Origin of the sequence: Oligoflexus tunisiensis (assembly GCF_001748245.1) — a bacterium.
GTDB classification, from domain to species: domain Bacteria; phylum Bdellovibrionota_B; class Oligoflexia; order Oligoflexales; family Oligoflexaceae; genus Oligoflexus; species Oligoflexus tunisiensis.
This window is the reverse complement of sequence record NZ_BDFO01000001.1, coordinates 4,341,210-4,398,880: the sequence shown is the minus strand read 5'-3', so window position 1 is coordinate 4,398,880 and position 57,671 is coordinate 4,341,210. Positions and strand designations below refer to the sequence as shown.

The 57,671-nt window shown below is 55.9% G+C and carries 48 protein-coding genes and 2 pseudogenes (2 of these 50 cut by a window edge); 15 read left to right on the top strand and 35 right to left on the bottom strand.

Annotated features, from left to right (window positions below):
• Positions 1-949 carry the 3' portion of a 3-isopropylmalate dehydrogenase gene (leuB, locus tag OLTU_RS18190; RefSeq protein ID WP_141734185.1) on the top strand. Its footprint begins 113 nt before the window's first position, so only the last 949 of its 1,062 coding nucleotides appear in the window; its start codon lies off the left edge, out of view; the stop codon is at positions 947-949.
• 36 nt (positions 950-985) lie between these two features.
• On the opposite strand, the gene OLTU_RS18185 is transcribed toward leuB, so the two are convergent.
• On the bottom strand, positions 986-2,485 hold the full coding sequence (locus OLTU_RS18185) for a pyridoxal-dependent decarboxylase (protein ID WP_141734184.1): 1,500 nt from the start codon (positions 2,483-2,485) through the stop codon (positions 986-988).
• Positions 2,486-2,595: 110 nt separating this feature from the next.
• Here OLTU_RS18185 and OLTU_RS18180 point away from each other — a divergent pair, with 110 nt between their 5' ends.
• From OLTU_RS18180 to OLTU_RS18150, 7 genes are all read left to right on the top strand, one after another.
• On the top strand, positions 2,596-4,614 hold the full coding sequence (locus OLTU_RS18180; protein ID WP_141734183.1) for a TrkH family potassium uptake protein: 2,019 nt from the start codon (positions 2,596-2,598) through the stop codon (positions 4,612-4,614).
• Between the two features lie 23 nt (positions 4,615-4,637).
• Complete coding sequence (locus OLTU_RS18175; RefSeq protein ID WP_141734182.1) at positions 4,638-5,309, top strand: potassium channel family protein; 672 nt, start codon at positions 4,638-4,640, stop codon at positions 5,307-5,309.
• Positions 5,310-5,331: 22 nt separating this feature from the next.
• Positions 5,332-6,036 carry a hypothetical protein gene (locus tag OLTU_RS18170; RefSeq protein WP_141734181.1) on the top strand — a complete coding sequence of 235 codons (705 nt, stop codon included), beginning with the start codon at positions 5,332-5,334 and terminating at the stop codon, positions 6,034-6,036.
• Positions 6,037-6,146: 110 nt separating this feature from the next.
• Positions 6,147-7,601 (top strand): FAD-dependent oxidoreductase, encoded by a 1,455-nt coding sequence (locus OLTU_RS18165; RefSeq protein ID WP_141734180.1) that lies wholly within the window; start codon positions 6,147-6,149, stop codon positions 7,599-7,601.
• A 253-nt stretch (positions 7,602-7,854) separates the two neighbouring features.
• Positions 7,855-9,195 (top strand): hypothetical protein, encoded by a 1,341-nt coding sequence (locus OLTU_RS18160; RefSeq protein WP_141734179.1) that lies wholly within the window; start codon positions 7,855-7,857, stop codon positions 9,193-9,195.
• Positions 9,196-9,242: 47 nt separating this feature from the next.
• Positions 9,243-9,767 carry a hypothetical protein gene (locus tag OLTU_RS18155; protein ID WP_141734178.1) on the top strand — a complete coding sequence of 175 codons (525 nt, stop codon included), beginning with the start codon at positions 9,243-9,245 and terminating at the stop codon, positions 9,765-9,767.
• Positions 9,768-10,314: 547 nt separating this feature from the next.
• A complete protein-coding gene (locus tag OLTU_RS18150; RefSeq protein WP_141734177.1) occupies positions 10,315-11,778 on the top strand; it encodes an aminoacyl-histidine dipeptidase in 1,464 nt (487 codons plus the stop codon).
• 37 nt (positions 11,779-11,815) lie between these two features.
• Here the strand turns inward: OLTU_RS18150 and OLTU_RS32400 are convergent, their stop codons facing one another.
• From OLTU_RS32400 to OLTU_RS18135, 3 genes are all read right to left on the bottom strand, one after another.
• Positions 11,816-13,180, bottom strand: a complete 1,365-nt coding sequence (locus OLTU_RS32400; protein WP_218110110.1) for a glycoside hydrolase family 5 protein — start codon at positions 13,178-13,180, stop codon at positions 11,816-11,818.
• A gap of 108 nt (positions 13,181-13,288) precedes the next feature.
• Positions 13,289-16,018, bottom strand: coding sequence for a 7TM diverse intracellular signaling domain-containing protein (locus OLTU_RS18140; protein ID WP_141734176.1), 2,730 nt, complete (start codon positions 16,016-16,018; stop codon positions 13,289-13,291).
• A gap of 108 nt (positions 16,019-16,126) precedes the next feature.
• A complete protein-coding gene (locus OLTU_RS18135; RefSeq protein WP_141734175.1) occupies positions 16,127-16,753 on the bottom strand; it encodes a phospholipid scramblase-related protein in 627 nt (208 codons plus the stop codon).
• Between the two features lie 225 nt (positions 16,754-16,978).
• On the opposite strand from OLTU_RS18135, the gene OLTU_RS18130 reads away from it, so the two are divergent.
• A complete protein-coding gene (locus OLTU_RS18130; RefSeq protein ID WP_141734174.1) occupies positions 16,979-17,407 on the top strand; it encodes a hypothetical protein in 429 nt (142 codons plus the stop codon).
• Here OLTU_RS18130 and OLTU_RS18125 read toward each other — a convergent pair.
• The 4 genes from OLTU_RS18125 to OLTU_RS18110 form a co-directional block, all read right to left on the bottom strand.
• A complete protein-coding gene (locus OLTU_RS18125) occupies positions 17,404-18,681 on the bottom strand; it encodes a phospholipid carrier-dependent glycosyltransferase (RefSeq protein ID WP_141734173.1) in 1,278 nt (425 codons plus the stop codon). The two genes, OLTU_RS18130 and OLTU_RS18125, sit on opposite strands and share 4 nt — an antisense overlap.
• Complete coding sequence (locus OLTU_RS18120; RefSeq protein ID WP_141734172.1) at positions 18,647-19,285, bottom strand: zinc metalloprotease; 639 nt, start codon at positions 19,283-19,285, stop codon at positions 18,647-18,649. The genes OLTU_RS18125 and OLTU_RS18120 overlap by 35 nt, the downstream gene beginning before the upstream one ends.
• An 85-nt stretch (positions 19,286-19,370) precedes the next feature.
• On the bottom strand, positions 19,371-22,154 hold the full coding sequence (locus OLTU_RS18115) for a 7TM diverse intracellular signaling domain-containing protein (protein WP_141734171.1): 2,784 nt from the start codon (positions 22,152-22,154) through the stop codon (positions 19,371-19,373).
• Positions 22,155-22,306: 152 nt separating this feature from the next.
• On the bottom strand, positions 22,307-23,197 hold the full coding sequence (locus tag OLTU_RS18110) for an SDR family oxidoreductase (protein ID WP_218110109.1): 891 nt from the start codon (positions 23,195-23,197) through the stop codon (positions 22,307-22,309).
• 222 nt (positions 23,198-23,419) lie between these two features.
• Here OLTU_RS18110 and OLTU_RS18105 point away from each other — a divergent pair, with 222 nt between their 5' ends.
• Complete coding sequence (locus tag OLTU_RS18105; RefSeq protein WP_141734170.1) at positions 23,420-24,877, top strand: cytochrome B6; 1,458 nt, start codon at positions 23,420-23,422, stop codon at positions 24,875-24,877.
• Between the two features lie 282 nt (positions 24,878-25,159).
• On the opposite strand, the gene OLTU_RS18100 is transcribed toward OLTU_RS18105, so the two are convergent.
• From OLTU_RS18100 to OLTU_RS18080, 5 genes are all read right to left on the bottom strand, one after another.
• Positions 25,160-25,909, bottom strand: coding sequence for a DUF72 domain-containing protein (locus tag OLTU_RS18100; protein ID WP_141734169.1), 750 nt, complete (start codon positions 25,907-25,909; stop codon positions 25,160-25,162).
• Positions 25,910-25,987: 78 nt separating this feature from the next.
• Positions 25,988-26,758, bottom strand: coding sequence for a class I SAM-dependent methyltransferase (locus tag OLTU_RS18095; protein ID WP_141734168.1), 771 nt, complete (start codon positions 26,756-26,758; stop codon positions 25,988-25,990).
• A complete protein-coding gene (locus OLTU_RS18090) occupies positions 26,758-27,756 on the bottom strand; it encodes an NAD-dependent epimerase/dehydratase family protein (protein WP_141734167.1) in 999 nt (332 codons plus the stop codon). Before OLTU_RS18090 ends, OLTU_RS18095 begins: the two co-directional genes overlap by 1 nt.
• The gene (locus OLTU_RS18085; protein ID WP_141734166.1) at positions 27,743-28,765 is read right to left on the bottom strand and encodes a glycosyltransferase family 2 protein; all 1,023 of its coding nucleotides are present in this window, start codon (positions 28,763-28,765) and stop codon (positions 27,743-27,745) included. Before OLTU_RS18085 ends, OLTU_RS18090 begins: the two co-directional genes overlap by 14 nt.
• Positions 28,762-29,862 (bottom strand): DegT/DnrJ/EryC1/StrS family aminotransferase, encoded by a 1,101-nt coding sequence (locus OLTU_RS18080; protein ID WP_141734165.1) that lies wholly within the window; start codon positions 29,860-29,862, stop codon positions 28,762-28,764. The genes OLTU_RS18085 and OLTU_RS18080 overlap by 4 nt, the downstream gene beginning before the upstream one ends.
• A 4-nt stretch (positions 29,863-29,866) precedes the next feature.
• On the opposite strand from OLTU_RS18080, the gene OLTU_RS18075 reads away from it, so the two are divergent.
• Complete coding sequence (locus OLTU_RS18075) at positions 29,867-31,036, top strand: mannosyltransferase family protein (protein ID WP_141734164.1); 1,170 nt, start codon at positions 29,867-29,869, stop codon at positions 31,034-31,036.
• Here OLTU_RS18075 and OLTU_RS18070 read toward each other — a convergent pair.
• The 7 genes from OLTU_RS18070 to OLTU_RS32395 all read right to left on the bottom strand — a co-directional run bounded on the left by OLTU_RS18070 (position 31,019) and on the right by OLTU_RS32395 (position 36,652).
• Positions 31,019-31,306, bottom strand: coding sequence for a hypothetical protein (locus tag OLTU_RS18070; RefSeq protein ID WP_141734163.1), 288 nt, complete (start codon positions 31,304-31,306; stop codon positions 31,019-31,021). The two genes, OLTU_RS18075 and OLTU_RS18070, sit on opposite strands and share 18 nt — an antisense overlap.
• A 90-nt stretch (positions 31,307-31,396) precedes the next feature.
• Positions 31,397-32,482 carry a universal stress protein gene (locus OLTU_RS18065; protein WP_141734162.1) on the bottom strand — a complete coding sequence of 362 codons (1,086 nt, stop codon included), beginning with the start codon at positions 32,480-32,482 and terminating at the stop codon, positions 31,397-31,399.
• 172 nt (positions 32,483-32,654) lie between these two features.
• A complete protein-coding gene (locus OLTU_RS18060) occupies positions 32,655-33,086 on the bottom strand; it encodes a response regulator (protein WP_141734161.1) in 432 nt (143 codons plus the stop codon).
• 137 nt (positions 33,087-33,223) lie between these two features.
• Positions 33,224-34,081: a universal stress protein gene (locus OLTU_RS18055; protein WP_141734160.1), complete on the bottom strand. Its 858-nt coding sequence runs from the start codon at positions 34,079-34,081 to the stop codon at positions 33,224-33,226.
• 46 nt (positions 34,082-34,127) lie between these two features.
• Complete coding sequence (locus tag OLTU_RS18050) at positions 34,128-35,096, bottom strand: universal stress protein (protein WP_141734159.1); 969 nt, start codon at positions 35,094-35,096, stop codon at positions 34,128-34,130.
• 138 nt (positions 35,097-35,234) lie between these two features.
• Positions 35,235-36,317, bottom strand: coding sequence for a hypothetical protein (locus OLTU_RS18045; protein WP_141734158.1), 1,083 nt, complete (start codon positions 36,315-36,317; stop codon positions 35,235-35,237).
• 152 nt (positions 36,318-36,469) lie between these two features.
• Positions 36,470-36,652 carry a hypothetical protein gene (locus OLTU_RS32395; protein WP_218110108.1) on the bottom strand — a complete coding sequence of 61 codons (183 nt, stop codon included), beginning with the start codon at positions 36,650-36,652 and terminating at the stop codon, positions 36,470-36,472.
• 178 nt (positions 36,653-36,830) lie between these two features.
• Here OLTU_RS32395 and thrS point away from each other — a divergent pair, with 178 nt between their 5' ends.
• The 3 genes from thrS (at position 36,831) to OLTU_RS18030 (ending at position 40,616) form a co-directional block, all read left to right on the top strand.
• Positions 36,831-38,642: a threonine--tRNA ligase gene (gene thrS / locus OLTU_RS18040; protein ID WP_141734157.1), complete on the top strand. Its 1,812-nt coding sequence runs from the start codon at positions 36,831-36,833 to the stop codon at positions 38,640-38,642.
• Positions 38,643-38,656: 14 nt separating this feature from the next.
• Positions 38,657-39,289, top strand: a complete 633-nt coding sequence (gene upp / locus OLTU_RS18035) for a uracil phosphoribosyltransferase (RefSeq protein WP_141734156.1) — start codon at positions 38,657-38,659, stop codon at positions 39,287-39,289.
• Between the two features lie 322 nt (positions 39,290-39,611).
• Entirely contained in the window at positions 39,612-40,616 is a 1,005-nt protein-coding gene (locus OLTU_RS18030) for a C-type lectin-like domain-containing protein (protein ID WP_141734155.1), read from the top strand.
• Here the strand turns inward: OLTU_RS18030 and OLTU_RS18025 are convergent.
• The 11 genes and pseudogenes from OLTU_RS18025 to modA form a co-directional block, all read right to left on the bottom strand.
• Entirely contained in the window at positions 40,613-40,969 is a 357-nt protein-coding gene (locus OLTU_RS18025) for a hypothetical protein (protein WP_141734154.1), read from the bottom strand. The genes OLTU_RS18030 and OLTU_RS18025 overlap by 4 nt on opposite strands.
• Positions 40,970-41,006: 37 nt before the next feature.
• Complete coding sequence (locus tag OLTU_RS18020) at positions 41,007-43,316, bottom strand: xanthine dehydrogenase family protein molybdopterin-binding subunit (protein WP_218110107.1); 2,310 nt, start codon at positions 43,314-43,316, stop codon at positions 41,007-41,009.
• Positions 43,317-43,326: 10 nt separating this feature from the next.
• Positions 43,327-43,788, bottom strand: coding sequence for a (2Fe-2S)-binding protein (locus OLTU_RS18015; protein WP_141734153.1), 462 nt, complete (start codon positions 43,786-43,788; stop codon positions 43,327-43,329).
• 140 nt (positions 43,789-43,928) lie between these two features.
• On the bottom strand, positions 43,929-44,996 hold the full coding sequence (gene rsgA / locus OLTU_RS18010; protein WP_176736740.1) for a ribosome small subunit-dependent GTPase A: 1,068 nt from the start codon (positions 44,994-44,996) through the stop codon (positions 43,929-43,931).
• A 251-nt stretch (positions 44,997-45,247) separates the two neighbouring features.
• On the bottom strand, positions 45,248-46,165 hold the full coding sequence (locus OLTU_RS18005) for a hypothetical protein (RefSeq protein WP_141734151.1): 918 nt from the start codon (positions 46,163-46,165) through the stop codon (positions 45,248-45,250).
• 14 nt (positions 46,166-46,179) lie between these two features.
• Positions 46,180-47,070 carry a hypothetical protein gene (locus tag OLTU_RS18000; RefSeq protein WP_141734150.1) on the bottom strand — a complete coding sequence of 297 codons (891 nt, stop codon included), beginning with the start codon at positions 47,068-47,070 and terminating at the stop codon, positions 46,180-46,182.
• Positions 47,071-47,083: 13 nt separating this feature from the next.
• The gene (locus tag OLTU_RS17995) at positions 47,084-47,998 is read right to left on the bottom strand and encodes a TIGR02147 family protein (protein ID WP_141734149.1); all 915 of its coding nucleotides are present in this window, start codon (positions 47,996-47,998) and stop codon (positions 47,084-47,086) included.
• Positions 47,999-48,350: 352 nt separating this feature from the next.
• A complete protein-coding gene (locus OLTU_RS17990) occupies positions 48,351-49,505 on the bottom strand; it encodes a hypothetical protein (protein WP_141734148.1) in 1,155 nt (384 codons plus the stop codon).
• 697 nt (positions 49,506-50,202) lie between these two features.
• A pseudogene (locus OLTU_RS33360) lies at positions 50,203-50,809 on the bottom strand (ATP-binding cassette domain-containing protein); the annotation flags it as partial.
• Positions 50,783-51,427: pseudogene (gene modB / locus OLTU_RS33355) on the bottom strand (molybdate ABC transporter permease subunit); the annotation flags it as partial. The pseudogenes OLTU_RS33360 and modB, both read right to left, overlap by 27 nt.
• On the bottom strand, positions 51,424-52,224 hold the full coding sequence (gene modA / locus OLTU_RS17980; RefSeq protein WP_141734146.1) for a molybdate ABC transporter substrate-binding protein: 801 nt from the start codon (positions 52,222-52,224) through the stop codon (positions 51,424-51,426). The gene modA and the pseudogene modB, both read right to left, overlap by 4 nt.
• Positions 52,225-52,479: 255 nt before the next feature.
• On the opposite strand from modA, the gene OLTU_RS17975 reads away from it, so the two are divergent.
• Entirely contained in the window at positions 52,480-52,758 is a 279-nt protein-coding gene (locus OLTU_RS17975; RefSeq protein ID WP_176736739.1) for a DUF2171 domain-containing protein, read from the top strand.
• Positions 52,759-52,847: 89 nt separating this feature from the next.
• On the opposite strand, the gene OLTU_RS17970 is transcribed toward OLTU_RS17975, so the two are convergent.
• The 4 genes in view from OLTU_RS17970 to OLTU_RS17955 are tightly spaced (at most 22 nt apart) and all read right to left on the bottom strand, a layout consistent with a single transcriptional unit that may run on beyond the window.
• Positions 52,848-55,037, bottom strand: a complete 2,190-nt coding sequence (locus tag OLTU_RS17970; protein ID WP_141734144.1) for a S8/S53 family peptidase — start codon at positions 55,035-55,037, stop codon at positions 52,848-52,850.
• 12 nt (positions 55,038-55,049) lie between these two features.
• Positions 55,050-56,210 carry a hypothetical protein gene (locus tag OLTU_RS17965; protein WP_141734143.1) on the bottom strand — a complete coding sequence of 387 codons (1,161 nt, stop codon included), beginning with the start codon at positions 56,208-56,210 and terminating at the stop codon, positions 55,050-55,052.
• Between the two features lie 22 nt (positions 56,211-56,232).
• On the bottom strand, positions 56,233-56,883 hold the full coding sequence (locus OLTU_RS17960; RefSeq protein WP_141734142.1) for a hypothetical protein: 651 nt from the start codon (positions 56,881-56,883) through the stop codon (positions 56,233-56,235).
• On the bottom strand, positions 56,880-57,671 hold the 3' portion of the coding sequence (locus OLTU_RS17955; RefSeq protein WP_141734141.1) for a Hint domain-containing protein. The gene runs 261 nt beyond the window's last position; the window shows 792 of its 1,053 coding nt (coding positions 262-1,053); the start codon falls outside the window, past its right edge — the gene reads right to left on this strand; its stop codon occupies positions 56,880-56,882. Before OLTU_RS17955 ends, OLTU_RS17960 begins: the two co-directional genes overlap by 4 nt.

The following is a 57,671-nucleotide window of genomic DNA, read 5'->3' as shown; positions in this document are numbered from 1 at the left end:
CCTGGAACATGGCTGGATCGGAGGTTCCGCTCTTGATCTTTGTGGAGAGCCTATTTTCCCCGAAACGCTGCAGGCCTGCAAAGAGGCTCACGCGGTGCTTCTAGGAGCCGTGGGCGGACCCAAATGGGAAAACAATCCGGGACATCTCCGGCCGGAAGCCGGCCTTTTGCAGTTGAGAAAGGAAATGGGCGTTTACGCCAACCTGCGTCCTGTGGTGGCGCGACCGGCTCTGGCTCCCTTTACACCCTATCGCCCCGAGATCCTGCAGGGCGTGGACCTTCTGATGGTGCGGGAGTTGACCGGTGGTATTTATTTTGGTGAAAAGGGTCGCGATCCGGACAGCGCCTTCGATGTCTGCCGCTATCATCGCCATGAAATCGAACGCATCGCGCGGGTGGCGGGCCGTCTTGCGCAACAACGTCGAAAAAAACTCTGTTCGATCGATAAAGCCAATGTGATGGAAACCTCGCGCCTCTGGCGCCAGGTGGTGACCGAAGTGATGGAACGCGAATTCCCGGACGTGCAGCTGGAACATGTGCTGGTCGATGCCGCGGCCATGTACCTGACGCTGAAGCCCGCACAGTTCGATGTGCTGCTCACCGAAAACATGTTCGGCGATATTCTTTCGGATCAAGCCAGTACGCTGGCCGGTTCCCTGGGTCTTCTGCCCTCCGCTTCACTCGGTGAACAGCTGGGGCTTTATGAACCCATTCATGGTTCGGCTCCGGATATCGCCGGGCGCGGCATTGCCAACCCGATCGGTACCATCCTGAGCGTCGCGATGATGCTGCGGCTGTCGCTGCATCAGCCGGACCTCGCGGATGCGGTGGAGCGGGCGGTGGAAAAGGTTCTGGCCACCGGACCCTTGACCCCGGATCTGGAACGCTATCATCCCAGTCATACGCGGGAACTCACCACCCGCGTGTGTTCCGCCCTGGGCGCGGAATAGTGCAGGAAGGTGGAACTTCGGTTCCACCTTTTTTCCTTAGTCGTGAAGCCCTTGGGACGCTTCCAGGCAGATTGCCCAGAACATTTCGAGGTCCTCCTGCGTCGTGTGCACACTGCCGAGCGCCAGCCGCACAAAATGCTGGCCATTGAGCTGCGACGGATAGAACAGAAAGTTGCGACCCTGCTCACTCCGCTCTTCCAAACGCTGCAAAAAAAGCTCATTTTTGCCGGGATCCGTGCTCTTCAGCTGAAAGCAAACCAGCCCCCATTCCGTCCGTACGATCTGTTGAAAGGCTGCCGAAGCATCAATTTTCTCTCGGAACCAATCGGCCTGTGCGATCGAACCGCGCAGATAGGCTTGTAAACCTTCCACTCCATAATAGGAAAGCACCATCCAGATGCGCAGAGATCGAAAGCGTCGTCCCAAGGGGATCGACCAGTCCTTGAATTCCGGATTGTAAATGGACTCGTCCCCGGTTTGCGCGAGGTACTCGCCGCCGGCGGCATAGACCGTTCTGAGGAGTTGCCGATCGCGAATAAAGAGAAAGGCCGAATCAAAACCGCAAAGAAACCACTTCGATCCGTTGAAGTTGAATGACGTTGCGATGTCCTGAATCAGACGCGCGCGTTCGCGATATTCCGGCAAAATCAACGAGGCTCCGGCATAGGCGGCATCCACATGCACCCAGACCTTCTCCTGTTCGCGCATGCCAACGAAGGAGGCGAGTTCATCATAACCGCTGGTGTTGGTCGAACCATAGTTGAGCAGCACCGCGCAGGGCGTTAAACCCTGGGCCCGATCCGCGGCCATGGTCTGACGCGCATCCTCCGCGCTAATCCCCATATTCCCATGCGCGAGCCTGCGCGCTGGAATTTTGTGAAGCCGCATGCCCGCGACCCGCACGGCTTTGGGCCCGGAAAAATGGGTTTGATCGGACATATAAGCCACCAGCGAGGAGGAATCCTGCCAGTAGATATCTTCGGGATCCTGTTCACGCCCGGCTCCTTCCCGCCGATGCTGCTGCACGCGCGCGGCCACCATCACCACGGCCAGGGCCTCGCCCGCGGTGTTTTGTATCAGGCCTCCGCCCTGGCGGGACAGATGCAGAAAAGGTGAATCCTCCGGCGCATGCAAAAGCCGCATGATCCAGTCCATCACCACGCATTCCAGTTCTGTCGCCGCAGGATTCGCGCTCCATTGCAGTCCGACGGAACCCAGCGCGGCGATGAGGAGTTCACTCAGCACCGCGGGCAATGAAGTCGTCGCAGGATAGTAAGCAAAAAAACGGGGATGCTGCCAGTGCGTGATCGCGGGCAGAATAAGGTCCTGGAACTCCTTCAGCAGCTCATCGAGACTTCGGGCCGTGGGCGGGGCCGCCGCTGCAAAATTTCGGGCCACGTCGCCTGGCTTGATTCCTGGCTTGACGGGCTGCTGGGGGAGCTGACCAAGATGCTGTGCGATCACCGGGAGCAACTGCTGGATGGCCTGTGTGAGCCGCTCGGGATCCAGCGGAAAGGGACTGTTGTTCTCATTCATTTGTTGAGGTCCTTCCTGACAGAGGTAACCCGCCTCTCATATTCCGGGTCACTCTGCGCGCATCCTATGCTAAAATCCTCCCGAGGTCTGCGAAAATTCTGGACGGTGTTATGTTGAAGTTTCTGTATCTGAACCCGTTGAAGCTCGGCTTCTTTCTGACACTCGGGACCAGCTTTGCCATTGTTCTGAGTGCCAGCCATCAGCTGTTACCGGCGCTGGGGACACGCGTGGATCCGGGGCTGCTCGTCAGCCTGGGGCTCAGTCTGATCGCCTTTCTGTTTTTTTTCGATGGACGCAAGGCCCGATGGCTGATGGGACTTGGCCTTCTGACCGCGACGGTGGTTTCGCTTTTCTATCTCTATCTGCTGCCGGCCCGCGCCTACTTCGTGCTTTGCCTTCTGATGCTCAGTGCCTATCTTCTGCCGGGCGTGGTCACCCATGAACGATGGCGACCGGATGCGTTTCGCCATGATCTCTTGAAAAGCATGCTGCTGATGACGACCCTCAACTGGGTCCTCGTTCAGCTTTTTCGTGTGACCGCGGATACGATGGCTCAGGCCTGGCTGGTTTTTTCCACCTGGCTTTGTCTGATCTTTTCCTTCATGGATCGCTATTACAATCGATTGGCCTGGAAGAAGGGCAGTCTATTTCTGGCCGCGGGGGCTCTGGTGATCGGTATTTTGCCGGTTTTCCTCTTGCGTTCGGAGTATCTGGTCAGCGCCAGCCGCCTCAGTTTCTTCGGACTGCTCGCCTGTGCCACCACCTTTCGCTATAAAACAGGCGTACGCCGTCGTTTCACGAAAATCATGGAAGGACTCTTCTTTCATCCCGAAGGCGTGGTGATCACCTTCTTTCTTTGGTTCTGTCTCATTGGAACCCTCCTGCTGGCTGTGCCTTTCCGCGGCGTCGCCGGGGGTGGGATCGCGTTGATTGATGCCGCCTTCACGGCCGTAAGTGCCGTATGCATCACCGGCCTTACGGTTCTGGATACGGTTAAGCATTTCAGCGTCGTGGATCAGGTGATCATTCTGATTTTGATACAGGTCGGAGGCCTCGGAATCATGACCCTCTCCTCGTTGGCTCTCTTTTTGATGGGCCAAAGGATGAGCGTCACGCAAGAGGCAACGCTGGCCAGTGTCATTGGACAAAAAAAATTGAAATCAGAGATGCGGCATACCCTGGCTCGGGTGCTGGTCTTCACCTTGCTTGTGGAAGCGGCCGGAGCCATTGTTCTGACATTGGCCTTTGCAAAGGCCGGCCAGCCCTGGACCATGGCGATCTGGAAAGGAATCTTTACCGCGATCTCCGCTTTTTGCAATGCCGGATTTGCTCTGGAAAGTGCCAATCTTATACCCTGGCAGCAGCATCCCGTCATTCTCCATACGGTAGCCATCCTGATTATAGTAGGTGGGCTTTCCCCTGCGTTTGTGATGGCCCTGCCGCGTTTAGGTCGCGAGGGACCGGTCCCCATCCAATATAAATTGGTGTTGGTCGCGACGATAGTCCTGCTCTTTGGCGGGACCTTGATTCTACTGGGTCTCGAATGGAACGCCGCTTTCAAAGATCTTTCTGTAGCGGATAAGATTCACAACGCCTGGTTTCATTCCGTCACGACGCGCACGGCGGGCTTTAATGCGGTGGACATGACTACCCTGACCAAATCTTCCACTTATGTGATGATGTTCCTAATGTTTGTGGGGGGAAGTCCGGGCGGCACTTCGGGGGGTATCAAAACCACCACCTTCATGGTTCTACTATTTACCGCGGCGAATATCATCCGCGGTCGTCAGGAAGTACAGATACTGGGTCGGCATTTGAGGCACAGCACCGTGTACCGGGCGATGACGGTGACGTTTCTAGCGATGGCCGTGGTGACTCTGGCCTTCCTGATTCTTTTGATGTCCCAGCCGCTGGACAGTGAGAAACTGCTCTTCGAAGTGTTCGCCGCTTTGGGAACTGCAGGTCTATCGCTGGGGATAACCCCGCAGCTGGACGCTTTCGGAAAAGCGGTAATTATGGCCTGCATGTTTCTGGGTCGGGTTGGGCCTTTGTCCGTCTTTATCTTTATGTTGGAACAGCCCACGCGCAGTCGCTGGACCCTGCCCAGTGAAGATGTGGTTGTCACCTGAGTGCCAAGGTTTGGGAGTATGACATGAAAAAGCAGATTTTGGTCATCGGACTCGGGCAATTTGGAATGGGCCTGATCAAGACGCTGGGCAAGAAAAATGCCGAAGTGATCGCCCTCGATGTGGATCAGAAAAAGGTGCAGATCGCCTCGGCCTATGCAGCTCAGGCTCTGTGCGTGGACGCGACCGACGAGGACACGCTGCGGCAGCTGAATCCGGCCGCCCGCGATGTCTGTATTTGTGCGACGGGCGATCAGTCCAAGGAGGCCGCCATCATCTGCACCGCGCTCCTGAAACAGATGGGCGCGCGTCGGGTGATTGCCCGGGCGAATGATGAACTTCATGCGCGTATCCTCGGTCTGGTCGGAGCCGATGAAGTCATCAATCCGGAATGGGCCTTCGGTGAGCGCTTTGCGAATCGGGTGATCGATGAAGCCATCCTCGAGGAAATGTCCCTCGGTTCCGACCTTGTAGTGACAGAATTTAAAACACCGGCAGCCTTTGCCAACAAATCCCTGCTCGAATTGAATCTTCGGCGCCGTTATGAAATGACTGTGGTAGCCATTCGCGCGGCACAGTCTGGTCAGGTGAAGCTGGCGCAGCCTGAGGAGGTTCTGCATCGCGACGATATCCTCGTCGTGGTGTCAACAACCGGCAGTGTGTCGCGTCTTTTGGAACAGACCAAGGAACGCGGCTAACGCGCGCAAAAGGATAGCCTGCATGTATGTTTTTGAACGACGTTTTCATCGGGGCATGGTGGCTCTTCTGGTCATTCAGGTCCTTCTGAGTTTTTTTACAGTCTATCTATTGGAGCGGATGGCTCATGATGAGCTGCGCGTGCCTATGGAAGTCGATCTTGGCCTGCGGCAAAGCATGAATCGTCTTTTGACCACGTTGCATCAGCAGGAACCCGATTTTGCCACATGGAACAGTGCCTGGAGTCAGGGCTTGATCGAAACCGGGCAGCACCTTCAGGACGCCAAACATTCGGTGACTCTGTTTCTGCCCCTATCCAAACTGGATAGCCGGACCCTGCATCAGGACCCGGCGCTGCGCTCCGAGGCGGAAAAGATACTCATGGCCCTGGCCCAGTCCTATGATCGGCATTGGACCCAGACGCAAAAAACCTTTCGTCTGACGGCCATCGGTGGCGCCTGGTCGGTTACACTCCTGTCTCTGGTCGCCTTCGTCAGCCTTGCCTATGTGCATAGCCAGGTAAAACGCTACCTTTTGGTGCCTCTGCGTGAAATCTGTCAATGCCTGATCGATTGGAAGCGGGGCAATCGGCTGCGGCGTTGTTCGGTCGCCAGGATTGATCCCAACGTGCAGCGTTCCTGCGATATCCTCAATAAAATTTTGGATGAGCATCGGCCCCTCAAAGTCATGACACCCAGCGATCGTCACTTCGGAGAGGACGATCGCTAACGGTGGTTTCTGGCATCATCCTGAGCCAGGTCCTGTCGGACCTGACTTGCCTGTTGCGTATCTTCCCGCTAAGTTGAGCGCAACATTCGTGATCCGCAAAGGAATGGAGCATGCCCCTACCCAAGAGCGACCTGACTGGTACTTTATCCCGACGTCAATTGGCAAAGAATCTTGTCAAACTTGCCAGTTTCAGTGCCCTCGCGGCTTACAGCGCGCGTTCATGGGCGTCCCCTTCCACCCGGCCGCTGAAACGTCTGGCCATTATCGGTGGCGGCATGGGTGGCCTGGCCAGCGCGTGGCTTTGTGATTCCGCCTGGGATATTGATCTTTTTGAAGCCCGTGCAAAAATCGGTGGTCACTGCGATTCTCTTGCGCTTGACTATCGGGGTGAAAAACTTACAGTGGATTTAGGCGCTCAGTTTTTTCATCCTGACACCCATCCTCTTTATGTATCCCTGCTTGAAGAGCTGGGACTCTATCGGGAAGGTGATCGGGAGCATGATGAGGTGCTGGAAGCCCAAGGCAGTCTTACCATTCTGCCCCTGGACCAGGCGAAGCCCTACTTCGTCTCTTCGAATCCTATTGCCACCCCCATAACAGCCATCGAATTCGCAATCTATACGCGGGCGGCACGGAATATGATTCTGCGTGATAGTCCCTATGAAATCACGCTGGACGCATGGATCCGCAGTCTCACGGTCACCCAGGAATTTAAGGATCGTTTGCTCACACCGTGGTTATCCTCCATGTTCGGGCTACCTGTGGAGGATGCCATGCAAACGTCGGCGCGTTCGATTCTCCAAACCTTCGCGTTGTCTTTTCCTGACAATCTTTTCCAAAGTGCCACAACGTGGAATTCCAAAATCGGATTGCAAGGAAACCTTCAGGGCATGATCGAACGATGTCAGAACGTAAAGGTGCACCTTTCCTCCCCGGTTTTGCGTTTGGAGAAAACAGGTGGCGTTTGGTATCTGCAAACCGCGAAAGGCCGTCACGGGCCTTATGAGCAAGTCGTGATCAACGCCCAGCCCCAGCATAGTAAAATATGGGTAGCCGATCTGCCTGGAGCCGAAGGTCTTCACAGGCTGCTCGATCGTTATCACTATTTCCATACACGCATCGTAATCCATGAGGACCCTGTGTATGTGTCTGCTGAGAGGAAACAGTGGAGCGTTTACAATGCAGGGATTGCCAACTCATCCTGTGAAGGGAGCGTCTGGCTTGGGGGCATTCATGAACCCATACAAGGTCGTCCCGTCGATCTTTTCAAAAGTTGGGCGTCCCGTCGAACCCAGGAGCCAACACGCATTCTGGGGGAGAGACGCTTTCAGCATCCTTTGATTACGCCGGACGTGATCCGGGCCACGCGTGAACTCAAACGTTGGCAAGGCGTCGAGGGTTTGTGGTTTGCAGGTCAGCATACTACCGGCATGGATCTGCAGGAGTCGGCGCTTTATTCCGCGACGCAGGTCGCACAGTATCTCAACCCGGAAAGTCCGCAATTGGCCGCGCTCCTCGCTCGTGTCGCAGCGAAACATAAGACAGGACTCAGTTACGAGCTTTGACGAGAATGTGCAACGCTGCATGTTCACCGTTTCCTTTCATGGAAATCCCCATGCGGCGTGCGTTCCATGCATGGAATAGCAATCACCGCTGTACTCTCCCAACTACAGAGAATCCACAGAATGAATCGCCTGCCAACTTCCAAAGGGCGTTCTCACGGCTTCTTAACTTTTGGAACGACTTCTGCAAAAGGGGTCCTGTCAGGAAAATAGAGCCCGCAAGGCTCCCGTAAACGTTATGTAGATAGGAAACACCATGCATTGTTGTCAGAAGTTTGCGCTTATTCTGCCTTTGCTGATTGCCGTAGCTTGCCAGGAGAAAGAAGAAAAGACCGAGTATCGTTACATTGATTCTCAGGGTAACCTCGTCGAGAGTCCCAGTTGCCGAGCTGATTTGCAGACGCTTTGTGATGAAGTCCAAACGCAGATAACTGCCAAGGAAGAAGAGATCAAGGCGCTGACCGCTGCTGGTGATACGGTTGCCCTCTACAAAGCACAGCTTGATCTGAATGAACTCATGGAAATCCGTAGTTCCTATCAAAAGGGCAACAGTGATGTGGCGGCCATCCAGGAACGTTACAAATCACTCCGCCAAATCCTTGCGGCCAACACCGGTGACGTAAAAGCCATGGGCGCTGTTACCTACCAAAAAGAGGAAGTTGCCGCTGTTCGTGAAGTTTTCGATTCCATCGGTGAGCTGACCATCGATCCCGCAATCGTCGCGGATACGCCCGCTGACAAAAAAACGGTGACCTATAGCTCGCAGGAAAGCGGTACGCCCTGGGCGGCCTACTGGTATCCACGCCGTAATAAGGCCATGTACGAGACGAGCGACTCTCCCCTGAGCAAGCTGGATCGCTGGTTGAACGTTCAAGGGAAACAAAGCCGGATCGTCGAGTGGGAACAGAATAACTTCGACATCGCCGCCGCCGAGTGGGAAGGTCTTTGTGATGCCTGGGCCATGGCCTCCATCATCACGATCGAGCCGAAGAAGGACTTGAGCATCGACGGCATCAACTTTACGCCAAGCGATCTGAAAGCTCTGACGATCAAATACTACGAGGGTTACAAACCCCAGATCTTCGGCCGCCGTTATCAAGGCCTGGCCGCCACTGACGGATTGATTCAGGATCTCCGTCCCGAGGCGTTCCATCGCCTGATCGAAGAGTATCTTGGCAATCAGAAGAAACCCATCATCATTGATGAGGATCCAGGTCCGGAAATCTGGTCGAAACCTCTCTTCCGCGTGGCCTTGAACATTTCGAAGGATCCTGAGAAACCCCAGGCGCTGATCGTGAAGGCTTTCCCCTGGATGGTCCGTCAGCGGGCTGAAGTGGATAACTCCCCGACGAGTCTGGCCAACGACCTTGCGGCGCCCACATACGAGTACCGTCTGTACTATGACTCCAAGCCCGATGCCAACGGCCGTCTGAAAATCATCGCCGGCGAGTGGCTGAGCAACAGTCTGAACTTCCATCCGGATATGGTTTTCCTGCCCAATGGCTCGGTGAACAAGGATCAGTACAATCCGGAAGTGAAAAAATACAACGAAGATATTCGAAAACTGTTGGAAAAGGCAGGGATGTTTAAACCCTGATATCCAGCTGTTTAGTATAACACCATCTTTGCATAAGGATTATTTCGATGAAAACAATCTCCATGTCTGTCCTGGCGTTCGGTTTCGCACTTTCTGCTTCGGCTTATGCTGCACAAGGCGGCAGCCAATCTTCGATGAATCTGGAAGACCTGAAAAACAAGTGTACTGAGCTGTCAGCTAACGAGCAGCTGAAACCTTTCAAAGCTGTGGTTACCTGTAAGCAAGTCGCTACCGAGTGGCGCCCAGCTGCTGAAACACCCAGCATCGAAGTGCAGAACACGAAACAAATCGGCGCTTCTTTCAGTCTGAAAGGCTACGCAGTTCCCTTCCAGGCTGAAGACGTGGAAGTAGGTCCCGCTACAGCCGCATGTACTGTGCTGGAACAATATCAGCTGACTGTTCCAGCTGTTGACATCGAACTCGATTGCGCTGGCCTCCAGGCTGTCCAAAGCCTGGCTGACCTCTGCGGTCCAGTGATCGATGAGCGCCTCACCGCTGATCCTAGCATCCAAATCGAAGAAAAAACTGGCGCAACCTTCAACAGCTGCAACCCTGATTCTTCGAGCAACTAATCTGTTCCGCTTCTGACTCCATTCCAGGGAGGGGGTTCAAAGTCCGATGGAAGGATTTTGGACTTCCCTTCCTATTACTGTTCGCCCAGAGAGGAGTGGAGTCAGGGGCGCAGATCAACCTGTCGAGTCACTGTGTCATTCTAAATTTTTCTTGGGATTACACTGCTTTGAGGACGGATCGAGGAAGAAGAGAGGGTTCAGCTCATGAGAGAGCTGAACAGGGCACCAGCGGCCAGGCGGGACAGGATGTCCTGGGCCCATTTGCTGGTTTTTCGGGATTTTTTCTTTTCCATATAAACCTTTCTTGTAAGCCCGACCATTCGGGCGTTTCACAAGACTATGGTAACGCTCTTTTATTGCGTTTGAAAAGTCACAATAATTCGCTAACTGGCTATCGATCGCTTGTCTGCGGATTTATCCCGAGGCTGCCAGCAGGGCCAAGTCTGTTATATTTCTTGATATCTTCCTCTTCTGTCCCTTAGTGTAGGAACCGGAATCTTCGTCCTCAGGCGAATCATCGCCGCCTGCACAAAGGAGCTTTGCCATCATGTCTGAAGCAGTCTCGGGTCTGGAACCCGCACTTCTCTGGAAACATTTCGCCGCTATATCCGCCATCCCTCGCCCCTCCAAAAGCGAGGCGGCTGTTGCTCGTTATGTCATAGAAACCGCTCAACGCACGGGCTGCAGCGTGGATCGGGACGCCGTTGGCAATCTCCTCATTCGAAAACCAGCGTCTCCAGGTCGGGAGGCCGCGCCTTCCGTTTGCCTGCAGGGGCACCTCGATATGGTGTGTGAAAAGAATGCGGAGACCCCCCACGACTTCAATAAGGATCCGATTCGCCTGCAAAGAAACGGCAGTCATCTCAAGGCCAGCGGCACCACCCTGGGCGCTGACAATGGAATCGCGGTCGCCACCAGCCTCGCGCTGATGGAGGACGGAAAAGTTCAGCATGGCCCTCTGGAATTTCTTTTCACCATTGACGAGGAAACCGGGCTGACGGGCGCCAAACATCTGGATCCCAACCTCGTGTCCGCCCGCATCCTTTTGAACCTCGACAGCGAAGAGGAGGGGGCGCTTTATGTCGGCTGCTCCGGTGGGCGTGATACCAACGGCAGCTGGAAGCTGGCCTGGGACAAAGCCCCGGCTCGCAGTCATATCGTGCGCATCAGCGTCAAGGGTCTGAAAGGCGGGCACTCAGGACTGGATATCGACAAACAACGCGGCAACGCCATCAAGATCGCAGCCCGGGCGGCGGTGCTCCTGACCGCGCGGGGCGCCAGAGTCTCGGCCTTCAATGGCGGCAACAAACGCAATGCGATCCCACGGGAAGCCGAGGTGACCCTTTATCTGCCTCAGGTCCAATGGGAGGAATCCGTCCAGTTGATCGATCGTTTTCAGGAGGTCATTCAAGCCGAACTCCAGGCCTCGGATCCAGGCGTAAAAGTTACCCTGGCGACCATAAAAACGCGGCGCGGCAAAGTCTGGGCTCGTGCGCTCCAGAATAAGATTCTCGCCACGATCGCCGCAATTCCGCATGGTGTCATCAAAATGAGTGCGGATATCAAAGGGCTGGTGCAAACATCGAGCAACCTGGGCGTCATTCGCAGCACCAAGAATGAAGTCGTGATCTCCACCAGCCAGCGGAGTTCCGTGGCGTCGGAGATGGCGGATGTTGCCTACAGCGCAGCTGCGTGTTTTCAGCTCGGCGGGGCCAAGGTCGATGCCGGCGCAGGATATCCGGGCTGGAAACCGAATCTGGAGTCACCTGTTTTGAAACTGGCACAGGCCACCTTCAAGGAACTCTATCGGCGGGATCCCGCGGTGAAAGCGATTCATGCCGGTCTGGAATGTGGGATCATTGGGGAGAAAATTCCGGGGATTGATATGGTTTCCTTTGGGCCGACCATCGAAAACGCTCATTCCCCGGATGAAAGTGTGGAAATCGCGAGTGTGGATCACTTCTATCAGTATCTCTTGCGCATGTTGGACCGCCTCTCGGCTGTGTCCTAGGGCAAGGAATAGGGCAGGTCGGCCTGCCCTCGTCCTTTCATTCCATGATCTTCCGTTTGATATAAGCTCCGGAAACGGTGAGATCGCTATCCGTCCAGCCTCCACGGGGGTTCGCGCCGTTTTTCAGGGCCGAGGCGCTCTCGTCCTTGTCAAAGAGAGACCAGTTGGCCCAGCTTATACCGTGCTTATTCATGAACTCCATCCAGCGATCGGTTTCGGGCAGATCGATATTGCCATTGCCTGAGGACGCGCAGACGCCAAATTCCGTGACGAAAAGCGCGAGGCCCTTTTGGATCGCATACGCGGCCTTGTCCCGCAGTTCCTGGCGATGGGTGCCGGCATAGAAGTGCAGGGTATAGGCCACGTTGGAATCCTGAATCGGATTGTCCGCGGCCAGGTCGACCCTTTGCGACCAGGTGGGGCTGCCGACGATCACAAGGTTTTTGGCGTTTTTCGCGCGAATGGCCTTGATCACTTTCTCCGCATAAGCCTTGACCTGATCCCAGCTGTCGTCGATCGGTTCATTATAGATTTCAAAGAGAACGTGCGGGTTATTGCCGTAAAGGGTGGCCATCTCGGTAAAGAATTCCACGGCCTTGTCCGCATTGCGGGTGGCGTGGTGATCATGCCAGTCGATGATCACATAGAGGCCTTCCTTGATCGCAGCCTCCACAACGGTTTTCACCCTTTCCTTTTCCGCGGCGGGTTGAGTCAGGTAACCCCCTTCTTCAACTCCCATGGCCGCCCGCACCAGCGTGGCTTTCCAGTCCTTTTTGAGCGTGGCCACGACATCGGCATTCCAGAAGGTGCCGGACCATTGACTCCAGAAAAGACTCATGCCTTTGAGTTGAATGGGCTTCTGATTCTTATCGACAATCTTTCCACCCGCAACGCTGAGCATGCCATGCGCGGCGACGAAGGATCCTGCAGCGTCGGGGGCTGTCACCACCGGATTGATCGTGACGTCCGCCTCATCGGGTTTCACTTCGCCGGCTGGCGTCTGGCCATCGGCCGCACAGATTTTGATTTCAACCGGATAGCGCGGTTCCTGGATGGAATGTTCCTTGGCTTTTTCCGCGGCGCAGGATTCATAGAGGATTTTGTCCTGGTCGTCACGATAGGTCAGGAGGAATTTATAATCCCCAAAGGGTACCTGAATCGTGGCATCACGCAGGTCCTGATTGTCCATGCGTTGATATTTCTTTTGAATCTTCTGAGGTTCGGGGCGCAGGCGTTCGATTTCAAGGTCAAATCGGGTCCAGTTGGGTTTATCAAAATTTCCGATCGCCACATCCGCCAGCTGCGAACGCTGGCCTCCCTCGATGGAGGACCGATCCGCACGACAGTTGGTCAGAAGCAGGCCGGTCAGGGCGAGAATGGACAGGATTCGAAAGGTTTGCATGGGCAACTCCGCAGTCATGAACAACAGCAACCAGGAACGGACTCCCGAAAAGGAGTCAGATCGTTGTCCACTCTATCAAGCTCTGTGACTGCAGGTTTGATCAGGGATTTACGCGGCCATGATTTCGATAGGGGTGAGCAGGACGAGTTCGAAAGGCAGATAACCAGGATCCCCTGCCTCCGGGTTTTTCACCTTGAGCTCAATGCGTCCCCCGAGCCTTTCAATGTATTCCTTGATGGCTCCCATCCCCACTCCACGCCCGGAAATCTCGGTCACGGTCTTGCTGGTTGAGATGCCGTCTTCAAAGATCACATAGGCGATGCGAAGTGGATCACGCAGTTCCTCCGGGTTCAAAATCCCCAGATCCGCGGCGATCCATTTCAGTTTTTCGATATTGATGCCGCGTCCATCATCACGGTAACGAATCCTCAGCGATTGTCCGTCCGGCTGATCCACGACGACGTCGATGGTTCCCCGCGCCGGTTTGCCCTTGGCCAGCCGTTCCTCCGGCGCTTCGATGCCGTGATCCAGAGAGTTGCGAATCAAATGCAGAAAGACTTTCCGCAGAAGGGTCTCGCCGGCCACGCTGAGGTTGAGATGGGCGGAGTCGATGCGAATCTCGGGATGCGCCTTATGAAGGTCGCGGGCCAGTGTGCCGGCATGCTTCATGGCTTCATTCAGAATAAGTGTCGCACTGGGGAAGACCGTATCGGTGAGTTTCTGCGCCGTTTCCTGCAGATCCTGACGGAGAGGAAGGGCCAAAGGCAGGGTCAGGACCTGACGGAATTTCTGGATGACCTCCACCAGACAATTGCGATTGACAGGCAATTCCGTGGTTGTGGTGGAACGCCCCAGTTTTTTCTCATTGATATCGATGTAGCGTTGCAGAGCCATTTCGCAGTCATCCATCAGGTTGAGCAGTTGATCCGGTTTGAGCCGGAGCCGGTCGCCCTTGTTCGCATCGGCAAAGGCCTGTTCCGCAGTATGAATATGGCTGGTCAGGTGGCTCAGCCGGAGCTGGCGCGCTTCGCCCTTGAGCGTATGCATATTGATGAACATGATCTTCAAAGCCTCAGTATCCCGGAGATGCGGGCTTAGCACCAGGCGGCGGTTCTCGTCGAAGAGGTCGTAGCAAAGCTGGCAGAAGCGGACAAAGTTGGTGTTGGGACAGTTCAGAAGTTCGGAAATGCACTGCAGTTCCTCCTCCTGCTCGCGGGAATGGGCCTGCAGTGTCCGGTAGGAACTCACATCCCGGAGGGTGACGAGGAAATTCTGGATGATATTCGAATCCGGCGCCAGGACCGGGCACCATTCGATTTCGATGATCTTGTGCAGACCGTCCGATGTTTTCAGGGTGAAATCCTTTGGCAGCTGCTGGGCATTCAGTTCGTAGGCAATGAACTCTTCGCCCAGACAGGAGACGATCACGCTTTGAATCAGGGCCCGATCGTCGGCCGAGACGAGGCTGCGCCCAAAGACGACCTCCATCACCGGTTTGCCGGCCAGATTTCTTTCCCCCAGGATTTGGGTCAGATGCTCGGAAAAATCCGGGTTGAGCACGGGAACCCCACCCACCAGTTCCACGGTGAAAATCCCCTGCTTGATGTTCATCAGCATGGAATGGATTTCGCTGGTTTGTGCGACCACTTTTTCCGAAAGGCTGGCGTTGAGGCTTTCGATTTTTTTCCGAGCGGCTCTTTGCTCCAGATGAATCTTATCGCCCAGGGCCAGCGAGAGAAGGATGACTTCCGCGATGGAACCAAAGACCACTCCATTTTCGGTGTACGCTGTCACTGGCATGAAACCAAGGGTTTGCAAGGCTTTCACGGCCATACCAACCCAGATGGCGGCGAAGGCGATCATATAAAAACGGGCCGAGCGGTGGCCGCGCCTGACCAGGATAAGACCGGCCGTCAGGAGAACACAATTGACCGCGAGAGCCACCGAGGTGCAGGATTGGGTGGTGATTTTGTAGGAAAGAAAGGGCACCAGCAGCACACCCAGGACCGCCCAGAGCATGATGGATATGATCGCCTTGTCGAGCCAGACATGGTAGAGATCCGTCCGCAGAAAACGCCGGGAAAATTGTAAAGCAAACGCGGCCGAACCATAAATGGCCAGAGGAATACTGTAATTGGCCAGCCAGATACTATGAGGCCAGAGATACTGATAACTCAGGCCGTTCAGAGAGATGTTAAAGACCATGAACAAACCGATGTACCCTATGTAGTAGACATAGTTCATATCCCGGATGGTCAGAGCCAGGAAGGAGTTATAGAGGATCATCACAATGATGACGCCACAGAAGAAACCCAGACCTATGGCCTCCCACTCGTTGACTTTATGAAAATGCTCGGGGTCAAAGAGGGCCAGGGGAATCTTCATGGAACCGGTCGATTCGCAGCGCAGGAAGTAAGTCTGCTGGCCCTGGACGTCGAGTTTGAAAATAAAATTGCGATGGGTGACATCCCGCTGCGAAAAGGGATAACGATCGCCGGTTGCCCGCATCGAGTAGGTTCCATCGGACGCTGGACTATAGAGCTGCAGTTTGTCGAGGGCAGGATAGGCGATCTCCAGGAACATCCTGCGGGTTTCTGCGGGATCACCCTGAATGGTCAGACGCAGCCAGTAGATGGACTGCGTGAAACCGAAATTTAAAACGGATTCCCCGGATTTTTGCCAGGCATCCGCTTGCATCGCTGCGACGGTTTCAAACGTGAGGGAACCGCCCGGGTCTTCCACATAGTCCACGATGAGAGGCAGGTCGTTGGAATTGGCCAGGCACGTGAGGGACCAAAAGAGTAACAAACCGGAACCGAAGGTCTTTCCGATATTCATGGCAAAGCCCTCAAGATCAAAGCAGCGGAATACTGGTATACATATGATAAGGCATTCATGAGGCCCTGGGAAGATTACCAGGGCTGTGGGACAGGCAGGAAAAGCGCTTCAGGTATTGGCTTTTTTCTCGAAATACATCAAATCAATGTAAAGAGCTGCGGCCAGCAGCAGGCGCCGGACGTTTTCATTCAGACTGCCATCTTCCATCTCGATGGCAAAGGTATCCTTGTCCGTGAAGGCTTCACGCAAGAGCCCGGTCCATTTCTTTTTCACGACCGCCACGGTTCGGCCCTGCTTCACAAACGGAAAGGTCCATATTTTCCAAATCGGCGAGGCTACCTCCATGATCACCTGATTATGCGCGTCATAAACCGCAAAGCGTTTGCTGAGGATGGAAAAACGTTTCACGATGCGACCGAGGCTGCGGCCCTGCTGGTCCTGGACGACGAGTTCCTCGAAGTACCAGCGAAAGGGATGGACGGCGCGCATGAATTCCTGGCGTTCGGGCGTAAAGAAATGCAGTTCGAAGGAACGCCAGTGACCGAGGAGTTGCCGCAGCATCAGGCCCAGAATGCCCTTGCCCTGTTCCGCAGCGAAGGCCACGGTTTGGCCGGTGCTGGTAAATATTTCATACTTATTGCGTGTCTCAAAGCCAAACCACTCGGCCAGCTCATGGCGCTGTTTCACCAGCAGCTGGCGGTGTTGAGTCAGGGTCGGTCCAAAGTGATGGTGCATGACGTTCCTCCCGCATCGTTCCTCCCAAGTCTAGCCGCGCCTCCAGGAGAATGCGAACGGAAAATGGGAAGGGGTGAGATCCCTCAATTCGCGGCCTGGATCTGCGCGAATTTGCGCGCTTGAAACCCTTATCCCATAATGGTTTCAAGGATTTGTCGGTTGGTCCTGATCTTGCTTCCTGCCAAGGCATCAAGTGACTTTTCGAGTTTTGTGGAGGACGAATCCTTGGCGCGAAAGTTTGGATTCATAGTCCTGCTGTTTCTTCTGCCCGCCTGCGCGGAGCAGGAACCGGCAGCCACCAAAATCATGAAACAGATGGAGGGATCGAACGCAGTCAAACAAAAGGTTCTGATAGGCTGGAGCGAGCCGATCTATTCCTCAAAGTTCGGTCTCGCTCCCAACCCGAATATCGACGGCAAAACCCTGGCCGAGGTGGTCACCAGCCAGACGGCGGGTCGTGATGATGGGCTGCTCTGCAGTGCCTGTCACAACACGGATGATGCCCAGGGTGGCTATGCGGCTCCCGCGGAAAAAAATGAGGCCAGCCCGGCTTTGAAGCCGACCGATAGGGTTTCCAATCGCACCCAATGTGAAGGCGGTGATGCAGGCCTGGGTCGACAACGATTACAAGTAAGGTGGAGACGGGGGTGCTAGACCCCCGTGAATTTTATCAGCCAGAGATAATAATCCCGCGTCATCGGCAGGGCCAGGACCACCGGCAGATAGAAAGCGGCGAAGCCCAGAAAAACCAGTCCATAAATCGTGGCCAGCACTCTGAACCTGATTTTCTTCCCCAGAATATCCAGCATGCGCACGACGGCGAGAATGATCAGCGGGAGGACGAGCAGCATGTAATAAAGAAAGCCCTGCCTTTCACGAAGCACCAGAAAAAAAGGCAGATAGCAGCAGGCAAACCAGCCAAGGATAAAGATATCCTGCCGCTCCCTCGTCTTCCGATAATTCACGAGGCAAACCGTCAGTGCCGGCAGCACGGAAAAGATCAGGAGAGGATTGACGAGACCCACCAACCCCACCGTCATCTGCCCTGGCAACTGCTGAAAGTGGTACCAGATATTACGCTGGTTGAAGAGCATCGAGAGGGCGGAGGCTCCATAGGGATGATGGGCGAGTTTACCCGTGATCACGACGTTGGCTGCGATGTGAAATTCAAGCCATTCCCCATAGGAAAAGCCTTGCGCGGCATAGTAGGGGAACCAAAGGTGATAAAGACCGAGGGCCATGAGCCCGACGATGACCCAGGTTTGAAAACGCAGCTTCTTACTGCCTTGCCCCATGGCCAGCAGACACCAGCTGAAGGCGAGAATGCCGAAGGCAAAGACCCATTTGCTGGAAAGGCCAAGCGCAATGCAGAGCGTCGCGGCGATCCGCCAGGTCCAGCTGTCCGGTTGTTGGATCAACTCCCAGCTGCTGAGCAGAAGTCCCAGCAGCGCGGTCATCAGAAATATATCCAGCATGGCCAGCCGCGAATGGATCATATGCAGGCTGTCAAAACCCAGAAAGAGCAAACCCAACAGGGCGAGCATCGGTTGTCCAAAAAACCTGAACCCCAGCCAGCCCATCAGAACCAGACTGAGACAGCCGATGAGAGCGGGAAAAAAGCGCCAACCCACGGCATCCGCTCCGAAGAGGCGCATTCCCCAGCCAATCAGAAACTTGCCGAGCAGGGGATGCTCGAAATTCGGCGCCGGGGCCTTGCCTATCAAAGGATGAAAGGACCAGACTCCCATACCCGGATGGTCCTGAATTCCAACCAGGACCTCGGCCGCCGGCACATAGTGAGCTTCATCAAAGATTTTTTCCGTAATCGCCCCGAGATTCCACCAGCGCAGGACCACGGCCACGACCAGAAGAATAGCCGCTCCGAGCCAAATCCTAGCGGGCTTCCTTGAATTTTCTGCGAAGTTCATAATCCCCCAAATCACTGCCGTGTTTCCCCTGCGTCATCACACAGAAGCCCAGTTCGGTCGGAAAATATCCCGGATAGTCCCTGGCCCAGACCCCGCTGTGGCCATGCCGGTAACCAAAATTATGCGCCAGCTCATGAGCGATCGTATTCACCCAAATCCCAAGCTCCCCTCCATCCGCCGTCGGATACTGGTCAGCAAACTGATTGAGATTGGTCTCGTTCAGAATGATCTCGAGATGGTGGATGCGAAAAAATTCCGGATCCACGCGGGCCTTGTTGAGCTGAGCCAGCCCCAGAATGGATCGATCCAGCTTTTTCTTCAAGATCCTGAGTGTGACCTCTCCATTTTTATTCAGCACGGTGATCTGCGAGCTCCATTGCCGGCGCACCTTGTCCGTATTCTCCCGGAACGCATTCCGATACGCACACTGCGCGACGTCATGGTCATTGATGCGATCAAAGACGATCTGCGCCGCTTTTTCCATCAGGCTTCGTGCGGCGGCGGGCCAGGCGTCGCCGGGATCGGTCGCGACGGTGACCTTTTTCGGGGCGCTCAGTCCCGTCGCCGGGATCGCCAGGAGCAAGGCCAGGAAATTTTTCTTCATGGTGATCTCCTCAATAGCCCGTTATGGCTCCACATTCCTATGAAAGGGAGCATAACGGAAAACGAGCGGGAAGGCCACGATCCCTTCAGGCGGCCGCAGACCCCCGCTCCTTTTTCAGGAAAGATTCCGGGAAGGAGCGATAGTAGCGCGCAGGCATATGCATGACGAGGGTGAAGGGAATGAAGTCCTCCATCGGATCAGCGGACCCCAGCTCCAGTGTGAGCGTGCCGCCCGCATTTTCCGTGTAGGTCTTGATAGCCGACATCCCCATGCCGCGTCCCGAGATTTCATTCACCGCCTGGCTGGTGGAAAATCCAGGGATAAAGATCAGATGAGCCAGCTCTTCGCGGCTCAGGTTATCGACCCTGTCCACCAGACCACGGATCATGGCCAGCGTTCTGATCATTTGCAGGCCGAGACCGCGTCCATCATCCTGATAACGGAGGATCAGCCCATCCTTGTCCTCGGCCAGAGTCACGGTAATCGTTCCCTGGGGCGCCTTGCCTATGGCCCGGCGTTCCTCGCGGGTTTCAATCCCGTGATCCATCGAGTTGCGCGTCAGGTGACTGAGCACGTTGCGCAGAAGCTCAGCCCCGTCGCGCGTCAGGAAAAAGCCGTTGTCGGTGATCACCAGTTTCGGTGCTTCCTTGTTCAGGTCCCGGGCGAGCCTTTGGGTGCTGATCAGGATCTCATGAAGCACAAGAGAGGCGGGCTGCAGAAAGGCCTTCGACAGCATGAAATCGATCTTTTGAAAAAGGCTGCGGGATTCGGACGACAGGGGCTGTTGATGCAGACCGGCAATTTCATTCAGGATGGCTTCAACCTTGGCAATATCCAGCTCGATGCTGCTCCGGTTCGAAGCGCGCTCCAGAACCTGATCGTTGACATGACGATAGTATTCGAACGTGGCCTTCACCAGCTCCAGATCGCGGCGCAGAAGGTCCTGCTTCCAGTCCGCCTGGCCGCTCTGCAGAAGCGCTGCGTAATGTTCCGCCTCATGCACGATCTCGCTCAGTTTCCTGAGCCCCAGGGCCCGGGCTGTCCCTTTCAGCGTGTGCAGGTTGATCAGAATGATCTTCAACGCCTCCAGGCTCTTCGTGGCATTGGCCTGGATCAGGCGCTCATTCTCTTCAATATGCTTGTCGGTGGAACTGAGAAAGCGGGCGAACTGCTCGCGCGAAATCGGCACGATCTCGGCGATGAATTCCAGTTCCTTTTTCTTCAGGTTCGCGTCCTCCTGGAGTTCCCGGAACTGGGTGACATCGCGAATGGTGACCAGGATTTTTTCGATCAACTCGCGACGGTTGACGATCGGACTCCAGTCGATTTCAAGGATCCTGGCCTGCCCGTCGGGACCGGTTTTACGGATTTCCTTGAGCAGGGAACCTTCATTCAAATCAAAGCTGCATTCCGGTTCACCGAGGGTGCTTTGCAATATGCTATTGACCTGACTGCGCGTATCGGAACCCACATCGCTGCCTTCGAAAAGGAGATCAGCAGCCCTGGCTCCGGCCAGATCCTGCCTTTGGAAGATTCTCTGCAGAAAGGATGAGTAGTCCTTGTGAATCTGACCGCCTTCGACGATGGTGAAGATGCCGAGACGAATATGCTGCAGCATGGAGCGGATATCCCGCGTCTGCTCTTCCACGCGCGATTCCAGATGTTCATTGACTTCCTTCAGGTCCTTGTTGAGCTGGACGATCTCCCGTCGGGTCTGATTCTGCTCATATTTGATCTTGTCACCCAGAGCGATGGACAGGAGGATCATTTCCGCGGTTGAACCAAAATGCCCGCTGTAACGTGCGAAGAGGCTCGGTTCGACCAGACCAAAGGTCAGCATCTGATTGATGGTGATCCCGATGAGAAAGAGCGAAAAGGCCAGCACGAAAAAGTAGGCCGGCCGATAGCCCTTGCCGAGGCAGGCAACACCAGCGATGAACACACAGGGCGCCCCGATCATGGTCAGGCCGGAGGCGAGCTTGATGCTGAGCGCATAGGAAAATGGGGTGGCGGCGAGGGCGCAGCCTGCCCAAACATAGAAGAATTTAAAGAGTCGCGGCATCCAGACGGAATATTGATTGAGTTTCAGGAATTCCTGCGCAAACAGGATAACGAAGATGCTGCCCAGGGCTATGGAGACAGGAACCATCAGGTTGGCGAGGGCGGGCGCTTCGGGCGTCACGTACTGATAGCTGAGCCCAAAGACCGAGGTCATGGTGTAGCCGTAGAACAGCACATAGAGCACATAATAGAGATAACTTTTATCGCGGATGGTGAGAAAAAGGAAAAGGTTATAGAGTAACATCGCCAGCATGAGGCCGGTGTAGAGGGAGAAGCCCGTCAACTCGTGACTGGCCTTTTCAATAAACCCCTGAGGTGACCAGAGAACAATCGGCCCATGAATGGAGCTCTCCGACCGGATGTTCAGATAAACTGTGACCGTTTCCTGGGCTTCCATTTTGAGGATAAAGTTGCTGCTGCGATATTCGATGTCACGTTCGGCAAAGGGCAGGCGATCGCCGGCACGTTTATGGGTGACGCGACCATCCTTGTGGACAACATGCAGGTCGATAAAGTCCAGTGGCGCATATTCAAGTTCCAGGATCCACTGCCTCAGCTCAGGCACGGCATTGGTCACCTGAAAGGTGATCCAGTAGCTGTCCTTGGAAAAACCAAAGTTGAAGCTGCCTTTTTCGTTCACCTTCCAATCCGTGCGGGTCCGAATTTCTTCTAGTGTCAGCTGGCGCGTGGGATCAGCGAGAAAGTTGAAGTTGCCGACCACGACCTGTTCCGTATCGGGCTGAAGGGTAAAGCCCATACAGGGGAAGGAAAGGCCCAGGGTCAGAAATAAGGTGAAAAGAAAACGCATCGTGCCCCCTCGGTTTGATGGGATCAAGTTGAGAGATTTATCGGGATAAAGGCTTTTAAATTAAGGGTATGGGTAAATTCCGAAAGGCCGGGGATTGGAGGAATCGAAAATTCAGCCTGAATCGTCAATAAACTCACGACTCAGGCTTGCGGTTATCCGGCCGTGGTATCTCCACCGAGCAGCGAGAGGACTTCACCAGTGATATAGCTGGAATCGATCGATGAAGCAAAGAAGACAAAGGCTGGCGCAATTTCCTCGGGCTGGGCGGGGCGGCCGTAGGGTGTGCTCTCGCCGAAATGGGCCGTGGCTTCGGGCTTGAGTTCAGCCGGATTGAGCGGAGTCCAGACGGGACCAGGGGCCACGCAGTTCACACGAATTTTACGCTTCACCAGGTTTTTCGCCAGCGACTTGGTGAAAGCATGGATGGCGCCTTTGGTGGCGGAATAATCCAGGAGCGCGGCACTGCCTTCGAGGCCCGTGATGGATCCGCAGTTGATGATGCAGCCGCCTTCTGGAAGTTCGGGAATCGCGGCCTTGGCCATATAGAAATAGCCGAAGATATTGGTGCGAAAGGTGTGTTCAAATTCCTTCTCATCCAGATCCTCGATGTTCTCAATGTGCTTCTGGCGGGCGGCGTTGTTCACGAGGATATCCAAATGTCCCCAGGTTTTCACCGTGCTCTTTACGGCCTGGCGGCAAAATTCAGGATCGCCGACATCGCCTGGGATACTGATCGCACCGCGCCCCAATGCCCGCACGGCTTGCAGAGTTTCCTCGGCATCATCCTGTTCCTCGGGCAGATGCACGATGGCAACGTCCGCGCCTTCCTTCGCATAGTGGACAGCAACCGCCCGCCCTATTCCCGAGTCACCCCCGGTGATGAGCGCCACTTTCCCTTCGAGTTTTCCTGAGCCGCGATATTCCAAACCTTCATACTGGGGGCGGGGTTCCAGGTCCTTCTCCAATCCTGGTTTGGGAATTTTGCGCGCGGGAAATGGAGGAGTCGGTCGTTCGTTCTCCATTTCTGAATTGTTGAATTGCATCGTGCACCTCCTGATTAAAACGACGGACACCGCTTTTCAAAGTGCAGATTTCGTTCCAGGTTTGAGTTAATTTCTCAAAAATCCTACCGAACCGAATCTTCATCCTATTTTTCTGCAGAAATTGCGGAATCTTCCCAGCAGCCATGCGCTGCCCTCTCTTTTTACTGTGGCGGTCAGAGTCGATCTTTCTTGCCTCCATCCAGACTGTAAGGGAGTCTTGTCATGAGGAATTTTTCGGTGGTGGTGCTCATGGCCACCAGTCTTTCCGCCTGTCATCAGAGCAGTGATCTCTTTCAAAAGAAGGAACGGAGCGCCGCGCCTGCTCCGGGCAACACGCCCAATCAAGCGCAGCCACCCGAAACAGAGCGTCCTGGTGATACGAGTTATATCCCGGTGGCCATCACCGAATCGTTTGCTGACATGCGGGCCCGCCTCGTGGCCGGGAAACCGGAGGCCGAACGCAAGCAGAATGAAATGCTCAATGCGCGCTACGATATGAGTTCGCGGGCTGAGGCGAACATTTACATGAGTCGCGGCAAGCCGGTCCAGACGGGTGTGCGGGTTCGCCTCCGTGAAAATGTCACCTGGGAACAGCTTGGGCAGATGACGCCCGAACAGATCAAACAGCAAAACCTGTTCCCGGACGGCTTCATGCCTCTGCCGCATCCGCGTCATGAAGAAGGCGGGCAGGTGCTCCCGCAGTTTCATATCGATGAAATCATGGCTGCGGAAGGACGCAATCTTTTACGCTTCGATGTGGAGCTGGATATTCCCGATCATTTTTTACCGGAATTTCCTGCACCAATTTTCCTGACCACACGACCTGATCTCGGGGATGTTTCGCAGGGTGTTTTGATCACGAACAAAAACTTCTTTGAAATTTTTGATGGCATCCTCACGCCGCGGCAGCTGGATGGTTTGCGTCTGCTCGTGACGCCCTTTGCCCAGCAGCAATTCAACGTGACCAATGATCGACGCACGGATAGCCCGGAACTGGGAATTTCCTGTTTCGACTGTCATGCCAACGGCCATACCAATGGCGCCACGCACCTGGATCCGGTGACCCGTCCTCAGGAGTTCCGCCGGCGTCTTGATGTTCCGACACTGCGCGGCCTGAATATCCAACGCCTCTTCGGCAGTCAACGGGCGATGAAAACGGTGGAGGACTTCACCGAATTCGAACAGCTGGGCGCTTACTTCGATGGGGATCATGTGACAGCGGCCAAGAAAGGCTTTAACAAGCTCGACCGTGCGCTTCAGGTCGCGCATATGGCCGAATTCCAGTCCATTCTGGATTTCCCACCGGCGCCAAAACTTGATATCAATGGCCGCTTGATTCCCGCAGTGGCGACGTCTGCCGAGCTGCGCGGCGAAGAGCTTTTCTACGGCAAGGCCGAATGTGCCAGCTGCCATCCCGGGCCTTATTTTACCGATAACAGCATGCATGATCTGAAGGCGGAACGCTTCTTTAAGCCGCAGAACGTCAATGGGCGGCTGATGACGTCGGTCGGTCCCATCAAGACCTTCCCTCTGCGCGGCATTCGTCATTCCCCTCCGTATCTGCACGACGGTCGCCTCTTGACGCTGGATGATACGGTGGAATTCTTCAATCTCGTTCTGGAACTGCGTCTGACCGAAGCTGAGAAGAAAGATCTTCTGGCCTTCCTCTACGTCCTCTAATTGCTGGCTCCAGAACCACGAAACAGGAGGTTTTCGATCATGTATCGAAAACCTCCTTGCAACTCATCCATCAATGGGTTCGGCTGAAGTACCGGGAGCAAAGCTCGAGATCGCTCACACGATCCATGTCTTTGTCCTGCTCTGATGTCTCTCCTGCGTTGGACATAGGCCGGAACCTGTCCGGCTTTTGCAACACTTTCAGGATTCGTACCAAACTCCAAACCCCTGAAAATTCCATAAGGCGCTGCGAAAAGAGGCAGGCTCCAGTGCAGGTCAAAAACATCACCTCATGTCCCCTGCTGACTCCAAACCGGGTCGCTCCAGAATATTCACCAATTCCAATGCATTGTGAGTAGCGCGACCAAATTTCGTGTTGTCAAAAATAACCCAGGAATCCTGTCCAGCGGCTTTTTCCTTTTGCAATGTTTCCCCAAGATGCTGCAGGTACGCGTAGGCATAATCACTCGCATAGATTTCCGGGGAACCATGCAGCCGCCAGTATTGAATCGGACTGACGAATTCAGGCTTCAGGTCGGGGCAGCGTTCCGGGTCCGCATGCACTTTGCCGATCCGCATTTCATGCATCAGAAGATGGGCCTCGTGGCTGGCCCAGCTGCGATGTCTTGGCTCCACCACGATCGGCCCTTCATAGATGCGTCGGATGGCCGCGAAGAGGTCCCGATCCTGATCAGGATCAAAAACGTGACGCGGGGCCAGCTGAATCAGAATGACTCCGAGCTTTTGACCCAGATGCAGATACCCGTCGACCGTATGCAAAAGGTCGGTCGTTTTCCAATCGCGGCTGTGCGTGTAAGCGCGCGCCATCTTCACCGCAAAGCGAAAGTTGGCGGGAGTCATGGCGGCCCATTTTTCATAGGTTTTGGGCTCGTGATCGCGATAGAAGGAGCTGTTGATTTCCACCGCCTTGAAACGGCTCGCATAGCGTTCCAGCTGCGAGCCGGAGGGGGCAAAGAAACTGGTGGCGGTTCGCGGGATGCTCCAGGCGGCAGTGCCGATAAAAAACGTGTTCATGGTGGCCTCGAATATCAGACGCGGCCCTTCATGGGCCTCCCGTCCTGTTCGAAATCCATGCGAAAAACATGCCGCCTCTTAGCGCCGGCGGGCGACGAGGAGATGCGAAACACCGAAGGGCAGGCCCAGACCGAGACGACTGAGCCTCCATTCACTGAATGTGATCCAGCGCAGAAGGCGGTTGAGAGGACCAGGCACCGGCTTATGATCGCTGCCTTCCTCGGCCGAGGTCGTCTGCCGATCCGCGCCCCAACGCCAGCGATCCTTCAGCGCCAGAAGGCAGGCGATGGGAAAAGCCCAGCCCAGGAGATGGGATTGAAAGACCAGCTCATAGCCCTGCTCGTGAAGCAGCTGATGCATGGAACGTGGATAGAAGCGGCGACCGGCTGCGGTCTGACGATCGTGCTGACGCCAAAGAAAAGGGTAGGCCGGCTCATTCCAAATCAGAATGGAACCAGGTTTCTGCACGCTGGCGATCTTTTGCAAGGCGGCGGCCGGGTCCTTGATATTCTGATGGTAAAGAACGCAGAGGATCACGGCGACGTCGAAATCGTGGGGCGCCCTGGCCGGCAATTCGTCAATGGTCCAGGGTTCCACTTTCAAAGTGGGGAAACGCTTCTGCGAAAGCTCGCGGGCCAGTGCGGAAGGCTCCATGCCCAGCACATCCCCATGGGATTGGAGCCGCTGCGTGCTGCCACCCGTTCCGGAGCCGATATCCAGTATTCGGAGAGGCCTTGATCGTTGGGGAGCGAAGCGCTTCAGCAAAGTTTCCACAGCCTCAAGCCGCGCGCGATAATACCAGCCATGATCCTCGGCTTCCGCGAGGGCCAGGTAAGCGGTCTCTTCCATCAGACGTCCTTCCGATGGCTTTTCAGATAATGCTGCAGGTGCTCTTCATAAAAATCGATGGTCTGCTCCAGACCTTTCTGCAGCGGGATTTTCGGCTTCCAGCCCGTGGCCTGGTGGAAATCCTCGTAGGAGCCATAATAATCCCCGATGTCGATCGCCTTGCGTTCGGCGGGGAAGGGGACGTCCTCGATTTCAAAGAGGAGGCGCTGGGCCAGAATCTCAACGAATTCCCGCAGGCTGTGCGGTTGATGGTGGCCGAGATTGAAGATGCGGCCGGGATGATCGCCCAGGGCGGCGATTTCCAGCGCGTCCAACACATCATCAATGGCATTGAAATCCCGCAGCTGATGCCCGCCATCAAAGAGCTGAATTTTTTCCCCGAGCAGGGCCTTGCGCAAAAAAATTCCGGTAAAGCCCTTGTCCTGGCTCAGAAGATCCATGCGCGGTCCGTAGGTATTCGTCAGACGCAGGACCGTCGCGGCGATTCCGTAAACCTTATGGTAGAGCTGAAAGTACTGTTCGGCCGCCAGTTTATGAATGCCGTTGATATCCACCGGTTCGATCGGATGCTGCTCATTCACCGGCAGATACTGCGGCTTGCCATAAACCTGGCGGGTGCTGGTCAGAACCAGCTTCACCTTGGGATTATGCTTGCGGCAACTTTCGAGCACATTCAAATGCCCGAGGCAATTGATCTGCAGATCATTGATGGGATTCCGCATGCTATCGATGTGGCTGAGCTGCCCCGCGAGGCAGAAGATATAATCCTGCTCGGCCACGAGGTAGTCCACGGAATAGGGCTCGCGAATATCGGAAAAATTCACCTGCACCCGATCGCGAATGCTGTCGATATTAAAGGTGCGCGCGCCATAGCTGGGAATCATGGCATCGATCAGCGTGACCCGGGCGCCCCGCTCGACCATGCGAATGGCGAGGTTGCTGCCGATGAAGCCAAGGCCTCCCGTGATGAGAACGCGGGCCTGCTTAAACGTTGACATGGAAAGGCTCCTCTCGCAAAGGGGGCGGGGTCAGGCGTTTGGCCTGCGGAACGCGGGGCATCGGACCCGGTTCCGGCTGCTCCCGGCCATAGGCATAGCGAACGATATACTGAGGCGTGCCGGAATGATCGAGAAACATGCGGCCCAGATATTCACCGACGAGCCCGATAATCAAGAGCTGAATCCCGGAAAAAAACGTCATCGCCACCAGTATGGTGGGCACGCCCATGGTCAGCGAGGGATTCATGATCTTGTCGATGATGATCAGAATCATCAGCGGCACACTCGCGGCCGCGGTGAAAAGACCAATCATGGCTGCCAGGCGCAGCGGGCTGATCGAGAAATTCAGGAACATGTTCAGCCAGAGCTTGACCAGTTTTTTCAAGGTATAGCCGGACGCACCCTGATCGCGCTTTCTGTGCTCGACGGGAATCTGCGCGATATTTTGCGTCGTGCGAAAGATCAGGCCATCGATATAGGGAAACGCGCCCCGGTAGGTGATGACCTGATCCACGGTAAAGCGATTCATGACCTTGAAGCTCGACAGATAAAGATGCTTGGGCTTTTTCAGCATGACCGTGGCCACCGCATCATTGAAACGGCTGCCGAGGTTGCGAAACCAGTGATGCTGCTTTTCCCTGTAAAAACCATAGACCGTATCGAAGTTGCCCGTTTTGATGGCTTCGTACATGCGAATGATTTCCGCGGGCGGATTCTGCCCGTCATCATCCAGCACGGCGACATAGGCGCCACGGCTTTGATTCAGACCGGCCAGGACCGCATTATGCTCGCTGAAGTTGCGCGAGAGCTGCAGAAAGGTCACGTGCTGCGGATGCGCTTCGACCAGCTGCCGGCAGACCGCTTCCGTCTGATCGCGCGAACCGTCATTGACCAGGATGATTTCGAAGGTCAAAAATTGAAAAAGACGCAGAATGTCCTGCACGACAAAGCCGATGGTGGCCGCGCCGTTGTAAACAGGAATGACAAACGAGAGTTCCGGTGCATTCATCGCGGCAGTGCCTCGTGCAGGGTGTCGATGACCTTGTCCTGTTCCTCATGCGTGAACTCAGGAAACAGAGGAAGCGAGAGGAGTTCCGCCGCCGCCTTTTCCGCCACGGGCAGGTCCCCGGCCTCGTAGCCGAGGTCCTGATAAGCCGGCATCCGATGCAGAGGCGTGGCATAGTGCACGCCCGTGATGATGTCGCGGGCGGCAAGCTTTTCCTTGAGCTCCTGACGGAAGGGACTGCGCACGGCGAATATATGCCAGGAGTGAGTGCGACCCGCCGGCCTTGTGGGCAGCTGCAGGCGCCGCCCATCCAGTTTTTCCAGATAACGCTGCGCCAGACTTTGGCGCTTTTGCATATCGGCGTCGAAGTATTTGAGTTTCAGATTCAGGATGCCGGCCTGCAATTCATCCAGCCGACTGTTCAATCCATCCACCTGAGCAATTGGTGTTTCATCAAAGCCATACATTCTTTGCTGCCGCAAAGCCTTGGCCAGACCAGCATCGCGGGTGGTGCACAGGCCGCCGTCACCATACGCGCCGAGATTTTTCGTCGGATAAAAGGAGAAGCAGGAAATCGCTCCAAAGGAGCCGGCGGGCCGCCCCTTATAAAAAGAGCCCAGCGCCTGCGCACAGTCCTCGATCACAGCCAGGCCGCGGGCCCGGGCAAAGGCCAGCAGGGGATCCATATCCACCATCAACCCATGCAGATGCACCGGGATGATGGCCTTGCAGCCTTGCGTATTCAATTTTTTGAGCTGTTCGACATCCATCAGCAGAGTGTCGGGTTCGACATCGACGAACACCGGCCGCGCGCCGCAGAGCCGAATGGCGGCTGCTGTGGGCACGGCGGTATTGGGCACCGTGATCACGCCATCACCCGGCTTCACCCCCAGAACCCGCAGCGCGAGCACCAGCGCATCGGTTCCTGAGTTGACACCCACCGCGTGATCCATTCCGATCAGATTCGCCATCGCACCCTCAAAGGCACGCCCCTCGGCGCCTAAAATCAACTGGCCGGAGTTTAAAACACGCTGTATCGTATCCATAATCTCAGACTGCCGTTCACGCCACTGGCGCTGGTAATCAAAAAGGGGAATCATCTATATGCCTCATCAGCCTAGGGTGCATGGGAAGATCATAGCGAAGTTCCAAGGCCTCGACTATCGAAACCCTGCTCTATTCCATAGTGCCGCAGCGCGTCCCTCGCTGTCCCAGTGCATGGGTCTCGCCCTTGTTGTGGGCGTGGTCCATGTCCTGCTGTGGTTGGTCGTCCTGCAACGCTCGGACACAAGCTGGAGTGCACTTTTGCAGCATTGGGACGCGGGCTGGTATCTGCGGATTGCGACGCAGGGTTATGACGCGGCAAGCGCGGCGTTTCCTCCGCTGTTCCCTTATATGGCCCGGGGACTCACCACACTTTTTGGTTTGAGTGGCGTCACGGCGACACTCGCGGTCGGAACCCTGCTCTCCGTTGTGTGTTTCGCTTTGAGCCTGACCCTGCTGGTGGCCCGTCGCGGCCCCCGGCCTGAAAGCTGGCTCACCTGGGGCGGACTTTTGTTTTTTCTCTGGAGTCCAGCCTCCTATATTTTTCATTCCTTTCACACGGAAAGTTTATTTTTGCTGCTTTCCGTGCTCGGCTTTACCGCGCTTCATCAAAAAAAGTGGTGGCTGGCTGCGATCTGGGCTGGTCTTGCGGCTTTGACCCGGCATCAGGGTGTTTTCCTGGCGATGGCTCTGGCCTTTGGGGGCATGCTCATGGCGCAGGAAAAAAAACCGCTGCAGCGTCTGGGAATTTTTGTGGGCATGGGGGTGATCAGCGGACTTTTGTGGGGGCTGGCGCCTCTCCTCCATTTTTGGGAAGGTCGCGGCTGGTTTCCGGCGATGGGCGCGCATCAGAGTCATTGGTTCATCGCCGACGGCATCAGCACCTATTTCAAAACATTTTTACTGGCCAATCCCATTCAAAACCTTCGCGTGGGGAGCCTTCTGCATCATCTCTTCTATGGGCTGTGGCTGGCGGGAACGCTGCTGCTCTTCCGTCGCGGCCGTTTTGCGGAAGCCTTGTACTGCTTTCTCAGCCTTGCGATCATGCCGCTGCAGGGTGAGCTGGTCGACGCCTTTCGCTTTGGGGCCGTCCTCTTTCCTCTGCTTTTCGTCCTGGGCGATGCCTGGGAACGGCTGCCACGCTGGGCCGGTTGGCCCCTGCTGGCGCTTTATGGACTTTTGAATCTGGTGGTGACCTGGCAGTATGGGATCTTACGCTGGGCTTATTGAAACCGTGTGACGGACCTCACGCAGGATTCGCTCCGCGCGCTCGACCAGAGCCCGCGCCTTGTGGGGGCTGTCTGCTATCGTGCAGGTATCGATGCCGTCGGGATAGCCGTAACCGGCAGCCCTGATATCCTCTTTGAGTCTGCTGAATTCGCGCCAAAGATCGATGCGATCCACGAAGCGGAGTTCCTCCTCGAGAATTCTCAGGGCCACATAAAGGTTGCGACAGTGAATCTGTTCCCTACAGTGCTCACAGGTTTGCCTTTCGTTCATGATCATTCTCCAGGGTTAAGGGGCTTGGCGATCCGCACCTATGTGAATGCATAACAAAAAACATACCAGCCACTTCGTCCTGAATTATTTTCATAAGTTATCTGGATAAGCCTCGCAGGCTTGTGGGATATCGCTCAATTCCTTGTCGGCGTTGGTGCGCGCTTCCCACTCATTATCCTGCAGACGATTACGGGATTCCTCAAAGCTCGGAATCACCAGAAGTCCTGCCCTATTCTGCATGAGAGCCTGATAGGGAATGTGATCCAGAGTCAGACGGCGATTGGCAAAAAACTGATGACGCCCCATGATCACAAGCCGGATGCCGCTGTTCTCCATCATGCGGTTGAATTCGCTGTCGATATCGCCCAGAGCGGCGATGGGATGATAGCGCCGCAGGAGATCCTTGCAGGAGCTGGTGTTGTGAAAGCGATAAAACAGTTCCTCATTTATTTTCTGCAAAAGCGTTTTTTGCAATAAGTCAGGAGTCAAACGGATCTCGCGCGACATACGCCCCTGTTTGGCGCTTTCCGCCATATCGCGGAGAGTCTGCTCGATATCCATCGCATTCGCTTTCAGTACGTGCGTATGATAGACCGCTTCACAGTCCAGGGTGCGGGCGAGCTGGAGGCCGCTTTCGAGAACATGCCAGCCTTCACCGCCGAGACTGTCGGCGATCAGAATGTTCAGCGGCTCTTGAAAATCAATGGCGGTGTTGGCTGGCAGAATCAGCACCGGAACCGGTGCATAAAAAGCCAGCGAGAGCGCGGTGGACAACCCTTTGAAAGCGCGGGCCTCATCCTGCTCGCGGATGCCGCAGATGATCAACCCTGATGACACGTCCTTGGCGATACGCCCGAGGTTTTCCGCTGGATCCCCGCGTTCGATGTGCACATGAACGTCGACGTCCTCGCTTGTGGCATGGGCCAGTGCCTTCAGAATGCTACGGGCCCGCTCCTTGCTCCAGGGGTTGGCCTGAGGCGTCGCCTGGCTGGTGGGATTCGGGAGGATTTCACCGGCACTGGACCAGGCGATGGCGGACTCAAAGCAGTGCACCAGTTCCACACGGGACTGTAATTTTTTCGCCAGCGCCATGGAACTCTGCAGGAGCAGATTCTCATGGTCGTCAATACGCATCCCAACCACGATGGGTTTTTTTTGTGCCTTCCATATTTTCATTATGGACCTCCATTCGCTTTGGTTTTGCAAGAAAAGAGCCTGAATGGGAAAAGCTTGAAACAAGCTGAAAAGGCGACCGTTGGGTGTAATTCTCTGCGCGGATTATAGCGAAAGGCAGTGGTAAAAGACACAAAAAGCGGACATGAATGGGGGAGCAGCCCCAGCGGCGTCATCAGGCTTGGGGCAGAGCGCGTTTCAAGGACTGCAGAACGAGCTGCGGCGTGATGGGTTTCACGATGTAATCATCAAAGCCGGTTTCAGCCAGAGGTCGTTCCTGAAAGTAATGCGCGGCCCCCGTCACAGCCACCAGAGGGGTTTCGGCCACACGCGGGTCCTCGCTTCCGCGCACCGCGAGCGCCATCTGCCGACCATCGAGAACGGGCATATTCAAATCGATAAAGACGATATCATACGAATGACTGGCCATGGCGTCCAGACCTTCGCGCCCATTGGCGGCCATATCCGTCTCGACCCCGTAGCGGGCGAGCAGTCGTCCCATGATCTTTTGATTCAACTCATCATCATCGCAAACCAGAGCTTTGACGCCAGGGAAGGGCAGGTCTTGATCCGTGCCTTCCTTATCCTTCAGAATTTCATTCATCATCGAGCTTTTCGAGAGGAGGGTTGACGGTAAAGCGCATGCCCCGACCGGGTCGCCTCGACCCGGAGCTTCGCAGCCTCGATGGGTGAATCATCCCGGATATTATCCACCAGCGCAAGACTATTCTGGGCCGTTGCGATTCAGGCGCGCACCACCAGCACGGAGTAGGGCTGTTTCACCGCCTGTTCGAGCGAGGTGCTGCCCAGGGCGATCCGTTCCATAAAACCATGGCCCTGCGAGCCGAGGATCAAAAGATCCGATTGCGTGGCCTGCATCACGCGCGCCAGGGTTTCCGAAACGTTGCCGACTTCCACGCGGGTTTGAATCTCCGTGCACACGCTTTTCAACTTGTGGGCGGTCCTGGCATTAGCCGTATTCAGACCTTCACGGATCCAGGGGCCGATATCGGTTTGATACATGACCTCGGGCAGCACGGTGACCAGAGTCAGATGTTGAATGCCCTGCGGAGCCCATTGGATGAAGCGTTCGATCCATTGATTGGCGTAAGGGGAATGATCGCTCGCCAGGACCACCGATAAACCGGAGCGGCCGCGCCAGGTATCCTTGGCGATCAGCACACTGCGTTTCGAATTGATCACCGCCTTGCGGCCCACGCTGCCGACCAGAATGCCTTCGAGCGGGCTTTTGCCGTAGGAACCCACCGCCATGAGGTCCGCGCCCACAGCGTCCGCATAGTCCATCAGCTGATTGCTGATATTGCCGTAGAGCAGCTGGGTCTGACATTCCTTGACGGATTGCCGTTCGGCACTGTCCTTCAGCAATTTGAGCGAGCGGCGGGCTTCCTCCTCCACCTTTTGAAAGTAGTCTTCGAGGTTATAGGGTGCTGCGCCAAAGCCATAAGGCGTCGTGCCCTGATCCAGCCAAACCTCGACGACATTGACCAGGTTCAGCTGGACCTTGGCGAAATTCAGATCATGGATCACCTTGAGAACAAGGTCGCCTTGCGGCAGGTTATCAACTCCTACAACGATCTTCATAAGCGCTCCCTTTCAGGTCTTGAGGATAAGGGTTCGCCCCCGTCATTCAAGGGACGATCAGAACAGCGTCGGAGTTGGCAAGCATGGCGGCAAACGGCACCCGGCCGAAACCCAAAGGCCCATGATGCAGGCGTTGCCGTCGCCCAAATACGATCAGGTCAGGTTTTTTCTCGCGAATCATGGCCGTCACCCGGTTCGCCACATGACCCACCTGGACGATGGTTTCATAGGTGCAACCGGCCTCTTTCAAGGCCTCCTGATACTCCTGGGTGCGGCGGTGCAGAGCGTTATCCATATTGTGTTCGAGGTATTCGATCAGCTCAGGCGTTCCCATCGGACCGACATTGACTTTCCTGCTGATATCAGCCAGCTCGGAAAGAACCCCGTGCATATTCTGTTCGATCACATGCAGGTGAATCACCCGGGTATGACCCCACTGCACCGCGAGGGTCATGGCTTTGCGCACCGCCGCGAGGGACGAGGCGGACAGATCATCGGCCAGGAGGACGAGCTGCTCCTTCTTATCGAAGCGATTGGGCGAACCCTGGCGCAGGATCAGCACCGGCATGGGGGAATGCTGGAGGAGGTTCAAGGCCACCGAAAGACCGCGCGGGATGAGCTGATAAAGGTGCTCATGAATTTCAATGGCAATCATCGCGGCCCGGGTGAGCTGAGCCTCGGTGATCAGGCTGGATGCAGCGTCCTCGGAGTGCACGACCTGGATGCGGACATTTTCGGAATGCTCCAGCTGGGCTTTCATCGCCTCGATTTGCGTGCGAGCTTCGCGCTCATGCGCTTCAGGCAGCTGGCGGCCGAGCTCGGAAATATCGAAACTGCCGAGGATTTCCCGATAAAGCGAGGGAAATTTCAACTTCTCTTCAATAGCGTGAACGAGGCAAATTGGAGTGTCCGGTTTCCGCGTAAAGGAACGAATTTTTTGCACGAGATCCGGGCTCGTGCCTTCCTTTCTCACGCCGACGATCACGGTGTCATGATTCTGAATGGATGCGGGCATACGCAATTCCCCCCTATGTCCCAGCTCTGCTTAAGATACTGCAAAGTTTGGACCGTATGCCTCTTCAGAATTTTTACCAGGACAGCGTGGTATGGGACGATACGGTTGAGTCAAATCACACGGAATGGCCGCATATCGTCAGAGTTCGTTCATCCATCCTCCCTCCTGAGTCTGCTCGGGGCTGAACCAGCAGCGAGGACGGGCCCCCTCCGGCCAGAAATCCTCGTGACAGCTGGCGGCCAGCGCCTGGCTGCGGGCCACCTCACCGCCCGGACTGCTCAGCTGATAGCCTGGAATTCGTGTTTCGTCATAGTAAACAGCGGCGGGATTCTGATTCTCGTGCAATACGGTGGGACAGAGCGCACCGGCCAGAAAAGTGTCGAGTCGGCACTGAGGCGAGGGATGGTAATTATCGGTGACGCCGACCTCGTTCATGTCCGGAGTTCCAACGCTGGGAATCACTTCCGGATCAACCTTCCCGCTGAGAGTCTTGATAAAGGACATGCCGGCAAACACCGTTTTATAGCAGAGTTCACGTTCCTCTTTTGCCTCATGGACGCTGTTGCACTGCGTGACGGCCAGGGGTTCAATCATCTGTTCGTAAAACACGCCTTCAGCATTTTTTGCGTTGTCATCCTGCGCCCATATTTTGCGCAAGCACACCTGAGCCGCGAAATAATCGGCCTGTCCATCCACGGAAACCGGCAGCGCAAGACCTGTGAAGCCCTCCCGCAGGAAGGGAAAGCCACCAAAGAGATGGCCGATTTCATGACACAGAACCAGCGTAAAACCTTCGGGTGTCATGGTCGGAAGACGGGCGAGCCCACCTCCCACACCGATGGACCAATTCTCTTCCTGACGACTGCGGCCGGCATCGGCATTGGTGAAGTCCGAGAGCCAGGAGCAGCGCAGTATGGTGTCTTCATCAGTGGCGCTCATACAGTCCTTGGAAACCGTGGCATCAACCGGGATGCGAAGAACAATCTTTGCGTTGTGCAGCGCGGCCAGTTTCTGGTAGGGCTCCATCACACGATGAATCAATGCACGAAATTGAACTTCATCGATCACAGGTTTGCGTTCGTTGATTTCCATCTCAGAGGATCTTGGAGCAGGAAATCGATCGATGGTATCGACGCGACTCGGCCGCTGGGGAGCGGTCGCGCCGCAGGCGCTGAACAGGGCCAGAAGCAAGGCAGCGGTTCGGGTTGTGCCGGCAGACATAGGAAACCTCCAGGTATGCGTTGCCGATTCCTGGATGAAGCAAGTAGAGTGCCAGGCACTTTGAAGAAAAATTTTCGGCTCACGAGCCAACTCAAAAAGCTCGTCGGTGAAGAGATACGCCCGAGCTGTGACATCCTCACTTGCGATGCGAATCATCCCCTTGTGAACAAAACAGACGACGGCATAGGACGCGCAAGGCGATAACGCAGGATGCGATCCATGGCATGCAGTTCAGCGTGCGACCCATCAGGCGGCTGCCGCACGGATGGTTGCGCCGAATCGAGCGGCAACGCAGCCGGTTGAACACCCCGTTCGGAGGCAGGATTCCACAGCACGCGGCGTTGGCCGGGGTCGGCCTTCGATCCAACTATGTATTTGCGGCGCTTGTCAGCGTCCCGGGTCCCAGGCCGTCAAGACGAAGCCTCAAAAGAATAGCAGCCTGTTTTTTTCCATGATAAGAATGGTGTCCTGGTCATGCCGCTGTTTTGCTCCGTCGTTTTGTGAGGTAATTTGATGGAACTTCAAGAAAATCCAAAACTCTATCGCATCCGCCATTCGCTGGCTCACGTCCTGGCCCAGGCGGTGCAACAAAAATACCCTGACGTTCAGCTGGGCTTCGGTCCTCCGACGGAACATGGATTCTACTACGATTTCGACTTTGGCTCGCATGCCCTCGCCGAAGCCGATCTGAAGGATATCGAGAAGGCGATGAAAAAAATCATCGGTGCCTCGCAGTCTTTTGATTACTTTGAATTCGACTACGCAGGGGCGGTGGACTTTCTGCAAAAGCACCGGGCCGAACCCTATAAGCTGGAAAACCTGCAGAATCTGCGGGATCGCGGTGAAACCAAGTTCACCTTCTATAAGACCGGTCCCTTCCTCGACGTCTGCGAGGGACCTCACGTGGAAAAAACCAGTCAGCTGCCAGCCGATGCGTTCAAGCTCGATCGCATCGCCGGAGCCTACTGGCTTGGCGACGAAAAGCGCAGGATGCTGACCCGCATCTATGCCCTGGCCTTTGAGAACAAGGCCCAGCTGGATGATTTCCTGAAACGGCGCAAGCTCGCCGAGGAATTCGATCACAAGAAACTCGGCAAGGAACTCGATATCTATCACTACGAAGATATCGTGGGCAAAGGGCTTCCGCTCTGGCTGCCGAATGGCACTGTGATCCGCGATGAAATCCAGCGCTATGCCATGGATATGGAATTCCGCTTTGGCTATAGCCGCGTGGCCACCCCGCATATCACCAAGGGCGACCTTTATGTCCGGAGCCAGCATCTGGAATCCTATAAGGACTCGATGTTTCCCCCGATGGTGATCGACGATGAAGGGCAGAAGACCGAATACTATCTGAAACCCATGAACTGTCCGCACCATCACCTGATCTATGCCGCGCGCAAACGCAGCTATCGGGAACTCCCGCTGCGCCTGGCCGAATACGGCACCTGCTATCGCTATGAGCAGTCCGGTGAAGTCTCGGGCCTGATCCGCGTGCGCTGCATGACCATGAACGATGCGCACATCTATCTCAGGGAGAATCAGTTTGAAGAGGAATTCAGCAAACTCCTGCAGATGTACCGGGAATTCTATACCACCTTCGGTCTGACCAAAAACTTCAGCTGCCGCCTCTCGATCCGCAGCATGGAGAACCGCAGCAAGTACAAAGGCCCGGATGCCATGTGGGAAAAGGCCGAGAAGATGCTGGAGCAGGCTCTGATCGACGCCGGGATGGAATACTATCGCGGCGAAGGCGAAGCGGCCTTCTATGGTCCGAAGATCGACTTCCAGTTCAGAAACCTCATGGGTCGCGAGGAAACCGTTTCGACCATTCAGGTGGACTTTTTGAGTCCGATGAATTTTGGTTTGGCCTATACCGACGAGCAGGGTCAGGATCAGATGCCGATCATCCTGCACCGTGCGCCGCTGTCCACGCATGAGCGCTTCATCAGCTTCCTGCTCGAATATTACGGCGGAGCCTTCCCCACCTGGTGTGCGCCCGTGCAGGTCGTGGTCGTGCCGGTGAACGAGGACTGCCATGCCTATGGCCGCGCGCTGGTCGCCGAACTGCATAGCAAAATGGTGCGGGCGGAAATCGATGAGTCGGATAACAGCTTCAACAAGAAGATCCGCAACCATACGATTCGCAAGGTTCCTGTTCAGCTCATCATCGGCATGAAGGAAGTGGAGCAGCAGCAGGTCACCATTCGCCGTTATGGGATCCAGGAGCAGAAAACCGAGGGCCGCGATGCCTTTATCGAGGAACTGCTGAAAGAAATCAAAGGCCGCGTGATGCTGCGGGAACCGATGGGGTCCTTGCTTTAAGAAAAGGAGAGGGAATGAGTCAGGTTTTGGTGGTGGATCATCCGATGGTTCAGGATCGGCTGACGGCGATTCGCCGCGTATCGACGGACAGCGGGGCCTTTCGCCAGCATATGTCCGCGGTGGCCGCGATGCTGTTCTATGAAGCGGCGCGTATTCTGCCCGTCAGCAAGGAAACCATCGAAACACCTCTGCAGCCCATGCAGGCTCCTGTGCTGAAGACCGGCCTCGTGCTGGTCTCCGTGCTGCGCGCCGGCCTGGGCTTTTTGGATGGCATCCTGCCCAGCCTGCCGACGGCACGGGTGGGTTATCTGGGACTGGCTCGCAATCCCAAGACCCTGGCAGCGGAATCGTATTACGCGAATTTGCCGAAGATCATTCCGGAAGATCAGGTCTTCGTTCTGGATCCCATGCTGGCCACCGGTCATACGGTGATTCAGGCGCTGAAACAGGTCGAAGCCGCCGGGGCTCGTCACATTCATCTTGTCACGCTGCTGGCCAGCCCCGAGGGGGTGGCCAACGTTCAGAAGGAATTCCCGGCTGTTCGCATTGTGACCGCATCGATTGATACCGCGTTGAACCATAAGGGCTATATCGTGCCTGGTCTTGGGGATGCCGGCGATCGCCTCTATGGAACCCTGGGACATTAGAGGGTGTTGAAAAGGCCCCTCATTCTGCGTTGCTCGGTCAGCTCCGCTCCTCATGTACCAGCGTGTACACTCCGGTGCTCGCCTCACTCGCGCCTTGCCTGAGGGGCCTTTTGAACACCCTCTTAAAGAGCGGGGCCGGAACCGGACCCATTTCTTACCCGCCGCAAGAATCACCCGCCTGTCGATACGAATTCCAACGGAAACACCCGGCGATTTGCAGCCCTGTAAGTAGGGGAAGTGCAAGTTGGAATCAGGTTTTTCACAGACCCGCATGGGGCCTGCCGATAGAGACTTTAGAGCAACACATGGAGGATGAGTCCGCATGTCCATTCAAAGTTTATCGGCCTTCGGCCTTATTCTTGCCATGCTGAGCTCGTGCGATGCCGGGAGCAAACTCAACCACGGTGAAGTGCTGAAAGGTGATGCCGCCTATAGCCATGCGGATGCTGAGGCTGCCCTGGAATCGCAGACCGTTGCCGTGCCGACCTCGGAAAGCTCGGTCGCGGAAGCCCCTCCCGCAACATCCACCCCTACGGAAGCCGTTCCGGAGGAGGAGGAAGATGCCAATCAAACCGCGCTGGAACCCATTCCGATTGGTGGCGCGTATCTGACCTGTCGTTATCAAGACGGCCAGATGCAGGGCAGTGAAACCTATAAGATGGATTGCCTTGTGACTCAACCGGTGGAGGTTTCGCTTCTGCTGGCCACCGTTCAATTCCATAAAGTCGACCCACAGGGCAATCGGACCCCGCTCACGATCTTAAGTCAGGATCTTCTTGGTCTTTTGTGGACGGTTGAGGAAAAAGCCGCGACCGTTCCCCATAACCGCGTGCAGATCACGCTGAGTGCTCTGGGAGCCCTTTCCGTGACCCTGACAACCACCATCACGCAGCCGCTGGCCCTGACCCGCAACCCCAACTTCTGGCTTGGCGGCGAGCCGAGCAATACGCCACTCAACGGTGTGGATGAGGATTGCGTGGAATATTCCAATGCTGCGATGAAGATCAGTCATCAAAACACCACGGGTATTGCCACCGGAGCGCTGGGTCGCATGAATGATATCGCTTGCAACACCCGCTACAATTTCCTGTGCCGTAATTTAAGCGCTGGGGCCAACGCGGCCAAGTGGATGATCAGCAATAACGAAGGCGCCTTCACCGCTGGGGCCAACGCCTGTCCCCAGGGTTATGCCTTTGGCATCCCCCTGAGCGAAGCGGAAGTGCGGGAGGTCAACACTCTGGTGGATCGCAACAATCAGGCGATGAACATCTGGGTCAACATGAGTGATCGCGCGCGCGAAAACGAGTTTGTCGTACTTGGAATCTAAAGATCATCCAGCAGCACCGGCTTGCGGCCGGCTGCTTTTTTCCGCACACTGTCGAGCGAAATCACGGGCGCGAGCGGACGATTATCCAGCTCCACAGCCCGCATCACATGCTCCTTCAGATCCACTTTCTCCTTTTTCTCAAGGCGAGCCGCCTTGCTCTTTTCCTTGGCTTTTTGATAGGCGGCCCGACGCTGCTCCTTGGCCTGCGCCTTGCGGGCGATTTCCCGCGGATCATTCTTTTTGAATTCCTTGGCCCTTTGATAAGCCTCGCGACGGAGTTTTTTTGCCAATTCCTTCTTGGTTAATTTCGGCTGGGATGGGTTATCCTGGCCTTCCTCGTGATCATCATGCATAAAAAACTCCGTTATACGACAGTCCATGGCGTCCTGTTCAGGTGAAAGCCTGATTCATCATTCCAAATTCCCGGATCCGCTTGCCTGTCAGGGCGAAGATGGCGTTTGCAATCGCCGGGGCCACGGGCGGCACACCCGGTTCCCCGATGCCGCCTGGCGCTCCCTGGGATCGCACAATGTCGACATGGATGCGGGTCGGTTCCTCGCCCATACGCACGAGGCGCACGCCATCGAAATTGTTCTGTTCCACCGCTCCATTCTTATGCGTCACGCCACCGAAAAGGGCCTGGCTCATGCCGTTGATTAGCGATCCTTCCATCTGCGCGCGCACGCGATCGGTATTGACCACGGTGCCGGCATCCACCACCATCCAGGCTTCGTCCACCCAGAGGCGGCCGGCCGGATTTTTGCTCACCGAAACGACGACCCCAACATAGCTCAAAAAGCTGCGATGAGCGGCGAGGCCGAGCGCACGGTTTTTCAACTTGCTCCGATTCGCCCAGTTTGCGTTTTGCGTCACCCGTTCGACGACCTGGCGCAAGCGTCCGGCATCCACCGGATGCCTGTCCAAGGATGCCCCATAGTTTTGCAGTTGTTCAACCCCTAATTCGGAAAGGGGGACGGTTCGGGCTGGACCGAAGATTTCCAGCATGGTCTCGCGCGGGTCCTGCTGCCGGGCATGCGCGATCTCGTCGATAAACGAATTGACGGCAAAGGCATGGAAAATATTGTAAACCGAGCGGAGCCAGCCGATGCGCACATGGGCTTCCGCTTCACAGGCCTCGGCGCTGACATGGGGAATGGCGAGTGGAACATCGAGGACGCCCTGCTGCAGATCGCCGGTGCCCGGACGTTTGGTGTCGGCTTTAAAGGTCGAACCAATCGGTGGGAAGGCCGTGCGGTGACGCCAGGCGATCACCTTGCCTTTTTTGTCGAGGCCGGCCGTCAGATGCTGCGCGCTTACGGTATTAAGGTAATCGTTATGAATGTCATCCTCACGCGTGAACTGTACCCGGACCGGAACGCCCGTGGCTTTCGAAAGAAAGGCCGCTTCCGAGACGAAATCGGCTTTCGATTTGCGGCCGAAGCCGCCGCCGAGCAGCGTGACATGAACGGTGACTTTGGATTCATCGAGGCCGAGCACCCGCGCCACTTCCGTGCGCGCGGCCTGAGGATTCTGGGTGGGAGCCCAGACTTCACAGCTGCCGCCCTTTTCCTTGCGAAAATGCGCGAGGGCCGCCGGTGGTTCCATGGCCACATGCGGAAGGTGGGGCACATAATATTCCGCCTCCACGGTGCGGGCCGCGCCTTTCAAAGCGTTTTCCACATCGCCGACCTTGCGCAAGGTCGTTCCTGGTTTGCGCACGGAGCTCTCCAGCGTCTTGCGGTAGTCCGCAGTATTGTATTTTGCGTTTGGCCCCATATCCCAGCTTATCTTCAGAGCATCCCGCCCTTTCATGGCAGCCCAGGTATTGGTCGCCAGTACGGCGACGCCACCCCAGGGTTTGAACATATAAGGCAGCGTGGGAACGGGCAGTTCAACGACCTGCTTTACGCCGGCCACAGCCTGGGCCGGTTTGGGATCAAAGGAGGTGGCGCGACCACCGACGACAGGAGGTCGCGCGATGACGGCAATCAGCATGTTGGGAAGGCTCAGGTCCGCACCGAAAATGGCCTTGCCCGTGACATAGGCCGGCCCATCGAGAAGAGGCAGATCCTTGCCCAGATGTTTTAATTCATCGATCGGCCGCAACCTGACCTCGGCCGGCTGAGGGATTTTCATGCGACCGGCCTCGACCGCAAGTTCACCGAACCCGAGCTGCCTTTTACTGGGCGTGTGAGTCACCACATGATCCATGGCCGTGCAGGTGTCGGATTTCACCTTCCAGCGGGCCGCCGCGGCCGCGACGAGCATCATGCGGGCGGTGGCTGCCGCCATGCGCATGTCCTCATAGATGCCGCGGATGCTGTTGGAACCGTCGGTGTTTTGATCCCCATAAGCCTTGTCGCCATCGGCCTGCACGATTTTCACTTTTTGCATGCTGGCACCGAGCTCATCGGCCAGCAGCACCGGAAGGGAACTACGGATGCCTTGGCCCATTTCTGAACGATGGCAGACGATGGTCACCCATCCATCGGGAGCGATATGAAGAAAAACATTAGGATTCAAACCCCTGCTGGTTTTTTCCACAGCCCTGGATCCCGTTTTGGGTTTGGGATCGGTGTCGCCAGCGGGCTCATTGGTGGGCTGATCGGCATAGGCATAAACGCCAAAAAAAAGTCCGGCCGCGGAAAGTCCCAAACCTTCCAAAAATGTGCGCCTGCTGCTGATAATTCTTTGCATCATTCCACCTCATTTAGGCTTTGGAGTCCTGAGCCACCTTGAATACAGCATCCCGGATGCGGTTATACGTTCCGCAACGGCAAAGATTTCCGGACAGCGCCTGAGTAATGTCCTCCGCACTCGGCCTGCTCTTTTGCTGCAAGAGAGCCGCAGCGGTCATAATCTGTCCGGCCTGACAAAAGCCGCATTGGGGAACACCATAGGTGACCCAGGCCGTCTGCAGAGGATGGCTGCCATCCGGGGAAAGACCCTCAATGGTTGTCACGCGACGGCCTTCAGCGGAACGGATCGGCGTCACACAGGAACGGACCGCGGCACCATCCAAATGCACCGTGCAGGCGCCGCAAAGGGCCTTGCCACAGCCGAATTTGGTGCCAGTCAGGCCCATGATGTCACGCAGAACCCAAAGGAGCGGCATGTCGGGATCCAGGTCCGTCTGCATTTCCTTGCCATTCACGGTAAACTTTATTTTCATGGTTCAGTTCCTTTTGAGGCGGGAAATATCAAAAGAGAACTGTGGAATGGATCCTTCCGAAAGAAAATCGCCAAAAATATGCAACAATCAGGAAACGAAGGGACGACCGACCTTGAACCTGGCCGGCCGCCCTGGCTCTGTCACTCCCCGCGGTTTCTGCGCTCGCGACGCACAGCCTTGTGGATCGATTTCCAGCGGTTTTTTTCCTCGATCATTTTGCGCTGATCCTGCCGCCTTTCATAAAAGGCCTGCTCCTTCTGGAGTTTGCGATAGCTGGCCAGACGCCCCGCATCCAGCTGTCCGGTGCGAACCGCCTCCTGCACGGCGCAGCCCGGTTCCGATTCATGGCGGCAATCCCGATAACGGCAGCGTTCACCCCAGCCTTCGAGTTCATCGAAGCTGCCCTGCAGCGTTTCCTCATCGAGATTCCAAAGACCGAGTTCCCGGATGCCAGGGGTATCGATCAGAAGCGCACCGGAAGGCAAGGGGACGAGACTGCGACTGCTGGTGGTATGGCGACCGCGACTGTCGCTTTCCCGGATGCCCGCGGTCTCCTGCTTTGCGCTGCCGAGCAGGGCATTCAGCAGAGTGGATTTGCCCACCCCGGATGAGCCGATAAAGACCGCAGTGGATCCGGCCGGCAATTTTTTCTGCAGATCCTCGAGGCCTTCTCCGGAAATGCCGCTGACGATCAGCAGGGGGAAACTGTGCTCCACCTGGGCGACGAGAGCGGGAATTTTCTCTGCAGCCACCAGATCGCTTTTGGTGAGCAGCAGCGTGCCCGCGGCACCGGATTGATGAACCAGAGCCCGATATCGGTCGAGACGTTTCGGATTCAGATCATGATTCAAGGACGTGACCACAAAGATGTGATCAACGTTGGCGGCCAGCAGCTGGGCCTCATGATCCTTGCCAATCGCGCGTCGGGCCAGAAGCGTTTTGCGCGGGAGCAAAGCCAGGATTTGCAGACGATCGTGGGGCGCCCCCCGATTCACCTGCACCCAGTCTCCCACCACGGGCAGGTCCTCCGGGCCGCGGACTTCATGAAAGAAGCGGCCACCCGGTTCCGCCCACCATTCGTGCTCAGTGTCCGATACCTTGTAGAGATTCTTTTGCTGTTCGATCACGCGGACGACGGGGCGATCGGAGTCTTTAATAAATTCAGAATAGAATGAGGCGTCAAAGCCTAATGGTTTGAGTCGAGTCAAAGCGTTAGCCTTTCCCAAAAAGGAATCATAGGAACCGATTGTGTCGGTCTTGTTGATGTCGTTGATTTTTTAATAGGCGGGAAAGGCAAGCCAGAGTCAGGAGCACCGGTATGGAGACCGACTTAGCAGGGCTTTCCCTTGTTCAAGATTACACTATCCATAGGCTCTCTCCTTCATTCAGGGGTGGATCGACCAGTCTCGTCAAGGTATAGACCGGGTTTTTGAAAATGGCAAGGGGCCTGCATAAAAAATCAGTCGTCAAAGCGCAGAACAGCGGTCACAGCGATCTCCAGGAGCTTATTCTGCAGGCGTTCCTGCTCTGGCGACAGGATGCCCTCGGGCATATGCTGCTGCTGATCAAACCAGGCGGTCATGAGCGAGGCCACAAGGCGCGCTCTCTGCGAAGCAATGCGATCCCGGTTCCGGGTAAACAAGGGCGACTTCAAAAAGATCTGAATCAATTCATCGCGAAAACGATCCTTTTCATCGATCAGCAGGGGATTGTGACCAAACACAGCCACGGCATTGCGGAGCGTGGCTTTCATGCGGGCATAGACCTGCTGAAAGGTCCTGATGATATGGGAGGCGGCGGCCTCGGTTTGAGGTCGTCCCTTGTACTGACCCAGTTCCTCAATCAAGGCATCCAGGAGCTGCCGCGCGAAACTTTCATAAAGGCTCGCGATAAAATCTGCCCGCTGGGTCGTGAAACGCTGTTCAGCCGGGCTGGGCGCGGATAGGGCCGCAGGCTTGGGCGTTGTTGGTGCGGCGCGCCGTTCCCCATTATTTTTCCTGCGGCGCCGATCCGGAAGCGGAGGTGGCTGCGGCTGCGGCTGCACCTGCTTCTTTTTCAGACGAGCCAGTTCCTCTTTCACGAGGGAGGCATTCTCGCTCTTGCCGAGCTTGATAAAAGCCCTTTCAATCCACTGCAGGGCTTCAATCTCCAGGCTGCTCCCGGTGCCTGCCGCGCGCGCGGCCTGCAGGTTGAAATAGGCTACCCGTAAGGCTCCATGGGGATTGCTCGTCTCAAGCAGATTGAAGAGCTTTTCGAAATAGGGCTGCCGGGCCTTGGCATCCAATTCCATGACCAGGGACGTAAAGCGATCCACAAGCACATCGTTTTGAGGATTGCTTTTGATATGCTTCAAAAAATCATTGAGTCCGGTGGCCATCGCAGCCCTCAGTGTCACCGGCGACCGTCGCCATCCCTCCGGTCGTCTTTATCATTGTCCCTGTCGTTATCCTTGTCCGGGCTCTTGTTATCGCCCTTGTCCTTATTATCCGGGATGCCATTCACCTTGTCAAAATCCGCAGCGGCCTTCACATTGCTGAGGAAGGCATCGCGCAGCTTTTTATTGTCCCCAGCGGCACTCGCATCGATGACGATATCCTGGCCGGCGGCCGCGGCAAAGTCAGCATCCTTTCCGGAGAAGTTGAACCACTTATCCATCTGGAAGGTGAGGGCGATCTGCTGGTTGCTTCCGGCTGTCACCTGGATGACCTTGGCCTGAGCGTCCTTCATCAGGGAGATGGAATCATCCGCATCGAGCGTAATCTTCAGATTCGACGTCTTGTCATTGGCAGCCACATAGGTGCCGACCAACTGGACGCTGCCGCCGCTCTGCTTATAAAGCTGCAGGCTGATGTCCTTGTACTCGCCTTCCGGGAGTGTGAGCTTCTCCGGTTTCGGACTGATGCTGTTGGTCAGAAGATCCAGCACAAAAGGTCCGGCCAGTCTGGGGCCCGTGCCGGTGTCGCTGCGGTCGCGGCGAACGACGATATCGCTCATCACCAACTGAACCGAACCGAGGACGATCTGGCCCGCGGACTTGCCGTTTTTATCCGTGACCGCCAGGGTCTTGTCCAGAATGCGCAGGGTGGTGCCCGTACCCTGAATGACGATCTCAACCGTTCCCTGTTTTTCCACAGGCGTTGTGGTTCCGGTCTGAATCTTGCTGCTGGGAGGATTGCCACTCCAGGAGCCGCAGGATGGACTGCCGAACACGCAGAGGCACGCGACCAGTCCCGGCAGGACAGGACGGTACCACGCTTGATTCCTGAGTTTGAGCCTTCGCATAACTTGCAGTCCCTTATGTCTCGTTTTTCGTGCCAGGCGCCTTGCGCGTCAACGCAAAGAGCTGCACGTTGATCTGATAAACTTCCGTTCGGGGTTGCGGCTGGCTTTCCAACGCCATCGCTTCCTCACAAGCCTTATGAAAAATCGTTTTCAGTTTCTCCGCGGCCTCGTCTGAAATGGAGAGGGTCATGACGTTCAGGTCCCGCCGCTGCGAGGGAACCGCCGTCACGCTTTCCCGCGCATTTTCACAGGCCTTCTGGTGAAAACGTACCGCAGCCAGGGGACCGACCGCCCGGCTGGGGAAAATCTGTTCTCCGGTGGAAACGTAGCGCTGCCTGGTTTCATCATAGCGGATGAGATTCAACTTCTGCAGAAGGTCGAGACTGCGCTCGATCTGTTTGGGCAGAAGGCGCAGGAATAGGCGTTCATTGATCCAGTCCGGATCCGCCTTGAAATCATCCAAAGCCACCATTTCCCGCAGCACGGGATGATACCACTCCTGAAAAAACTCCAGGGTGTTTTCATCATCGTCGCTGTTCATGAAATGTTGGGATTTAAGAACGACCAGTTCTTTCATATAGGCTTCGCGCTGACCTGGTTCGCGCGCATTATTATGGCGAACGAGCAGCATGAAATACTTGCGGGCTTCGTGCGGCATTTCCAGAGCCGTGGCAATTTTCTGCGCCGAGGCCTCGCTGAGATCCCGTCGCATGGTCAGCACCAGCCAGAGCGCATTGCTTGCCGAAAGACCAAGGTCGGTCGCAAAGCGCACATAGGAGTACGACTTGCGGCCCGTCTTGATCCGATCATAGAGATTTTTCAGGAATTCGCGATAAGAGGTAAATTGTGTGACATCGACCTGCGCGCGTGCGCTATCGAATCGGTCCTGCACCGGCTGGGACTTTTTCGATTTGTCCTTTTGGACCATGCACGCCTCATTTCAGGACGGATTGCCCACTTCTGTGGAGCAGGGGACCCGGCGGCCGGCCAGGACGGTCGCATTCGTCCCGGCTGTGAATAGCAAGAGGGCTGACTGTGCGTTCCTGCTGATCATGATCATCGCTGGTCTCCTCTATCGGCGCCCTCAGTGGTTTCTTGCAGGGGGCGGGTGCATGTGTTGCACAAAACACTTAACGGAATAATTTGCGCGCACTTGAATGGACAGGTGAATCGAGTGAAAATACAGGGGGTTGCGAGGAACTATTACCGGAAGTAAGAATTTTTCGCGCATACGAATGGGCGGCAGGATCGGCCTGGGTTTGCAGCGGAAGTCCGCGAAACTAGAAGTGAAAATCGAAACGGGTTTCCCAGCGGTGATGACGCCAGAAATTGTCCTTTTCGAACGCGCTGTCCGGAAGATGGGCATGCAGTTCGAAATGGTTGATCAGCCGGTGAAAATGGAAGGCCAGCTGATAACGCTTTTCCATATGATAGCGTTCCAGGTGAACCGCGTAACCCTCATCATTGCTATACAAATTTTCAAAGGTGGATTTGGTGAACTGCCAGTCCTTGTTGCGTTCCTGCCGATAATTCATGCGCCCATACATGGGCACGCGGAAGCGATGCAGCACGTTTTCCTGCTTGAGGTTTCCACTCAACTGCGCTTCGAGCTGATAGTAACCCTGACTTTGATCGAGGAACAGGGACTGCGGGGGCAGGGGACTCCCAGGACCGGGCAAACCCCGTGGTGCCATGCGGCCGCTGAATTTATAGTCGGGCAGGCGGGGTAACGAAGACCAGATGGTGGGCTCGGCGGGCGCATCGTGGGCGATGTGGACCGGATAACTGCGTGCATAGTTCTCGGGATAGACTTCACCGACCTCATAGATGACCCGAGCCTTGGGTGCATAGGCGAGATATTCAAAATCCTCATGACCAAGACGAGCCAGTTTCATGGTGTCACGACTGGGCTCAATCGTCTTGAGTCTGAGCCCATACCGCAGCTCCGGATTGCCGTTATGAATGAAACCCTTCTGTGCGGGAGCGCTCGCGCCACCGCCACCACCCACGTTGAAACGCAGACCGTCCTTCCAGGATTCAGGAAAGACATTGCCCTTGGTTTCCTTCTGCGCATATAGGCGAATGGATTTGATCACCGCGCGCCGAATTTCAGCGCCATGATGGGGATTCACTGTGATCTTATGCGGGCCCACGTACTTCGCATACGACGACAGAGCCTTGGTGCCAAGGGCATTATGCAGGTTGCTCAAATCGCGCCCCTGATCCGCACTGTTGAGTGAGCGCAACATGATCCCACGCAGCTGGTCGAGCCACGGATAGGAAATCTGCGCGGCGGGAGGTTTTTCAAAATGGAGGATGAAGGCGCTGGATTCCCAGGCTTCCCCAGCGGTTTCCGCCAGGGCGTGACGCGGCATCGGTGTCAGTGCGATCACCGTGATGATGAAGATCAGTCGCGATAGTTGACGGCAAAGCATGGGCGTACTCTGCTTTCCAGGCCTCGAATTATTATGTACGAAACCTCTTGAACCATGTCCCAGGACAAAGGTCAAGCGCTCTCATGGTGCCTCTGATGGACACCAAACGCTTGACCAGCCTTGCTTTGCGGCTATGGGTTAAGGGTCTGTAAAGGCAGGATTTGCTGCCGGGAAAGGGTGGCAAACCAGGGCTGAGGCTGAGCCTGTAATTGCAGCGCTTTTTCCCGCGGTAAAACCACCTGCACATGCGCGTCGAAGGCATCATGCGGCGGCGCTTGCAATTTTAGAAAGAAGGTCAGGCGATGCGGAGCTTCGCTGATGCGCGTGAGCCAGCAGGGGAAGGTATTGGCTTCGTGGGACGAAGCATTGGACAGAGCGATATGATGCGCGCGGATGCCGATCCAGCTGCAATCGGGAGCATCGCCCGGCAGCTCCAGGTCGCAGTTCCAGGCTTCCACTGTCACTGTGGACCCCTTGCGGGACGTGACTTCTGCGAGATTCTTGCAACCCGTCAGCTGAGCAGCCGCCACATTCTGTGGATCGGCAAAGACCTCGGCCTTGGGGCCATGACGAATCACGCGACCTTCATCCAAAAGGATCAGCTCATCACAGATGCGCCAGGCTTCCTCGACATTATGAGTCACGAGGAAGAGGCGGCCGGGAAAGTGATAAAGATCAGCCACAAGCTGCTGTTCCAGGCGATCCCGCAGGTGGGCATCGAGGGCGGTAAAGGGTTCATCCAGCAACAGAAGCTGTGGTTCGGCGGCCAGGGCACGGGCCAGGGCCACCCTTTGTTGCTGACCTCCGGAAAGCTGCGGCGGTCTTTGTTCGGCACGCTGCAAAAGGTGGATCTTTTCCAGCCAGGCATCCGCCCCACGACGATTGGGTGTCTTCATTCCAAAGAGGATGTTGTCCCGAATGCTCATATGCGGAAAGAGAGCATAATGCTGCAGCAGCAGGCCGGCCTCCCTGGCCTTGGGCTTCCGATTCACGTGGCTTTCACGATCGAACAAAATCTTATGGTCCACCTGAATCCAGCCCGCATCAGGCTGTTCCAGTCCAGCGAGGCAGCGCAAAAAAAGGCTCTTGCCGGAGCCCGAAGGACCGAGGATGGCGATGCGACGACTCGTGCTTTGAAACTGAAGATCCAGGACGAAACCCTGGAGCTGCTTGATGATGTGCAGGGCCAGCGTGCCTTCGTGCTGGGGAATTTTCGGAGCGGGGGGACGGCGCCGGGGGCTGGGGATCACAGCCTTTTCCAGGCGGAATTCCGCAAGGAAAATAACGCCAAGGCTGATGATCATGATCAGCGCCGACCAAAGAGCGGCTTCGGCATAGGCACCGGATTCCACCGCATAGTAGATGGCCATCGGCATGGTCCGGGTCTGGCCCGGAATGCTGCCGGCCAGCATCAGAGTGGCTCCAAATTCCCCGAGGCTGCGGGCAAAGGCCAGGAGTGTTCCGGCCAGGACACCAGGCCAGGCGGAAGGCAGGATCACGCGCAAGAAAATACGTCCCCCCTGATCCGACAGCGTGCGGGCTGCGGCGATGAGCTGTCCATCGACCTGCAGCAGGGCCGCTCGGGTCGTGCGGTACATCAAGGGAAAGGCCACGGTACTGGCGGCCAGTACGGTCGCCGGCCAGGAAAAAACCAGGGGATTGCCGAAGATGCGTTCCCATAAGCGGCCGACGGGACTTTGGGCTCCAAAAATCATCAACAGGATAAAGCCAAGGACTGTCGGGGGCAGGATCATCGGGGCGATGAGCACGGAATCGATCAGAGCGAAGAGGCGTGTGCCCGGACGCGGCCCGCGATACACCATCCACGCCGCGGACGCGAGACCAAAGCCGGCGGCCAGCACCGTGGCGGTGGCGGCGGTTTTGAGTGAGATCCAAAGGGTAATGGTGTCCAGTGCCGTCACGAAGCCTTCCCGACCGGCACAAGGAAACCATGTTTCCGGAGAAGACCACGGGCCTTGTCACCCTGCAGGAATTGGGCAAAAACCCGTGCAGCTGCGGGGCGCTTCGATTTTTTTATGATCGCGAGCGGATAAGTGATGGGTGGATGCAGCGAGGGGTCCGCGCGTAAAGCCACCTTTACCTGGGATGACGTCCGGGCATCACTCGCATAGACAATGCCGGCGGAAACATTGCCGCTCGCCACAAAGGTCAGCACCTGACGAACGTTGGCAGCCGGGACCAGCCGGGGCTGAAGCGTGGCATGAAGACCAAGATTTTTCAGCCAGGCCTCGGCATACTGTCCGGCGGGAACGGTTCGCGCTTCCCCCAAGGCGATTCTCTTGAAGCCGGATTTTTGCAGATCCAGAGGACTTTGCGGTGCGGCCTGAGTTCGCGGCACGATCAGGACGAGTTCATTGCTGCAGAGATTTTGCAGACTGTCCTGGAGCAGGAGATTCTTTTGCCGCAGGGCTTCGACCTGCCGCGGAGCCGCGCTGATAAAGACATCCACCGGGGCACCCTGCTCGATTTGTTGCTGCAGGGCTCCTGATGAGGCGAAGTGAAATGTCACATGGAGCCCGGGATGGTCCTGTTCAAAGGCAGGCCCGATTTCTTCCAAAACATCCTTCAGACTTGCAGCCGCTGCGACCATGAGCTCCTGTTTCGGCTGGCTTTCAGCTTTCAGACGGGCAGAGAGCAGAATCATGCTCATCAAAAGCAGGCAGGCCATGGCTTGGCTGCGGTCCCGAAGTCCTGACATAAGAGCCTCCTGTGCTTTGCGGCCGTCTCACCCGGTAGATTTCAGCAAAGGGCGGGGAACTGTCAAGGTCATATGAACGATGGAACTTTTTTTGCATCGGGGTCATGTGACCTTATGTCAGACGGGGAAGGGTGCTCATGGGATTCTTATATCAAACTGTGTAACTCATAATGAAGCCAACCGACACACGCAATGAAACTTTGATCAGGTCGCAAGATGACAGGCAGGAGTGCCTTCACTCAAGGAGGTTTTGCAATGGCTATGGATCTCGCTCTTATTAAACCCAACCTCTTGGTACAAGCGAAAGGCACAGGACCTGTTCCCGGTCTGCAAGGCATAACCGTCGGGAGTGTGGACGCCGTGGATGGGCCCTTTGTCAAACTACGAAATAATAATGGCAAGAATGGTGGGCATTATCACTGGATTCACCTGGACTGTGTGGATTATGCCGATGACAAAGCCATCTACCTGAAGCTGACAGAAAATGAATTTCGAACGGTGCGCCTGGATACGCAACCGCTTCATGATCATTGAATGGATTGGTTCCCATCTGAGAAAAGTTTACAGAAACCGCGCGTCCCTCCAGGTTCGAGCGGTTTCTCTTTTCTCATGCCCAGGTTGGATCAAAGCCCATGGCGGACCAGAAACCGCGCCTGATCCTGCGCCTGATCTTCGGAGAGAGCACCGGATGCGGCGATGATCTGGCTGAAAACGTCCGTGCGGTCCGCTGCCTTATCTTGCAGCAGGCGGCGGGACCCAGCCGGAAGACCTGCGATCGCCGCGGCTGCTTTCAGCGCATAGCCTTCGTGGAGGGCCCCCCCTGTCCTTACTTCCAGACGGTGTTGCGGATCAACATCAGCGCCAAGAAGAATGGCGAGCCGCACCTCGCGATTGCTCAGCGCCTCGCCATGTTTTTTGATGATTTTCAGCGCAACATTCGCCACCTTGGGCGCGGAATAGGACGAGCCCCGGCGGCCCAGATAGCTGATGGGATCTGCGGCGATATCGGCATAATCACGACCGAACTCCGAGAAAAACGCCAGCCCCTGGCGCGCGCCAGCGGCCGCGACGATACGCAGATCCTTGCGATCCAGTTTCTGTGGACAGCGGAAACGTGGATTCTCTTTTCCTTCATTCCCTGCACCCGCAATCCATAAAATATCTGCATCCAACGCTGCGGTCAGACGATGGCATTCCTCCTCCTCAACCGAGAGGATGGCTGAGATGGTGGCGATCCGGGCTTTGGATAATTTCACAAGCTCATTGAAACGCTGACCCTGAAGCAGCCAGGTGAAATCCGTGCTGATGCCATAGGCCTCGCCGGGTTTGATATCACGCATCAGATCGCGCAGAATCTCACGGCCATGCGCGGCATCCGTGCTCCAGTTCAGATCCATGGCACCAAAATAAAAACTGAAAGGATTGCCGTCGACATCGTCGGGCCGAATCCATCCATAAAGACTTTTTTGATTGGTCGGGCGCTCGGCCGCAAAGGGCCCACGAATCCAATAGTCCAGCTCCCAGGTTTCCTCGAGCTGGGTGGATTCCTCAAGGACCAGGACCGTGGTGTCCGGTTGCTCCGGACGAAAGGTTTTCAGCTGCTCCCATTTGCTGGCAAACGATTTTCCATCACCCAGCGGTGGATACTCGGTGAAGCGCAGGAGGTCACCTTGGGAATCGTGGGCGTTCGAATCCACCTGCAGGCGTCCATCAGGGCCCACGCTACGTTGTTCCGTAATGTAAACGGACGGCGTCAGATCCGGGAAAAGCAGGGTCATCGCATCCAGAGTGCCATCCTCCCGTCCCAGGTAAAACGCATGACGGAAGGCTGAGCCGCGCGCATAATTTTTTTCATACCAGTAGTACTGTCCGTCCCAATAAAATGAGGCTTTGTAATCACAGAGGATGTGACAGCCGCTATCGACGATCAGAACATCCTCACGCACGTCCAAAGGTTGCGCGCCTTTCAGATAATCCTGATAGGCCTTGAGCCCTTCCATTAGCTTCGGCATCATGGGATCACGCACCAGAGGCATTTGCGGCAATTCAAGCTCGGAAGGAGGCGGGGTCGCATCGAGATGCTCGAAGTCGTCGAGCGACCACACGAAAATTTCATTGCCATAGCGTTCGATCAGGCCGGTGTCTTCGAAGTCGAAATAGGGAAGACGCTTCACCCGATCCAGGCTTTCATCAGCCTTGAAAAGTTTAACGCGAAACATTTCCCGCCACTGATTGCCGGGGGGAATATGGATGGACGGCGCCCGCTCGTCAAGGTAAGCGGCGAGGTCCCGCAGCTGCGCGTCGGGCAGGCTATCATCAATTTCGAAGACCAGGGAACGGCCGTTCCCAATATTTCGCACCTTGCGCAGGTCCGCGATAAAAGCCTCGCGTCCACCGGCCAGGAGATCGGCGAAACGACTGCCAACCTGCGCTGGACGGAGGCGATACTCTTCCACGCACGCATAACGATCAAAGACCCGGCGCTTGAGCCCGGTGGCGTTGGGATCGGTGCGGTAGAGGGCCTGGAAGGATTGTGCGTTTCCTGCTGTGGTGTCCGGACAAAGACAGTTGCGTTCACGCTCGTCAAAGATGCCACCGACGGTGCGGCAGGTCTGAGCCAGGTCTTCAAACGCTCGGGTGAGATGCGCGCGGTGATTGAAAACCGGGGCTATCTCAATCGGCTCGACCTGACTGATGTCGGGAGGAGTTTCGACCCCCCTGCTCTGCTGTGGGGAGCCACCGCAGGCACTCAACAAAGAAGTCGAAATCAAGAGGAGACTCCGATACCGACGTGCTTTGATCAAGCGTTTCATTCCGTCATCCTTTTATGGTGAAGCAACCATAGTGTTTATGGAATCGATCCTGCTCTTGCAGGTCTGATAATTCTCCTGATTCGCACAGACTTCAGCGGCCGCCTGGATCGCCTTGGCTTTGTTCTCAAGACTCTCCAGCTCGAGCTGGGCCTGCTCCTTCCCGGTCAGATCACGGGCGGGGTCGGCAAGCCAGGCGCTCACGCGCGCAATACTCTGCTGCACCGAGCCGTTCCATTGAAAGAGCTGCTCGGAGAGGGAAACAAAACCCGGATCGATCACAGGAGGGGCCTTGCTTTCGCTTAGAAAATGGCCGGCATCCTGATACGAACTCGCATTCAGCCAAAGGACGGCGAGCTGCTCCGGTTTTCTTGAATCGACATGCTTGCGGAAACCTTCCGGGCCAAAAGCATAGCGATGCAAGGCGGCAAACCGTTCCAGACAAGGGTCAAGATTATCCATGGAACAATACGATACTTGAGATGCCGCCAGTAAATCCAGATCAAACGTCTCGCCACCGTACTGAAAAGCCTGGACCGAAAGATGAGCTCCCTGCGCCACGCGCCGTACTTCGTCGATCGAAGTTTTGTCCTTTTTTAAGAGTCCGCCGAAAGCGGACGCTGATACTTTGGTTTTGAAATAGCGGTACTTTTCCCGGCTGTCAAATATAAGCGACGTGGCGAGATAAAATCGTGCACCGAGGGCGGCGCCCAGGATAAATTGATCCCCACAGATTTGTCGCTGTTCCGCCAACGGACGGGTCAGGGCCTGCTGACCGCGCGCATTCAACTGGCGCTCGTTGAAAAAGACCGAAGCGGCGCGATAGTCGACATTCCATATCAAGGACGCCTGGGTTTCGCTCTCGCTGTTGCGCAGAATGAATTCGCTGCGTGCCTTGGCTCCAAGCACCCAAAAATCAACCTTCACGCTGCCGTAGCCGCGCTGATCTTCGAGAATTTCAGACGTCGATTGCGAGGCATACATTTTCATGGTAATACTACGGTTGGGAGCAGACGGTTGCAGAGTTCCCGCAAGACAGGAGGGACGCCATTGCTGACTGGTGGATTCAAGACCCGAACCGATACGATGATAAGCGTCACCGCCGACCAGGATTTGTGCGGCCTCGGTCTGGGAAAATTGAAAAAATAAGCATAGCAGTAGCACGCGCCTGAACATGGCTCAGCTTCCTTGTCTGGTATTAACGGCTGGCAGCCAGAGCTGTCTTCAGTACCTTACTCTTCATCTCGCCAATGCGCTGCGCAAGATCCTCATAGGATTCCGGATCGTACTGCTTCAGGATCATCAAGAGTTCCGTAATGTCCCCATAAACGCTTTGCTTGACCCGAACATCTTTCATGCTATGAAAATCCACCGCAAGGATGCGCTGCCTGATCCAGCGCAGAGCCTCATCACGATGGCTGACTTCCTTATGCTTGAGAATCAGACCCAGGACGGAAACGGCGTTCATCCGTTCTTTTTCCTGGGACACATCATATTCCAGGCGATCCCCTGCCTCCAGAATACGGCCGAGGTCCTTGTGCAGTTCCGGGGCGGATAGCGTTTGGATCAGCTGATCCCGCGTCGCCTGGGTAGGCAAGGTAAAGCGGGACAGTTCAGCAATTTTTTCCAGACGTGGCGTGAGTTCATCCACGACGGGAGGCTTGGCTATGGGTACTGGAGATGGAGTCGGGGGAGACGGGGAGGGAATCCCGACCGGTGTCGGGATTCGGGTGGCGGTGACGGTCGCCTCGGAAACGGGAGGGTCACCCGATGCATTACGGGGTTCACGTTTCCAGAAGAGACCGAAACCGACGATAAGTATCACAATGGAAAACCAAACCAACTTCATGGGACAGTGTCCTGCTGAAACAGTTCCAAAGGAACGTTTCGACGGAGAATCAGTCGATTGATAAATTCGTAGCCATCATTCTGGAACCAGGATGATCCGCTCAGGAAACCCTGGGCGATCACGATTTGCCCTGGCTGGGAATTCGCTTCCGGCTGAATATTGAAGACACGCCCGAAGTATTCCTTTTCGCTGATCGCTACGATCGCATCGGCCTGTCCATCGATCTGTACCAGGCTGTCCCCTACTTTAAGTTCACCAGCTTCAATCATCAAGCCTTCAGATGTCAAAAGCGGATGATTTTTTGTGACCTTCAATTCACCACCACTATGCGAACGGATCGTGAGTATCTCGTGCTTCGTGGGGGTCGCACTGCGCGTATAATGCTTGACATTCCGACTTTGCAAATTCACGTAGTCGAGAGTGGAGTCATCTGTCAGGGTCATGATTTGATCCTGCAGCTTATCCAGCGCCTCTCCAATGGGAATTTCGCCTTCACTGAAAAGCAATTTCTGGTCCGGCTCGTAACACGATGCCGTGCATTCCCCCAGGACCTGATAGCCTGCAGGAAATTCGGTGCAAGCTGCCGTGGCGACGCGCGGGGCATACCAGTTCAATGGGTTTTCATACGTAGCAGTGCCGAAGGTCAGATAGTTGGGGCGAGCTTTGGGTTTGTTGCGATCACCCGCAACGAAAAACCATTCGGTTTCGATCGCCTGGATCTTTTGGTCATCCGTGGATCCATCATCACCGTTAATGCTGTTGTAGGTCGCGACGAGAAGACCTTTGTG

Coding starts and splice junctions, on each gene's coding strand:
- OLTU_RS18185 (WP_141734184.1), bottom strand. CDS start 2,485: ATGAATGAGAACAACAGTCCCTTTCCGCTGGATCCCGAGCGGCTCACA.
- OLTU_RS18180 (WP_141734183.1), top strand. CDS start 2,596: ATGTTGAAGTTTCTGTATCTGAACCCGTTGAAGCTCGGCTTCTTTCTG.
- OLTU_RS18175 (WP_141734182.1), top strand. CDS start 4,638: ATGAAAAAGCAGATTTTGGTCATCGGACTCGGGCAATTTGGAATGGGC.
- OLTU_RS18170 (WP_141734181.1), top strand. CDS start 5,332: ATGTATGTTTTTGAACGACGTTTTCATCGGGGCATGGTGGCTCTTCTG.
- OLTU_RS18165 (WP_141734180.1), top strand. CDS start 6,147: ATGCCCCTACCCAAGAGCGACCTGACTGGTACTTTATCCCGACGTCAA.
- OLTU_RS18160 (WP_141734179.1), top strand. CDS start 7,855: ATGCATTGTTGTCAGAAGTTTGCGCTTATTCTGCCTTTGCTGATTGCC.
- OLTU_RS18155 (WP_141734178.1), top strand. CDS start 9,243: ATGAAAACAATCTCCATGTCTGTCCTGGCGTTCGGTTTCGCACTTTCT.
- OLTU_RS18150 (WP_141734177.1), top strand. CDS start 10,315: ATGTCTGAAGCAGTCTCGGGTCTGGAACCCGCACTTCTCTGGAAACAT.
- OLTU_RS32400 (WP_218110110.1), bottom strand. CDS start 13,180: ATGCAAACCTTTCGAATCCTGTCCATTCTCGCCCTGACCGGCCTGCTT.
- OLTU_RS18140 (WP_141734176.1), bottom strand. CDS start 16,018: ATGAATATCGGAAAGACCTTCGGTTCCGGTTTGTTACTCTTTTGGTCC.
- OLTU_RS18135 (WP_141734175.1), bottom strand. CDS start 16,753: ATGCACCATCACTTTGGACCGACCCTGACTCAACACCGCCAGCTGCTG.
- OLTU_RS18125 (WP_141734173.1), bottom strand. CDS start 18,681: ATGAACTTCGCAGAAAATTCAAGGAAGCCCGCTAGGATTTGGCTCGGA.
- OLTU_RS18120 (WP_141734172.1), bottom strand. CDS start 19,285: ATGAAGAAAAATTTCCTGGCCTTGCTCCTGGCGATCCCGGCGACGGGA.
- OLTU_RS18115 (WP_141734171.1), bottom strand. CDS start 22,154: ATGCGTTTTCTTTTCACCTTATTTCTGACCCTGGGCCTTTCCTTCCCC.
- OLTU_RS18110 (WP_218110109.1), bottom strand. CDS start 23,197: ATGCAATTCAACAATTCAGAAATGGAGAACGAACGACCGACTCCTCCA.
- OLTU_RS18105 (WP_141734170.1), top strand. CDS start 23,420: ATGAGGAATTTTTCGGTGGTGGTGCTCATGGCCACCAGTCTTTCCGCC.
- OLTU_RS18100 (WP_141734169.1), bottom strand. CDS start 25,909: ATGAACACGTTTTTTATCGGCACTGCCGCCTGGAGCATCCCGCGAACC.
- OLTU_RS18095 (WP_141734168.1), bottom strand. CDS start 26,758: ATGGAAGAGACCGCTTACCTGGCCCTCGCGGAAGCCGAGGATCATGGC.
- OLTU_RS18090 (WP_141734167.1), bottom strand. CDS start 27,756: ATGTCAACGTTTAAGCAGGCCCGCGTTCTCATCACGGGAGGCCTTGGC.
- OLTU_RS18085 (WP_141734166.1), bottom strand. CDS start 28,765: ATGAATGCACCGGAACTCTCGTTTGTCATTCCTGTTTACAACGGCGCG.
- OLTU_RS18080 (WP_141734165.1), bottom strand. CDS start 29,862: ATGATTCCCCTTTTTGATTACCAGCGCCAGTGGCGTGAACGGCAGTCT.
- OLTU_RS18075 (WP_141734164.1), top strand. CDS start 29,867: ATGCCTCATCAGCCTAGGGTGCATGGGAAGATCATAGCGAAGTTCCAA.
- OLTU_RS18070 (WP_141734163.1), bottom strand. CDS start 31,306: ATGAACGAAAGGCAAACCTGTGAGCACTGTAGGGAACAGATTCACTGT.
- OLTU_RS18065 (WP_141734162.1), bottom strand. CDS start 32,482: ATGAAAATATGGAAGGCACAAAAAAAACCCATCGTGGTTGGGATGCGT.
- OLTU_RS18060 (WP_141734161.1), bottom strand. CDS start 33,086: ATGATGAATGAAATTCTGAAGGATAAGGAAGGCACGGATCAAGACCTG.
- OLTU_RS18055 (WP_141734160.1), bottom strand. CDS start 34,081: ATGAAGATCGTTGTAGGAGTTGATAACCTGCCGCAAGGCGACCTTGTT.
- OLTU_RS18050 (WP_141734159.1), bottom strand. CDS start 35,096: ATGCCCGCATCCATTCAGAATCATGACACCGTGATCGTCGGCGTGAGA.
- OLTU_RS18045 (WP_141734158.1), bottom strand. CDS start 36,317: ATGTCTGCCGGCACAACCCGAACCGCTGCCTTGCTTCTGGCCCTGTTC.
- thrS (WP_141734157.1), top strand. CDS start 36,831: ATGGAACTTCAAGAAAATCCAAAACTCTATCGCATCCGCCATTCGCTG.
- upp (WP_141734156.1), top strand. CDS start 38,657: ATGAGTCAGGTTTTGGTGGTGGATCATCCGATGGTTCAGGATCGGCTG.
- OLTU_RS18030 (WP_141734155.1), top strand. CDS start 39,612: ATGTCCATTCAAAGTTTATCGGCCTTCGGCCTTATTCTTGCCATGCTG.
- OLTU_RS18025 (WP_141734154.1), bottom strand. CDS start 40,969: ATGCATGATGATCACGAGGAAGGCCAGGATAACCCATCCCAGCCGAAA.
- OLTU_RS18020 (WP_218110107.1), bottom strand. CDS start 43,316: ATGATGCAAAGAATTATCAGCAGCAGGCGCACATTTTTGGAAGGTTTG.
- OLTU_RS18015 (WP_141734153.1), bottom strand. CDS start 43,788: ATGAAAATAAAGTTTACCGTGAATGGCAAGGAAATGCAGACGGACCTG.
- OLTU_RS18005 (WP_141734151.1), bottom strand. CDS start 46,165: ATGGCCACCGGACTCAATGATTTTTTGAAGCATATCAAAAGCAATCCT.
- OLTU_RS18000 (WP_141734150.1), bottom strand. CDS start 47,070: ATGCGAAGGCTCAAACTCAGGAATCAAGCGTGGTACCGTCCTGTCCTG.
- OLTU_RS17995 (WP_141734149.1), bottom strand. CDS start 47,998: ATGGTCCAAAAGGACAAATCGAAAAAGTCCCAGCCGGTGCAGGACCGA.
- OLTU_RS17990 (WP_141734148.1), bottom strand. CDS start 49,505: ATGCTTTGCCGTCAACTATCGCGACTGATCTTCATCATCACGGTGATC.
- modA (WP_141734146.1), bottom strand. CDS start 52,224: ATGTCAGGACTTCGGGACCGCAGCCAAGCCATGGCCTGCCTGCTTTTG.
- OLTU_RS17975 (WP_176736739.1), top strand. CDS start 52,480: ATGGCTATGGATCTCGCTCTTATTAAACCCAACCTCTTGGTACAAGCG.
- OLTU_RS17970 (WP_141734144.1), bottom strand. CDS start 55,037: ATGAAACGCTTGATCAAAGCACGTCGGTATCGGAGTCTCCTCTTGATT.
- OLTU_RS17965 (WP_141734143.1), bottom strand. CDS start 56,210: ATGTTCAGGCGCGTGCTACTGCTATGCTTATTTTTTCAATTTTCCCAG.
- OLTU_RS17960 (WP_141734142.1), bottom strand. CDS start 56,883: ATGAAGTTGGTTTGGTTTTCCATTGTGATACTTATCGTCGGTTTCGGT.